This window comes from Klebsiella sp. PCX, from assembly GCF_021869705.1.
GTDB classification, from domain to species: domain Bacteria; phylum Pseudomonadota; class Gammaproteobacteria; order Enterobacterales; family Enterobacteriaceae; genus Klebsiella; species Klebsiella quasipneumoniae.
Genome location: NZ_CP091527.1, coordinates 2856221 through 2911920, shown reverse-complemented (window position 1 = coordinate 2911920; position 55700 = coordinate 2856221). Strand labels below are relative to the sequence as shown.

Below are 55700 nucleotides of genomic sequence, written 5' to 3'. Positions count from 1 at the left end.
CGGCGGCGACAATCGACCGCGAGAATCCCGACAGCTCAATCAGCTTGCCGAATACCGCGCCCAGCAGAAACACCGGGAAATAGAGCTTCACAAAGCCGACCATTTTTTCCATAAACAGGCCGGTAAAGGCCGGGCCGACCGCGCCCGGGTCGGTGAGCAGCACCGCGCCGAGGGCGGCGATCGGCGCAAAGAGGATCACGCTGTATCCACGGTAGGCTGCCAGCATCAGTAATGCCAGCGCGGCCAGGGCTATTATCACACTCATCACGACGTCTCACTCTCATTGTTATTGTAGGGGTACAGAACGAGATACTAGGGTTTCAGGGCGAAGCGCAGCTGGTGTTCCCGGCGCGACTGGATGCGCTGGCGCCGGGCCTCGTCCCAGCGGTAAAAGCCTTGCCCGCTGCGGGCGCCGGTGTCGCCTCGCGCCACTTTCTCTGCCACCAGCGACATCATCTCGGTGCCGCTGGCCAGCTCCGGCAGCAGGTGCTGGCAGATATCCTGCACCGTCGCCAGGCCGGTCATGTCCGCTGCCTCCAGCGGGCCGACCATCGCATAGCGGCGGCCCAGCGAGGCGCGCATCACCTGGTCCACCACCTCCGGGGACGCGATGCCGCTGTGGACGATATGCAGCGCTTCGCGCAGCAGGGCGAACTGCAGCCGGTTGCCGACAAAGCCCGGCGCGGCGCGGTTGAGCACCACCGCTTCCAGCGCGCAGGCGGCGCAAAAGTCGCTCACCTGGCGCGCCAGATGAGGCAGGGTGGCGCTCCCGGGCACCACTTCCACCAGCGGGATCAGGTGCGGCGGATGCCAGAAATGGGCGATCAGTAGCCGTTCCGGGAGGCGCATGCCCTGCGCCAGCTGATCCGGCGGCAGGCCGCTGGTGTTGCTGGCGATAATCGCCTCGTCGGCGATCAGCGTTTCCAGTTCGGCATACAGGGCGTGCTTCAGCCCCAGCCGTTCGGGGATCGCTTCAATCAGCAGCGTGGCGTCCGCCAGCGCTTGCAGCGCCGGGGTAGGGGTTAAACGGCTCAGCACGGCGTCGCGGTCGGCGGGATCCTGCTGACCGCTCGCCTCCAGCTCGCGCAGGATCGCCCCGGCTACTGTGGGTACCTCGGCGAGACGTTGCGGATCGGTGTCATACAGGCGGACGGCGTGACCGTGACGGGCGAAATGGCAGGCAATGCCGACGCCCATCAGTCCGGCGCCGAGTACCGCCAGGCGTGGTGTAAACATAGTGGCTCCTGTTAACGTTGAAGGGTCATGGCGATGCCCTGTCCGCCGCCGACGCACAGGGTGGCCAGCCCTTTGCTGGCGCCCCGGCGCTGCATCTCATGCACCAGACTGACGAGGATCCGGCAGCCGGAGGCGCCGATGGGATGGCCAAGGGCGATGGCGCCGCCGTTAACGTTGACCTTCTCGCTGTCCCATTCGAGCAGCTGGCCGACGGCCAGCGCCTGGACGGCAAAGGCCTCGTTGGCTTCGATCAGATCCACCTCGTCCAGCGTCCAGCCGGCGCGCTGCAGCGCCTGGCGGCAGGCGCTCACCGGGCCGATGCCCATCACCGACGGGTCGACCCCGGCGACCGCCGCGCTGACAATGCGCGCCAGCACCGGCAGCCCAAGCTCGTGCGCTTTATCGACGCTCATCAGCAGGACCGCCGCAGCGCCGTCGTTCAGCGATGAGGCATTCCCGGCGGTGACGCTGCCGTCAGCCGGGCGAAACGCCGGGCGCAGCTGGGCCAGCTGCTGCTCGCTGGTCTCCGGGCGCGGTTGCTCATCGTCGGTCACGACACGCGGCGGCTTTTTGCCCTGCGGGACGCTGACCGGGACGATCTCCTCGCGAAAGCGTCCGGCGGCGATAGCGGCCGCCGCTTTGCGCTGGGAGCTGGCGGCGAAGGCGTCCTGGCGCTCGCGGCTGATGTCGAAGGCGTCGGCGAGGTTCTCGGCGGTGATGCCCATGTGGTAGTCGTTAAAAGCGTCCCACAGGCCGTCCTGGATCATGCTGTCCTGCAGGCTGGCATGGCCGAAACGCAGGCCGTCTCGGGCGCCATTCATCAGATAGGGAGCATTGCTCATGCTCTCCTGGCCGCCGGCGATAACGATCTCGGCGTCGCCGCAGCGGATCGCCTGCACCGCCTGCTGAACCGCTTTCAGCCCGGAGCCGCACACCAGATTGACGGTGACCGCTGGAGTGTCCACCGGCAGGCCGGCCCGCAGCGCGGTCTGGCGCGCCGGGTTCTGCCCGCAGCCGGCGGTGAGCACCTGGCCGAAAATCAGTTCATCGACCGCTGCGGCGGGCAGCTGGCAGCGTTCAAGCAGGCTGCGCACCACTGCCGCGCCGAGGTCGACGGCGGAAAGCGGGGCGAAGGCGCCGCGAAAGCTGCCGACCGGGGTGCGTACGGCAGCAACAATGGCAATATCGGTCATGGTCTCTCCTTAGCTGAAGCGCATTTCGCGCACGTCGTCGGCGACGATCAGCCGTCCCGCCGTTTTACGTATCACCTCGTCGGGGCTGACCCCCGGGGCCACTTCGCGCAGGACAAACGCCCCGTCGACAATGTCCAGCAGGGCCAGGTCGGTGAGCACCCGGCGAATGCAGCCCACGCCGGTGAGCGGCAGGGTGCACTGCGGCAGCAGTTTGGATTCGCCGTTCTTTGAGGCGTGGGTCATCACCACGATGATGTTCTGCGCGCCGGCCACCAGGTCCATGGCGCCGCCCATCCCCTTGACCATTTTTCCGGGGATCATCCACGAGGCGATATTCCCTGCGACGTCGACCTCAAAGGCGCCAAGAACCGTAAGATCGACGTGGCCGCCGCGGATCATGGCGAACGACTGGGCCGAATCGAAGATCGCCGCCCCGGTTTGCGCGGTGACGGTCTGTTTGCCGGCGTTGATCATGTCGGCGTCGAGAGTTTGCTCATCGGGAAACTCGCCCATCCCCAGCAGGCCGTTCTCCGACTGGAGCATCACTTCAATGCCGGCGGGAATGTAATTGGCCACCAGCGTCGGGATACCGATCCCGAGGTTGACGTAGTCGCCGTCGCGCAGCTCCTGGGCGACGCGCATCGCCATTTGTTCGCGGGTTAACATCTCAGTGCCCTCCGGCGCGCAAGGTGCGCTGTTCAATGCGTTTTTCGAATTGCCCGACGATCAGCCGGTCGACATAGATCCCCGGGGTGTGAATGGCGGAGGGCGGCAGTTCGCCCGGCGGCACAATCTCTTCCACCTCCACCACCGTAATGCGCCCGGCGGTGGCCATCAGCGGGTTGAAATTCTGTGCGGTATGGCGATAAACCACATTGCCGTACCAGTCAGCCTTCCAGCCCTTCACGAGGGCGAAATCGCCGCGAATAGCTTGTTCAAGAATGTAATTTTTACCGTCGAACTGGCGCACCTCTTTGCCTTCGGCGACCGGCGTGCCATAGCCGGTGGCGGTGTAAAAGCCGGGGATCCCGGCGCCGCCGGCGCGGATTTTTTCCGCCAGCGTTCCCTGCGGGGTGAGCTCTACCGCCAGCTCGCCGCTCAGCACCAGCTGTTCAAACAGCGCGTTTTCCCCGACGTAAGAGGCCACTACCTTGCTGACCTGGCGCGACTCCAACAGCATGCCGAGACCGAAGCCATCGACGCCGCAGTTGTTGGAAACCACCGTCAGCCCCTTCACCTGGCGACGCTTCACCTCGGCGATCAAATTCTCGGGTATACCGCACAGGCCGAAGCCGCCGGCGAGCAGCGTCATGCCGTCCGTTAACCCTTCCAGCGCCGCTTCGTAGCTGGCGACGCGTTTATCCAGTCCTGCCATCTTGTCTCTCCTGCCTTGCGATACCCTTATCATTGGCGCGGGCGACTGATTTGATAATTTTGAATTTGTGACTCACTCATTTGGAAATTTAATTAATTTCCTGTTAACTAATTTCTTTCAATTAGTTAACAGGATGAAAAATGAGAATGAGTGTCAAACAGTTACGCGCGTTTTTAGCGGTAGCTCACACTCTCAATTTCGCCCACGCCAGCGAAAGGCTGAATCTGTCGCAGCCAGCGCTCAGCCTGACCATCAAAGGGTTGGAGGAGGCGCTGGGGGGCGCGCTGCTGCAGCGCAGCACCCGCAAAGTGACCCTCACCCAGGAGGGGGAACTCTTTCTGCCGATGGCCCGTCAACTGCTGGCCGACTGGGATAACGTTGAGGAGGCGATGCGCCAGAGCTTTACCCTGCAGCGCGGCAAAATCTCGGTCGCCGCGATGCCGTCGTTCGCCGCCAACGTTCTGCCGGAGGCGCTGAAAGCCTTCCGCGACCGCTATGCCGGGGTGAACGTCACGGTGCATGATGTGATCAATGAGCAGGTAATCGAGATGGTGCGTGAGGGGCGGGTAGAGATGGGCATCGCTTTCGAGCCATCGCCCAACCACAACCTGCTGTTTACCCCGCTGGCGGTGGACCGCTTCGTGGCGATCGTTCCCCGGCAATCGCCGCTGGCGAAGAAAAAAAAGCTCACCTGGCAGGAGCTGTTAACTCTCGACTTTATCACCCTCCAGCGTCCCTCGGCGGTGCGCCTGATGCTGGAGGAGGCGCTGGCGCGCAGCGGGCGTCAGCTGGACGTGGCGCTGGAGAGCCACCAGCTGGTGACGGTGGGGAGGATGGTAGCCAGCGGGCTGGGAGGCAGCGCGGTGCCGGCGCTATGCAAAACGCAGATGACCTCGCTGGGGGCGGTGTGCATTCCGCTCAGCGATCCGCCGATTGAAAAGTGCGTTGGGGCGATCCATGCCGGACATCTGCCGCTGTCGAAGGCGGCGCAGGCGCTACTGGATACGTTGAAAGGGTATTTACCCACCTGAGGGGGCGTGGGGAAAAAAAACCGGCCCGCAGGCCGGTTTGATAATCAGATTTTGCAGGCGTCGCCGCAATCGTCATCGGCAACGATCGCCTGGGCTTTTTTGTCCGCTTCTTCCAGACGCTCCGCGTTGCGCTCTTCCGCTTCATCCAGGCCGCTGAAGACCAGGTTGTCGAGATCAATTTCCATAAGTTACCTATCGTTGCTGGTTTTGAATCAGCGTCAAGTATAGGGCATAACCGCCTGCGGAGGTAACCGCTCTTCGCGCCGAACGCACAGAGCGTTAAGTCCGCCGGCAGCAGATAAAACCCACCATAAATAACCGTTGACAGGATGGCGTTAGCTTTAAATATCTCCACCAGAATAATTTCCTGCCTAAATATTAAATGAAAGGACAACGAAGGTGTAATTAAGCATTGACGAATGGCTTTTATGTTAATATGGCCGCGATTATGGATGAATCTATGGATCTTAATCAATGGAACATACTGTTACAGGCGCCATCAAAGAATGGCGTAAACATAATAAAGTGATCGGTCAGGTCAAAATAAGCTATAAAAAATTCTTACGAAAATGCAGAGAGCTCTCGCTCGCAGGAGGTAAATACAGAGAATATCAAGGACTTTGCGCCAAATATCAGTGCGCACGATTGACCGCCGTGACCCAGGGACTGGTGCCTTTCGAGGATAAACCCTTTAAGGCCTATCTTAATAAACGGATGTCAAAACGGCGCAAGCTGGATATTGCCCACGGTTCGCTGAATTTTATCGAGAAAACGTTTCAGCCCGATGTGCTGCCGCAGCTCTATAACGTGGCGGATTTTGGCCGGACGATGTTTGCTATTCCTTTGAAAAATGGCGAAAAGCTTGACGTTAAGCTGCTGGCATCGCCGTTTCAGGAGGAGGGTGAGCTGATGCTGCAGCTGTTTCTCGGCGACCGGCGCGTTTATAGCGTCTGTTTTTCCTGTACCGACGATAGCCGCGCTTATATCGGCGGAATACAGGGCGGGAAAGATATCACCAATGATGAGGTGAAGGTGCTGACCAAAGAGCTGCATGGCGCGCGGCCGAAAAATATCATCATGAGCGTGCTGTATGGTTTCCTGCGTTATTTCGGCATCACTACGGTCTACGCGATCGATTCCGATTACCACGTGAAAAGCGATCTGGTGAAAGCCAGTTATTCATCGCTGTGGCTGGAAATGGGCGGAGAGAAACAGGCTCGCGGCTGGTATAAACTGCCGGCGCAGGAGATCAAAAAAAGTCTTGAAGAGGTAAAAAGTAAACACCGCAGCCAGTTTATTAAGCGCGAAGGTGTCAAAGAGCTGATTCAGCTCGAAATGGCGAACGCTCTGCGGCAAATAACCTTGAATCCGCAGATGAATTAACGCCTTTCCCACGTCAGGCAGGCAGCAGGGGGCTGTTGTCCGCCTGACGATATCCTTTCTTTACTGGCCGCTCTCGCCGATCGGCGGCGACACCGAGTTGGTGAGCAGCGGGGCGCTGCGCCACCACACTATCAGCGCGACCAGCGCGATAACGCTCAGCACGCCGAAGGCGGTAGCAAAAGAGTAGCGCCCGGCGATAGCGCCGGTTAACGCCGGACTCATCGCCGCCCCGGCGCCCTGCATTAGCATCACCACGCTCTGTCCGGCGTTAACGTGCCCGCTGCCGCGCAGCAGCGAGACGATAAAGCTGGGCACCGCCACCCCCAAAATCCCTGCCGCCAGACCATCAAGAATTTGCACCGGGACCATCATCGCCGGGGCGTCGCTGGCGGCCGCCAGCGCCGCGCGGATGGGCATGATCAGCAGCGCCAGCAGAATGCATCGCCAGTAACCATATTTGTCGATGCTGCCGGCGACCCGGATGGCCACCGGGATCATTACCACCTGCGAAATAATCACCGTGGCGGCGGCAAACAGCCCCGGATTGAGGTGTCCCGGCGCGGCGGCGATCCGCATGCTGAGCATCGGCAACAGCGCGGCGTTGGCGAGATGGAACAGCATCAGGGTCACGCCGGCGATCAGCAGCGGCGTATGGCGGAACAGGATGGCAAACCCAGGCACAGCGGGCGTGACGGCCGACTCGAGGCCGCGGGCGGCGTCATCGTCAATATCGCTGCTGCGGATTGCCAGCAGGGCGATCAGGGTAAACAGGGTGGTACAGGCCATCAGGATGAAAATGCCGCCGATGCCCCAGTACCAGGCGATGGCCCCGGCAATCAGCGCAGTGAAGAAATTCCCCGCATGGTTGAAGGCTTCGTTTTTTCCCATCTGAGCGCTAAAGCCGCGCTGTCGGGTCAGCCCAAGGGTGATCCCGGCGATTAACGGTCCGACAAAGGCCGCGCAGATCCCGCTGGCAACCTGTGAAAGGGCCACCACGCTGGTCTTCTGACTGAACCAGAGCAGGAGGGTGGTCAGGGTGATCGCCAGGCAGACCCCGGCCAACAGCACGCGCTTATGCCGCGAGGTGTCGGTGATGAAGCCGGCGGGCAGGGTCGCCAGCAGGCCGGCCACGCCGCCGACGGTCATCAACAGGCCGATGTCCTCCGCCTGCCAGTGACGCTGGGTGAGAAAGATCCCCAGAAACGGGCCGAGGCCGTCGCGAACGTCGGCGATAAAGAAGCTGGTCAAACATAAAGCCCGCAGTGAACGAAGCGACATTTTCTTCCTTTAGCATGAACGATCCGCGGATCAGCGGCGGACCAGGGCGGTCATGGCGTGCGCCACGAATAATAGCCGGGATCGGATCCGGCAGAGAGCCTCATTCTTTATCGCACCGTTCGATGAAACCAAAATGTCACCCAGTCGTCGGGTAACGTGGCAATGCAACATACCTGCTCGTCGCGGCTTCCGCCAGAGGCCTACGAAAGTTCTGTATCAGGGCAACCGCGCCGCTCTCAGCGTTCGTCTGCCTTAACGATCTGCAGCGCGGCGGGATTCGCCACGCTGCCGCTGGCGGTGACGAACCCGGGATGGACGGCCTCGCCGCTGGCGCTGTCCACCAGCGCAATATGCGGCGTGCTGTGCAGCACCTGCTGGTGGCCCCATTCCATCAGGGCGAACAGCACCAGCGCCAGGCTACGGCTTTTTTCGGTGAGAACATATTCATAGCGCTCGCGAGCCCCCGCTTCCCGATAGGGGACTTTGCGAAGCAAGCCCATTTCGGTCATGGTTTTCAACCGGATGGTGAGCGTCTGGCGGGTAATATGGGTATGCGCCTGCATCGTTTCAAAGCGCGTCACGCCGTAAAACGCCTCGCGGAGGATCAGCAGCACCCAGCGGTCGCCCAGTATTTTGGCTCCTTCCGCCAGGCCGCACAGCTCAGGATCGAGGTAGGGCAATGATTTATTTTTTGACATCGTGAGATTGGCCTTCTACTCTGAGTTTGAAATTTTGACTTAGATGCTAAGGAGCATAGCGTGCCATTTGTTAACGTGCAAACCATTAAAGGGATCATGACCGCGGAACAGAAAAGTGAGCTGCTGCGGCGGATGACCGATCTGCTGGTGGAGATTGAGGGGCAGGGCGATCCGCAGTTCCGCCAGTCGGTGTGGATCCGCATTGATGAACATGACCCGGAGCAGTGGAGCCTGGGGGGCGTCCAGCCGACGGAAGCGATGATTGCGGCTAAATTCGCCGCGGCGCGGCGCGACTGATCCCGTGAAAAAAAGCGGGCTGCGAAGCCCGGCCCGGCTATCTGGCGCAGAAGCGGCGTCAGGTCGCCGGGTGATATTGCTATTCACTATGGTGCAAAAGCGTATTTTGCAGCTAAGGTAACGGTCAGGGAACCCAACAAACAGGGCGCGATGCCAGACGACCCGCCTGGCGCCACTCTCAAACTGGTGAAAACAACGGATGTCTAGCGAACAGATGCTGCCGCTGGCGGCGCAGAACAACAATATCATCCGCCTGGCCGTCGCTCAGGCGCTGGCCGGCGCCAACTCGGTGGTGTTCTACGCCACCGGCGCTATCGTCGGCAATACTATCGCCCCCAGCCCGTCGCTGGCCACGCTGCCTATCACGCTGTTTGTGCTGGGGATGGCGGCCTCGATTCTGCCTTTCGGCGCGCTGGCGCGTAAGCGGGGCCGCAAAGCCGCGTTTATGGCCGGTACCGGCGCCGGGGTGGTTACCGGTCTGGCGGCCGCTCTGGCGGTGGTGCTGGGCTCTTTTCTGCTGTTTTGTTTCGCCGCGATGCTTGGCGGCGCCTATGCCGCGGTGGCGCTCAGTTTTCGCTTTGCCGCCACCGACGGCGTCGCTCCGGAACGTCGCGCCCGCGCGCTGTCGCTGGTGATGGGCGGCGGCGTGGCCGCCGGGATCATTGGCCCGATGCTGGTCACCGGCACCATGCACCTCTGGCCGACTCATACCTTCGCCTTCACCTTCCTCGCTCAGGCGCTGGTGGCGGCGCTCGCCGCCATTCTGCTGGCAGGCGTGACGCCAGCAGAGCCCGCGGCGGCCAGCGTTCGCGGAGGGCGGCCGCTGCGCGAGATTGTCCGCCAGCCGGGCTTTGCCACCACGGTGTTCAGCGGCGCGGTGGCTTATATGGTAATGAATTTTCTGATGACCGCCGCGCCGCTCTCCATGCATATGCACGGCCTTTCCCAGCAGGCCGCCAACCTCGGGATCCAGTGGCATGTGATGGCGATGTACGGTCCGGGATTTGTCACCGGCCGGCTGATCCAGCGCTTCGGCGCAGCGCGCATGGCGGCGGCGGGATTGCTGATCACCGGCGCCTCGGTGGCGGTCGGTCTCAGCGGCGTCGGGGTGTATCATTACTGGCTGTCGCTGATTTTGCTCGGCATCGGCTGGAACTTTGGCTTCACCGGCGCCTCGGCGAAAATCATCGATTTCCACCGCCCGGAAGAGAAGACCCAGGTTCAGTCGCTCAACGATTTTCTGGTCTTCGGCGTGATGATCGTGGGTTCGTTTTCGTCCGGCGTTCTGCTCAACGCCTTCGGCTGGAACGCGGTGCTGTGGGGATCCCTGGCGCCGGTGGGGCTGGCGCTGTTCACCCTGCTGCTGCGCCCGTTATCGCCGCCCCGCGCTTAGCGCCTGGCCTGCCGCTGCGCGGGCCCTCGTTTTGTGCTTTTTAGCTATGCATTGCTGAAATTCATCTTAACCTGCGCGCGAATGAACGTCACACACGCTACATGCTGTAGTAATCTCTACATCATGACAATGCATCTCTTGATCCTTAACCTGACGACGTCTCAAGCCACGTTGCGCATGCGTGTCTGGCGAACCCTGAAGCAGAGCGGGGCGGCGGTCCTGCGCGACGGGGTCTATCTGCTGCCCGACATGCGTCAGGGCTATGACATTTTCCTCAGCACCTGCCAGGCGATCCGCGCGGAGGGCGGGGCCGGGTATGTGTTTACGATTGAGTCGGCGGAAGAGGAGGCGCTCAGGCCGCTATTCGATCGTCGCGAACAGTATGATGTGCTGTTGCAGGATCTGCTGGCGCTGCAGGAGACGTTATCCGCCGACGGACTGGCGGCTCAGCTCAAACAGCTGCGTAAAATTCAGCGTGACTACCAGCGGATCGCGGCTATCGATTTTTTCCCGGGGGCCGCCCGGGAGCAGGCCGCTGAGCGACTGGCCACCCTCGAGCAGGCGATTAATCAGCGGCTATCGCCGGACGAGCCGCAGGCGGTTGCGGGTGAACTGAGCCTGCTGGATAGAAAGGCCTTTCGCGGCCGTTTGTGGGCCACCCGCCGACGCCCGTGGGTCGATCGTCTGGCCAGCGCCTGGCTAATTCAGCGCTTTATCGACCCTGAGGCGCGATTCCTGTGGCTTGCCGCGCCTGAGGACTGTCCGGCGACGGCGGTTGGTTTTGATTATGACGGGGCGCCGTTCAGCCACGTTGGCACGCGGGTGACCTTCGAAGTTCTGGTCCGGCGCTTTGCTCTGGAGGCCGCTATCCCCGACGCTCTGGGCCGGCTGATCCACTTCCTGGACGTCGGTGGGGTATCCACCCCGGAGGCGGCGGGGGTAGAAAGCATTCTTGCAGGGCTGCGGGAAACCATTACGGACGATGACCAACTGCTGGCGGCAGCCTGCTCGCTGTTCGACGGCTTACTGAAGTCCTGTGAAATGAGGTCTGGTAATCATGAGCAAAACGGTGGTTCTTCCGCAGACTGACAGCCCTTCCGTCGTCGCTTCCGTATCCTTCTGGCAGGCATTTCGCTTCTGGCTGAAGCTCGGCTTCATCAGCTTCGGCGGACCAGCCGGGCAGATCGCCATGATGCACCAGGAGCTGGTGGATAACCGACGCTGGATCTCGGAAGGGCGATTCCTGCACGCGCTCAACTTTTGTATGGTCCTGCCGGGCCCGGAGGCCCAGCAGCTGGCGACCTATATCGGCTGGCTGATGCATAAAACCTGGGGAGGCATCATCGCCGGGGTGCTGTTTATTTTGCCCTCGCTGGTGTTGCTCATCGCGCTGGCGTGGATCTACCTCGTCTGGGGAGATGTCGCGGTGGTGGCGGGGATTTTTTATGGCATCAAACCCGCCGTGGCGGCGATCGTGCTGCAGGCGGCGCACCGCATCGGCTCGCGGGCGCTGAAAAATGGCGCCTACTGGGCCATTGCCGCCGCAGCCTTTGTCGCTATTTTTGCGCTGAACGTACCTTTTCCGCTGATCGTCCTGACCGCGGCGATCGTCGGGTTTATCGGCGGACGGGTGGCGCCGGCGACCTTCGGCAAAGCCGACGCCCATCGCGCGCAGAGTCAGCCTGGCGGGGCCGCCATTATTGATGACGCGACGCCGATCCCAGCCCACGCCCTGTTCAGCTGGCGGCGCACTGCCCGGGTGCTGATCGCCGGGATACTGCTGTGGCTGGTGCCGATGGCCACCCTGGCGCTAATGCTGGGCTGGGCGCACCCGCTGACCCAGATGAGCTGGTTCTTTACCAAAGCCGCGTTGATGACTTTCGGCGGGGCGTATGCCGTCTTGCCTTACGTTTACCAGGGGGCGGTGACACACTATGGCTGGCTGAGCGCAGGGCAGATGATGGACGGCCTCGCACTGGGGGAATCCACCCCCGGACCGTTGATCATGGTGGTGACCTTTGTCGGGTTTGTCGGCGGCTACACCAAAGCGGTGTTGGGCGTTGATGATGTGCTGCTGGGGGGCATCGCGGCGGCGTGCCTGGTGACATGGTTTACCTTTTTACCCTCGTTTATCTTTATTCTCGCCGGCGGGCCGTTTATTGAAACCACGCATAATAAAGTGGGATTTACCGCGCCGTTGACCGCCATTACCGCCGCGGTGGTGGGCGTTATCCTGAATCTGGCGCTGTTTTTTATCTGGCATAGCGTCTGGGGGCCATCCGGTTTCGACCCATGGTCTGCGGCCATTGCTCTCGCCGCCGCCGGGCTGCTGTTTCGCTATAAGTGGAAGCTGACCTGGGTACTGGCCGCCGCCGCCGCGGTAGGGCTTATCGTCCATATGGCGGGACTGTCCGGCGCAGGGTGAGGTCGGCGTTGGGCTGAAAAGGCGGGAGGCAGGGACGGTATGGGGAAAGGGGCCGATGCCTGGTGAAACAGTCGTCGGCCGGAAGGTGTGGTAATAGCAATGTCTCTATTTCTCAAAGCATCTATAAGACTTCGCGTTACCAAAAGCGAGCTGCGTAATTAAAATGCTTCATCTGATGTTCATCAACATATGAGCTAGTTTCATCGGTGACTACAGGATTTGTGGAGACGGTGTTACCTGAGATATATAACGGGATGCCTGCCTTATTTTTACCTGTGTAAATCCCGGCGTGATCTCCTGGCTTTTTGCCGTTAGACTGGGCGGGATAATCTACTCTTAAAACAATATCGCCAACGGCAATGTCGGAAATATTTATTATTTTTCCGTGCGCTAATGACTCCTGATAGAATTTCGCTACGCTGGCGGTTTTAGGCAGGCCGGGAATACCAGCCTGACAGCTACACCAGTAGATAAAAGCCATACACCATGGCGAGCCGGAGGGGCTACCCACGTAGTCGAGATAGGTATTTACCATCGGGCCAGAGTTGCTGTTAAGTGGTTCCTCTTTAACATTAAGCTGACTTCTTGCTGCGTCTATTAAGTCGTAACCATTAGGCATAGTTTTGTCCTCGTCATTTTGGGTTGGGTAATAGTGAACATATACAAAGCTGCTAGGCGCTTTTCTTCATCCAGTCGTACATGATGAGTACGTGGTCTGCATAGATTTGTGCGCGTTCCCCCTTGCCGTTATAGAGGCGGATAGTCTCGCGTAAATCTCCGTCGGCGGAATGGTGCTTTAACGTTAATTCATTCAACACCCGCGTCAGGCAACTTGGGAAATCTCGCCATTGCTTGTTCAGGAAAAAACTGGGATCTGTCAAGATGTGTTGCAAGTCGTACTGGAATATTCCATAACCTTTATAGACCCAGTCCTTCGGCTCCATCTTTCTGAGGGTTCGGGTACGGTTGGCCTCGTCGATAAACTCTGTGGTTATCTGATCTCCATACTTGTCACGAAAGTCGGCGGTAGTGGATGGAAATGCGATTCGGCTGGTGCCTGGGGCATCACCGCTGGCATCAAAAACACAGCGGGCAAGAATTTCGTTGGCACTCATCTGATTTATCCAGTTGAGCCATATCGGGGCGGTTTCCTTGGCGGCGATGGCGCAAATCAGCAAAGCATCAAAAGGGGTGCCCGCAACGGCTTTCTCTATCCCGGAACCAAAGTTTTGCATTAACCAGTCACGGCACTGGAGGGCCTGTTCACGACTGAGAGGCGGTTTTGAAGCCGTTGAGCGTATCAACGAGGAGACGTCCGGAGGTGACCACTGAGCCGGTGCTATCCCGGCTTTCGGCTCAGGAAACGCCGCAAGTGTCTTCCCGAATAACGCATCATGGGTCAACCTGCCCACGACGCCATCGACAATTAAATCGTGTACGCTACGCTGGAAGGCTTCCACTGAAAGCCGAGTGGCATTGCCAAAAATACCGTCTGAAGTTCCACAAGGGGGTTGCACTCCGAGAGTGGTCAGCGCCTTTTGTACAGCACGTACATCTTCACCCCGCATCAGCGGAAAACAATAAAACAGGTCACGTGGTTCGCTCATGGTATCTACCTCATACACAGGTGGAGGGAAGACCTGGGCCACCGATGGCAGCGGCATTGACGGTCTGATGGAGACGTATTGCTATCTCGCCTGTGGCTGGCGGTTGCCCGTTCAGTCCTCCCAGGGCGCGTATTCGAGCATCACGGGCGGCCTGACAGCGATCGGCCTGCGGCAGGTCGGTACGCTGAGCCAGGCTGAGGAAGGCATTACTGGCGGTAAGCGCGCGGGATTGATTCGGCGGTAACAGGTCCAGTTTTGCCACGGCTTCACGTGTCATTGCCACTGCCTCAGCGGGTTGCTTAAAGGGGGCTGAGCAGGTCAAAGCAAGGGCCTGATTCTCCAACAGATGTGTCTCATCTTCACTGCCCCTGGCGGCGGCAGAAGACGCAAGCGCATAATCGTGCACCGCATTGTCGATATTGGCCCGTGCTGATGGGGTTGGCATGGGGCAGTGAGCCCCCGGCTGAGACTCATTCATCGCGAGTTTGAGATAGGCATGGCCCCGAATAGCGTAGAACTGCCGACAGACTTCACGACTTTGAGAGGGATCGTTGCAGGAAGCCACTGGCGTTTCCGCAATGATCGCTTCGTACTGCCGGGTGCTTTGCAACTGTTTCATGTGGGCCAGTTGCATGGTGGCGCAGGCAGTCAGCAGGCATAGCAAGCTGGCCAGTCTGAGAAAACGTTGCATGCGCTTCATAACTTGAGATCCGCAATCGCCTGGACAAAGTCGACGTTCTCACGGCGGGCAGCATCGACAAGCATGATCAGCAGGTCGAAAGCAGCCCTGCTGTCTGCAGGATTGGCTTCCACCCTTGAAACACCAGAGACCTGATTAATAAGCTGATTGATGTCCGAAGCACTCAAATTGTTCAAGGCTGTGCTGGCTGCCCCCAATGCTTGAGACGCGGGTGATGTCAGGCTTGCGCGCACTTTGCTGGCGATCTCTTCCGTAATGTCACCCTTGCCATAGAGAGCGAGGAGAGATTGCTGCAGTGCGGTAACGATAGATGTGGCTTCCTCGATGTCATGGACGATGTCAGCAGCGACGTATCCGTTGGGCCCATAGGCCTCATTGAGCACAGACACAGGATCGTCAGCTGCCAGCACATTTGCCAGGACGCTGTCGACCTCTGCCGCTGGCCGTGAGGCAAAAAAGGAGGTGGCTGCAGGTGCGTTCTCCAGGGCGGCACGGGTCAGGGGGAGTGTAAGCGTCCCGCTTTCAACCAGCCCTTGGGCCAGCGGGGCTGCCAGTACGCGAGCGCGCCAGCGCTTGAACTGATCGGAACCCAGTTTAGCGCCGACACCCAGCAGCATCACGATCCCGGCGATGGGGCCTAATGCCGGCATGGCCGGTGCCACTAAGGGTGCCGCTTTGCTTAAAAGGACACTCAATGGTGAAGTGGCGCCGGTCAGGATATTGACGACTTGATTGAGTTCGTCAAGTTGATCGGAGGTGACATCTTTCTTACTGAGATTACGCAAGGCATTAATAATGCTCTCTGCGCGGGTAATAGTATTGTTCAGGTCTCCGGGTAGAACATCTCCCAGTCCGGTAGGCAATGAGTTAGTCTGTGGGAGCATTGCCAGTAATGCCTTCGCTAAGGCCAACTGCCGTTGCGTTTTGTCGAGCAAAGAATCGACATCCGCCGTACTTTGTATTTTTTCGGCAAGCTGCATTTTCTCGTTGGCATTATTCTGCGCTTTCTCCGCTTGCCTGGTTTGCTCTTGCGCCGCTTGCTGTGCACTGGCGACGCTGTTGTTCGTATTAGTCGTCGAAGCTGCCGCCCGGGTGCCAAAGTAATACCCAAAAACACCGGTAATAATGCCATTGAGATACCCGGCAATCTCCGGGCTGGTACCCAATTGAGAGCTGAACAGCAACAGAGGCAGGCCCACAACGGCCACGATCAGCGCTAAAACGGCCCGAACGGTGCCTTCAGGCAGCCCCATGGGCAGGTCTTTGAGTTGCGCTACCTTATCGATATTTTCCCCGGCGCAACCCACCAGTCTAAAATAGCGAGAAGAGAGCCACCAAAGAAAAGACACCATTCCTGTGCCGACTAAGAAAACGATGATGGCAATAAAGGCCTTGAGCCCACTGCCTGTCTCTTTCGAGGGCCAGGAAATGGGGGGTAAATCGAGATATGTAAAAAGCTTGGCAACGGCAAATATAGATAGACCCACCATCGCAATTTGCAGTGGAAGTTTACAAATCCGTGCCCAGTTTATTTCTGATTGGTTAGCCATAGTCACCTCATCGATGTGGGGCCGTTATTGGCAGGACGTCATAATGAGGCATCCTGAATTACCATAAAAAATGATTTTGATTTTCAATGCTACAGGCTTTAGTTATCATTTTCCTCCGTGAGTACAAATCAAATTAACTGATGATCGATAGACTAATACTTATTGTCGCGAGACCAATATGAGGAAAAAAGAACCGCAATAGCTACTGGTTTCAGTTTTCTCTAACCGCTAGATATAAACACTATTAATGACGGCAAGTTTTATGTCTTGCAAAAGACAGAATCTATTTGGATGCGTCATGGCTGCGTGGTAATTTAAAAATTGCCCATGCTTCTTTGTTATTTATTAATCATGATGAAAGAGGATGCCTCCCACCAGTAAAATGGCGGAAGAGTAATGCATATAGAATAACGACTGCGCTGCGTGTGATTTTCTTCATCATATTCACCAGTAATTTTTAGTGAGTCCGATAAAATAGTGGTCAGAACAAGCATATCTATCCGCGAAATTAACCCACGAGAATAAATTCATCGTCGCTTTTTTGATGAGTATAACGGAGGAAACAGAGACACCACTCATTCATATGAATGAGTGACGTAAAAAAACTCGCCGTGCGGGCAGGGGAAGAGAGACGGGCCCGCTCCGCGTTAGCCCGCACGCGGAGCGGGGGCGATCAGGTCGCGGGGCTTTCGCGGGTGGCCCGCGCCAGCGGGTTGCTGTCCAGCTCCAGCTGGTCGCGCAGCGCCCAGCCGCGCAGCTTGCCGGGGTTAAGCAATCCTGCCGGGTCGAGAGATTGTTTAACCGCCACCACGTCAGGGCGGATAACCCCCTGTTTGCCGTCCTCAACCTGCAGTACGTGGGGATTGTTAATTTTGACGTCGTTATCGCGAAATATCTGCATGATCGCGTTGAGACGTTCGGGCGTGGTATAGCGCACCAGCTGCAGACCGCTGGCAGTGAGGTTGCCTTCGATATCGCGCAGAAATTCAATATGGGAGATCACCTCCCCGGCGAAATGCTGCTCCATCTGTAAAATTTGCTGCGGATAGCGCAGCGGATCAAACGCCGTCTGTAGATAGGTCAGCGTATTGTCCACCTTGAGCGCATGCAGGGTGGTGTGGTTCCAGCAGTATTCCATTAACGAGGCGTTTTGCGTCCGGGCCTCGTCGCTGGCCTGACGGATGGCGTTGTTCCCGCGATGGCGCGGTAACAGGCTGGCGCAGAGTCCTTCGCTCTCCACGGCGATCAGGCTGATAACCGCATGCTGGCCGGCGCGGTAACGATCGTTCAGGTGGCTAAAATAATCGGCGATCGGCGTGGCCAGCAGCGCCACCTGGCGCTTCACCAGTCCCGGGGAGCGGACGCAGGCGTTGGCATAGTTCAGCGCATCGGCGAAATCGTCAAACACGTCCAGGCGTTCTATCCACTGGTGCGCGGGAGCCAGCGCCAGCTCAACCTCGAGAATGATGCCGTTGGTGCCGTAGGCGTGATGCAGCAGCAGCGCTTCGGGAGCCGGGACGGTCAGTACGCGAGGGACCGGCTCGACGGTCATCACTTTGACGCTGAGCACATTGCCGGGCGCCGCCAGCGGCCCATAGTTGATGGAGCCGATGCCGCCGAACCCGCCGCCGTAGAGGCCGCCCAGGCTCGCCAGGCGATAGGTCGACGGCATACAGCGCAGCTCCCAGCCCGTCGGGCGGGCGGCGGTTTCGATGTCCGCCAGGCGAATGCCGGCCTGGGCCCTCACCGTGCCGTTGCCGAGGGCGACGATCTGGTTGAGCCCGGTCATATCCACCAGCATCCCGCCTTCGAGGGGGACCAGTTGGCCGTAGTTGCCGGTGGCGCTTCCGCGCAGGGTCAGCGGCAGCTGGTGCTGCGCGCAGGAGGCGACCAGTTGCCGCAGCTCCTCTTCATCGCGCGGGCGAACCACCGCGTCCGCCTGTTTTCCCGCCAGCTGCTCGGTGAGTACCGGACTGAACCAGTGAAAATCGCGGGAAAGCCGTTTGAGTTTCGCCGGCTGCAGGGTCCACTCCAGCGCCGGGAGTGCCTGCTGGATCGCCGCTATCGCTTGTTGACGCTGTTCATCAGTCATCATTCTTTTTCCTGTTCGTCAGCAGAACATTAATGAGATTGCACGGCTTCGCTTTCATGCCAGGCGCTGAGCGCCCGACGCGAGACCCAGGACATCACGCCGAACAGCGCAATCCCGGCGAGAGAGATCAGCAGCAGCGCGGCAAACATCAGCGGGATATCCAGCTGATAGCCGGCCTGCAGGATCTGATAGGCCAGCCCGGTACTGGTCCCGCCAGTGCCGGCGACAAACTCCGCTACCACCGCGCCAATCAGCGACAGCCCGCTGGAAATACGCAGCGCGCCGAAGAAATAGGGCAGCGCCGAGGGGATACGCAGTCGCACCAGCGTTTGCCAGCGGCTGGCGTGATTGAGGCGGAAATAGCTCAGCAGGCCGGGAGAGACGCTGCGCAGTCCCTGGGTGGTATTGGAGATGATGGGGAAGACCGCCATCAGGGTGGCGCACACCACCAGCGAGAGGGTGGCGTCCTTCACCCAGATGATAATCAGCGGGGCGATGGCAACGATCGGCGTCACCTGCAAAAACACGATGTAGGGAAACAGGGCGGTTTCCACAAACCGGTTCTGCACCAGGATAAACGCCACGGCGGCGCCGATGACAATCGACAGCAGAAACGAGATCAGGGTGATCTTAAGGGTGAACAGCAGCGCCAGCAGCAGCGGCGTGAGATGCGTCCACAGGCTGTCCAGCATCACCAGCGGCGACGGCACCAGAAAGGCCGGGATGCGGAAATAGCTTACCGCGCCCTGCCACAGGAGCACCACCGCCACCGCGACGAGGGTCGGATAGAGAATTTTGAGAAAACGCGGATGCTGGATCCACGGCGTTGCGGTTGTGGTTTTCATATTATGGCTCCATACCAGACTGGCTGGCCTGCAACAGACTGTCCTGCAGCTGACGGGCATACAGGGAAAAGGCCGGACTGACGCGGAACGCCTCGCTGCGCGGGAACGGCTCCCGGATGGCGATATCTTCCACCACCCGTCCGGGACGGGCCGCCATCATGATCACCCGCTGCGAGAGAAACACCGCTTCGTGGATCGAGTGGGTGACGAAGACCACCGTCAGGTTCTGCTCCTGCCACAGACGCAGCAGATCGCTGTCGAGCTTGTTGCGCGTAATTTCATCCAGCGCGCCGAAGGGCTCATCCATCAGCAGCAGCTTTGGCCGGGTGACCAGACCGCGGGCGATGGAGACGCGCATTTGCATGCCGCCGGAGAGTTCGCGCGGCAGGACGTCGGCGAACTTGCCCAGCCCCACCAGCTCAAGGACTTCACTTACCCGGGTATTACCTTCCGCGCGCGGCACGCCGGCCAGATCCAGCGGCAGCCTGACGTTATTGCGCACGCTGCTCCACGGCATCAGGGTGGCTTCCTGGAAGACGAACGAGAGCGGATGCTGGGCCTTTTCCCGGCTGTCGCGCCGCCACAGCATCAGCTTGCCGTCGCTGGGCTCCACCAGGCCGGCGACCATCTTCAGCAGCGTACTTTTACCGCAGCCGGACGGACCGAGCAGGGTAATGAACTCCCCCTGATTGATGGTCAGGTTGACGGGCAGCAGCGCCCGGGTGCCGTTGCTGTAGATCTTCTCCGCCGACAGCACCTCAATGGCCGGCGTGGCGGAGGCGGGCGTAAAGCGGGTGTCGCTCATCACGGTCAGTATCGGGGCGGTATTCATGGCATCACTCCGGCGTCTTTGACCATCTCCAGGGTGTAAGTCTGCTCAAACGGCACCTTGCTGGAGTCGATCAGTTTGTTTTTCACCAGCATGTCCCAGGTTTTTTTCAGCCGCGGCTCGGTGATGATGCCGATGCCGCCGGTCTTAGCATCGCCGCCGGTCACCAGCTGGTAGTGTTTCATCTGGGCAATGCCAAAGGCGATCTGCTCGGCGCCCATTTGCGGATTCGCTTTGCCGATCAGGTTGTTTCCGGGGGTGGGATCCTGCAGGTAGCTTTTCCAGCCCTCCATGGAGGCTTTGACGAAGGCCGCCACCGCCGCCGGACGTTTGCGGATGGTGTCCGCCATACAGATGATCGAGTTGCCGTAGGGCGGGTAGCCCCAGTCGCTGAGCGGATAGACATAGAACGGCTGCCCGCCTTTGGCGACGGAGAACGGCTCGGAGGTCACGTATCCCTGCTGCACCAGATTTTTATCGGCGAGGAACGGCTGGACGTTAAAGGTATAGGGGCGCACTTTGCTGCCAGCCAGACCCAGCTCGCTCTTCGCCCACGGCCAGAAGGAGGTATAGGCCTCGGTGGCGAGCAGGAAGGTTTTGTCTTTAAGTTCAGCCGGGTTGCTTACTTTGTTATGGGTGATAAACACCGTCGGCGAGTGCTGGAACACGGTGGCGACGGTTACCGCATGCACCCCGGCCTGCCAGGTCTCCAGCGCCTGGCCGTTGTCGCCAAGGGTGCAGTCCGCCTGACCGGCCGCCATCAGCTGCATAACGTTGATCTGCGGGCCGCCCATTTTAATTTCGACATCGAGACCGGCGTGTTGGTACAGCCCGGTGGCCTGGGCCTGGTAAAACCCGCCGTGCTCCGCCTGGGCATACCAGTTGGTGAGAAACGTAAACTTCTCCGCCGCGAAGGAGGAGGCTGAGGTGGCGAGGGCGGCCACGGTCAGCAGGGTTAAAACTGGCGTCGATCTGGTATTCATCAGGGCTCCTTGGAATCAGCAGCGAAAGAGGGGGGGAGGGACTGGACAAAGCCGTGCCAGTGCTGTTTGCCCCAGGTCGGTTCTCGACGTTCGACCCAGGCCATGCGGTGGATCTCGATGATTGCCTGCGCCCAGCTGGCGGCGAGGGAGTCGAGCAGCCCTTCGCCTTGCTCCCGCGTCGCCGGGGTCGGGTCGCCAATCACCCCGCTCGGGCCAAAGTCATACGCTGCCCATGCCGCCGCCGGACGGCCTTTCGACAGGGTCGGGCAGGGGAATTCCGGCGGGAAGTTGGCGACCGCCCGCTCCATATGAACGCACTCCGGCGCCAGCGCCAGCATCAGCGCCGTTTCGCTATGGCCGGCGTGCATCGCCATCCGCTGTTCATGCGGGCTGAGAAACTGTTTTTCGCAGTTGGGCACGTTGAACACATCGTGCGGGATGGCGATGAAATCCCCGTGGCGCAGGCGCATTTCCCGGCAGGCGATCTGCAGGATCTGCGGCTGGCCGCCGTGGCCGTTGATCATCAGCAGCTTGCGAAAACCGGCCCGATAGAGAGATTCGGCGATCTCCAGCAGGGTATGCAGCAGCGTATCGCCGCTGAGGGTCAGGGTGCCGGGAAAATGCAGATGCTCCTCTGACTTACCGTAGACGATCGGCGGGATGGCGTAGGCCGGGATCGCCGCCGGCAGCCGGGCGAGGGCATGGCCCGCCACGCCGGAAGATATCACGCTGTCCACCGAGCAGGGCAGATGCGGGCCATGCTGTTCGATCGCCCCGGTGGGGAGGACGATAACCGTATTGCTTTTATCCGGCAGGGCGGCCACGTCCGTCCAGCTCAGGAAAGGGAGAAAGCGCGCTGCAGGAATGTAACCGTTAATCATCGCGGTGCCTCGAGTGAATTGGCTGGGGTAACCAGACGGTTGCTTCGACTTCAATCAATACCGTGGCGTCGGGCAGCATTTCGCTGACCTGCACCACGGTGGAAACGGGCGGTTGGTCGGGATAAAACAGCTTCCTGACCCGGCTGTAATAGGGAAAATGGTCAAGGTTGCGAAAGTACTGCACCAGCTTGATAACGTCGCTCATCTGCCCTCCCGCGGACTCCACGGTGCGGCGGATGCTTTCCAGGACGTACCAGCTCTGGGCGAGGATCGGGCCCTGTTTCGCATCGGTCGAAAATTCGCCGGTCGCCCCCAGCAGCTCCCGCACCGGCTCAGGCACATCCTGAAAGCCGTTGACGATGGTGCCGGTCAGGGGATTGACCGGAATAATGCCGGAGAGAAAGATAAAATCGCCGGCTCTGCGCCAGGCGGCATACCGCGCCAGCGGCGCCCCCGCGCCTGCTTCAAGACTCATGTGCCATCTCCTCCTGCCACACGCGCCGGTGGGTTAACCTGCCGTGGTTAACCACCAGACGGGCGGCGCTGTTTAAAGGCCAGGTAAAGCGGTCGCTACCCGGGAAAATCACCACGCTGGCCGCCGCCCCGACGGCAAAGGGCGCCGTGTCTGCCGGCGAACTGGTTAGCGCCGCGCGATCGCAGATCAGCCGCGACTGCCGGTCGAACGGGTCGCTGAGCTGGGCGCTGAACAGGCCGCAGGCCAGGGTGTCCAGCGGGTCGTAGCTTCCCGCCGGACAAAAAGCGTCCTGCACGTTGTCGCACCCAAGCAGGGTGGCCACGCCGGCGGCCTGCGCCTCGTGCAGCAGGGTGATCCCCCGCTGGCGCGGCGTGCGGCCGAACGTCGCATCCTGCAGCAGCAGGTTGGTCATCGGCAGGGCGATAAGGGTGACGCCGTGCGCCGCCAGCTGACGCAGGATTTGCGCCGCCTGCGCCTCGCTGCCGGCGGCCAGCGCGCAGCCGTGGCTGCAGCAGATATGCCCGGGGAAAGGGTGGCGGGAGAGATGATCCGCCAGCCAGGTCAGCCCCTGAGACACCTCGCTGAGCTCCTCATCGATATGCAAATCCAGATCCAGTTTCCAGCGGGCTGCGCTATGCAGCAGGTTTGCCATGGCGGCGGCGTCCCAGTTGGAGGAGTGGATGAAGCCGCCCAGCAGGCAGCGCTCCCCGCTGTTGGCGACCGCACGGGCAATGGCCTCGGCATCCGCCGGATCCTGAAACAGGGGCAGCGGGACCAGCGCCACCCGCTCCAGGGTGATGCCGCCGGTATCGAGGCGGGCGATCTCCTGCCAGGCGTCCGGCGCGTCGGCGGTAAACCAGTCGATATGGCTGCGCAAATGGGTCACGCCATTCGCTGCCGCCCGGGCCAGCGCGGCGGACGCCCGACGTTGAATATCCGCCCCGGTCCAATGTCGGCGATCCTCATGCATGGCGTGGATCGCCGGCAGCAGCCCGGCCTGCGCCGGACGGCAGCGTTCAATGGTGAATGTCTTGTCCAGATGGGCATGGGGTTCCACCAGGCCGGGGAGCGTCAACGCCCCCGCCAGATCCCACAGGCCGGGAGCCGGCTGGTCGGTTGGGGTCAATGCGGCGATCCGGCCATCGCGAAAGGCCAGGTCCGCCAGCAGCGGTTCACCGTTGGCCTGCGTCGGCCAGCCTTCGGGCAGCGCCCAGGCCGGGAGTCGGGCGCGGCTGATACCGGTGAGCGGCGCGCAAGAGGAGGAGAATGTCATCGTCAGTCTCCTCACAGATCCAAAACCAGACCCGGTGATTTCGCCCGCGAACAGCAGAGCGTGATCTGGTCGTTGCCAGCTTTTTCTTGCGCCGTCAGCACGCTGTCCCGGTGCTCGGGGATCCCGTCGAGGACCCCGGTAATGCACGATCCGCACATTCCCTGTTCGCAGGAGAGCATGACCTCCACCCCGGCGTGCTGTAATACCTGAGCAATGGTTTGATCCGCGGCGACCTGCAGACGCTGCCCGCTGGAGGCCAGCTCAATATAAAAAGCGTTTTTCGCCGCAGTATTATTTTCCGCCGCGGGAGTGAAGCGCTCGAATACAAATTGCGACGGCGACCAGCGATATTCATCCATGACCGACCGCAGTCGCTGAATAAAGCCCTCCGGGCCGCAGGCCACCACCGCGGTATCAGGATCGGGCGCGGTTAAGCATTCGGGGATCTGCTGGCGAAACGACTCGCCTTCCTCGCTGCAGTGAATCGCCACCGTGCCGCTCGCAGCCAGCTGAGCCAGGCGCGGGGCGAAGGCGGTCTGGCGCGAGCTGGCGACATAATAATGCAGTTCCAGCTCCAGCTCTCCCTTTCTGGCGGCAATCGCGTCAGCCATCGCCAGCAACGGCGTGATGCCGATACCGCCGGCAAACAGCAGGTAGCGCCCGGCTTGCGGTAGGGGGAAATGGTTGCGCGGCTGCGAAATGGCGAGCCGATCGCCGGCTTTGAGCTGCTGGTGCAAATAGCGTGAGCCGCCGGTGGAAGCGTCCGCCAGCCTGACGCAAACTTCATAGCGATTACCGCGGTCAGGCATGCCGCACAGGGAATATTGCCGCGGGCCAACGCCGGGAATAATAATATCGATATGCGCCCCGGCGGAGTAGGCCGGTAATATTTCCCCGGCCGCTGCCTGCAATATTAAAGACAGATTTCCCTCGCCGTTAGGCCGTATTTCCCCGACCGAGACCGAAATAAAATCGTGGCTGTGCATTATCGTTTACTCTCCCTCATTCCGCTGTCTGCAGGGCGGCCAGGGTCGGCGAAGAGATAACTCCCCTTCGCGGTGAACTGTCCGGCGTGCAAGAAAATGGGTGAAACGATCGTTTCTCCGCTATGAATGCTACGGTATTGTGATAAAACTGTTGCGTCCAGAGCTTTGATTCGCACAACCCGTTGCAAAAAAGAGAGCACCCAAACGATGTTTGCCTTCTCCCGATTTCTGCTCTATTTCACTGAAGTGGCCCGTCAGGGGTCGTTTCGTAAAGCGTCAGAGGCGCTGCATGTCTCTGCGTCCTCTATCGACCGTCAGATTTTGCGCGTAGAACAGGAGCTGGCGATGCCGCTCTTCGAGCGCCATCCCGCCGGGCTGCGGCTGACCGCCGCCGGCGAGCTGCTGCTGCATGCGGCCAATAACTGGAAAAAGGACTTTACCCGGGTCTGTGAGCAGCTGGATGACCTGCGCGGACTGCGGCGCGGGCATGTGCGCATCGCCACCATCGATGCCATTAACCGGCATTTCTTTTCGACGATGCTCAAAGAGGTGCATAAACATTATCCCAACATCTCTTTTACATTGACCACCATCAACAATATCCACATCCAGCAGGCGCTGATCTCCGGCGAGGCGGATTTCGGCATCATGCTCAATCCGCAGACCTCCCGTGAACTGCAGGTGAGGGCGTTTGCCGAAATGAATATGGGGATCGTGGTGCCGACCGGCCATCCGCTGGCCAGCCGCAGCGCTGTGCGCTTTAGCCAGTGCATCGACTACCCGTTTATCCTGCCCTCCGCCCCATTGATGATCAGCGAACCGGTAGAGGCGCTGGTGAACATCAGCGGCAACGAGGTAAAGGAGGTGGCGGTGTCGAATAACATCCACATGATCCGCACCCTGATTAAAGAGCAGATGGGTATCGGCATCCTGTGCCGGCTGGATATTCTCGATGAGATCGAGTCCGGCCAGCTGGCGTTTGTGCCGCTTACCGATCCGCAGCTTAAGCCTTTCACGCTGGCGCTGTGCGTTTCGCCCGCCCGCCAGCTTTCACTTGCCGCCTCGATGATGTTGAACCAGCTGGAGATGCTCTTCAGCCAGCTGTGAGAGACCGGCAGGCACTAAAATCATTCATTAGTGCACCATAATGGTGCGTTTTTTGTGTGCATGAATCAAAGGTTGCATGCCCCAGGGTGGCGGCGCAGGCGATTTTGCGCGGCCGCGCGCGGGCGATAAAATCTGGCATTGTTTTTGTATAGCTAAGTGTGAGTAGAAGCGGTCAGTACGGGTTATCCATACGGGACATTGCTCAGTCACCATGTCGCGGTTCAATGTTGACCGGGATGGGAGGCTGAGCCAAATTCGCTCGCTCCCCCTCCCGGCGTAAAGAGGAGAGGGATAATGAAAACAGGCGCACGCCTTCCCCGGGGTTTACGCTGGCTGGGCCTGATGGCCCTCGGCGGTGTCTCGCTGGCCGTTCAGGCCGAGGAGAAAATCGTTCTGCTGACCTCCTGGTACGCTCAGGCGGAGCAGGGGGGATATTATCAGGCTCAGGCCACTGGGCTGTACAAAAAATATGGTCTCGACGTCGAGATCCGCTCCGGTGGCCCCCAGGTCAACGGCATGCAGTTGCTGTTGTCGAAGCGGGCCGATGTGATCATCGGTTACGATCTGCAGCTACTGGAAGGCATTCAGCGCGGCTTCCAGGCGAAAGCCATTGCCGCGCCCTTTCAGTACGATCCCCAGGGGCTGCTGACCCATGCCGATGTCACCTCCCTGCAGGGGCTGAAAGATAAAACCATTCTGGTCTCCAGCTCCGGTCAGGCGACATGGTGGCCGTGGCTGAAGGCGCAATACCAGCTGAGCGACGCTCAGGTTCGCCCCTACACCTTCAATATTCAACCCTTTGTCGTCGACGACGCTGTCGCCCAGCAGGCTTATGTCAGCTCCGAGGTGTTCCAGGTGCAGAAGGCTGGGGTGAAGGCGAACTTCTTCCTCTTTTCTGAGCATGGTTACCCTCCCTATGGCGGCATTCTTATCGCCCGCCCGGACACCATCGCCGAGCGTAAAGCGGCGATGGCGAAGTTTGTCCGCGCTTCAATGGAGGGCTGGGTGAGCTATCTCAAGGATCCGGCGCCGGGCAATGCGCTGATTAAGCAGGACAACCCCAAAATGACCGACGATCTGCTCGCCTGGGGCGTGACCCAGATCCGTGAGCATCATCTGATCGACGGCGGGGATGCCGCCAGCCAGGGCTGGGGGACGATGACCGACGCGCGCTGGCAGAAGACCCGCGATTTTATGGTCAGCGCCGGTCTGCTGGCGGCGGCCACCGACTGGAAACAGGCCTACACCACCGAATTTGTTCAGGCCATGCAGGTTAAACCCTGAGGAGCGACGCCATGTCATTAATGATTAAAAATGCCCATGCCATCCTCAGCGGTCTGCCCGGAGAGGCGGCGCGGCTGGCCGGGCCAGATATTCGCATCCGCGACGGCAAGATTGCGGCCATCGGCAGCCTGACGCCGCTGCCGGAAGAGCGGCAGATCGATGCCCGCGACTGTGTGATCTATCCGGCATGGGTGAACACGCACCACCATCTTTTTCAGTCGCTGCTGAAGGGCGAGCCGCAGGGGCTGAACCAGAGCCTGACGGCCTGGCTGAGCGCCACGCCGTACCGCTTTCGCGCGGCTTTCGATGAGCATACTTTTCGTCTGGCGGTGCGCATTGGCCTGGTGGAGCTTCTGCGCTCGGGCTGCGCCAGCGTGGCGGATCACAACTACCTGTACTGGCCGGATATGCCTTTCGATACCTCGGAGATTGTCTTCAGCGAAGGGGAAGCGCTGGGGATGCGCATCGTTCTGTGCCGGGGTGGGGCGACCCAGGGGCGGGCGGTGGAACAGGATCTGCCGGTGGCGCTGCGTCCGGAAACCTTCGACGGCTATATGGCGGATATCGAACGGCTGGTCAGCCGCTATCACGACCCCCGGCCCGATTCTCTGCGCCGGGTGGTGATGGCGCCCACTACCGTCCTGCACTCCGCGCCGGGCGCCCAGCTGCGGGAGATGGCGAAGCTGGCCCGCCAGCTGGGGATCCGGCTGCACAGCCATTTATCGGAAACCGTCGATTATCTTGACGCCGCGCGGCAGAAATTCGCCATGACGCCGGTGCAGTTCTGCGCGGAGCATGACTGGCTGGGAAATGACGTGTGGTTTGCCCATCTGGTGAAGCTGCTGCCGGAGGAGATTGCCCTGCTGGGCCGCACCGGAACCGGCATCGCCCATTGCCCGCAAAGCAACGGTCGGTTGGGCAGCGGCATCGCCGATCTGCTGGCGCTGGAGCAGGCCGGGGTCCCGGTCTCGCTGGGGGTGGATGGCGCTGCCTCCAATGAGGCGGCGGATATGCAAAGCGAAGCCCACGCCGCATGGCTGCTGCAGCGCGCGCGCAAGGGGATGCTGGCGCAGCCGCGCTACGCCGGAGGCACCTTCGAGGGCGGGGCCGATGCGGCCACGGTGGAGGATGTGGTGCGCTGGGGCAGCGCCGGCGGGGCGCAGATCCTCGGCTTAGCGCAGAGCGGCACTCTGCAGGTCGGGATGCAGGCGGACCTCGCCATTTACCGGCTGGACGATCCGCGCTACTTCGGCCTGCACGATATGGCCATTGGGCCGGTGGCCTGCGGCGGGCGCGCCGCGCTGAAGGCGCTGCTGCTCAATGGCCGACCCATCGTGGAAGATGACGCCATTCCCGGTCTCGACCTTGACGCGATGCGCCACGACGCGCTGGCGGCCGTCCGTACCCTCCAACAGCGCGCCGCTGTTTAACTGATAACAGGATAATGACGATGAACGCAACCACCCAGAATCAACGCTATGCCTTACAGGAACTGGAAAAAGAGGCGCTGATGGGCGCCGAGGGCGAAGAGACCTTCGCCCGCGAAGTGCGCTGTATCGACCTGTCGAACTTTGCAGAAAGAAAACATGATATTGCCGAACAACTGTGGGAGGCGGCGGTGGAGATCGGCTTCTTCCAGGTCAGCCACCATGGTATTCCGCTGGCGGAGATCCGCCAGGCGTTCAGCACGACCGAGGCGTTTTTCAACCTGCCCGACGAGGTGAAGCGCCAGTATCCGCTGGCCGGCAACGCCGGCTGGGAGAGCAAGGCGCAGGTTCGGCCATCGACCCGCACGCCGGATCAAAAAGAGTCCTATCAGATAACCCGTCCGCTGATGGATGGGCGCTGGCCCAGCGATCGGGAGCTGCCAGGCTTCCGGCAGACGATGCTCGGGTTTGAATCGCAGTGCTGGCAGCTGGGGATGAAGATTCTCTCCTGCTTTGCGTTAAAGCTCGGTTTTCCGGAATCGTTTTTCACCACCGCGCACGATCCGCAGCGTGACACCTATCAGAGCACCTTGCGCATGCTGCACTACTATGCAACCGAGCAGTCGCAGCAGGGAATGTGGCGGGCCGGCGCGCATACCGATTTTGACTGTCTGACGCTGCTGTTCCAGCGCCCCGGCCAGGGCGGCCTGCAGGTTTGTCCCGGTAAAGACCGCGAAAGCCAGCAGTGGACCAGCATTGAGCCGCGCGAAGAGGTCATCACCTGCAATATCGGCGATATGCTAATGCGCTGGAGCGACGACCAGCTGCCGTCTAACTTCCACCGGGTGAGAAACCCGCTGCCCCACGAATATCAGGGGCCGCGCTACAGCCTGGCGTTTTTCTGCCAGGCCAATAAAGATGTCGAGATCCTCGGGCCGCAGAGAAAGTACCCGCCCATCAGCGCCGAGGCCTATCTGCAGCAGCGGATCCAGGCCAATTTTGCCAAAGGGTAGGAGGCACGGGCGCGGGTCACTGCTGCTCAGGGGCGGCATGACCACGCGCCACGACCACTTTTTCCCGGCCGAGCACGGTAGCGAGATGGTCGGGCAGGGGCTGGTCAGTAATTAAACGACTGATGCCCGACCAGCCCGCATAATGGTAGGGGTAGGTGAGGCCAAACTTCGAGTGGTCGGCGACGACAATGCTCTTCGCGGCGCGCTGGATCATCGCCCGGTAAACCGTTCCGCTGTCGATTAACGCCTCGCTCGGCCCGTCGGCGGCGATACCGCTGGCGCCCAGTAACGTATAGTCCGCCGTGAACTGGCTGAGGAACTGTAGCGTCTGCGCACCGGTCATTGCCCCTTCGGTTGCGCAGTACTCCCCGGGAGCGACGATTACCCGGATGGTTGGATTCATCGACAGCACCGTTGCGACGCCGAAGGCGTGGGTGATGACCGTAATATCCCGCAGCTCGCTGGCCATCCGGCGGGCAACATGTACCGTGGTCGCGCCGGAGCCGATCATAAATATTTTGCCCTCGCGCATACAATGTACGGCGTCCCGGGCGATGCGCTCGCGCTCTTCGGTAAACAGCTGGTGGCGCTCCGTGACCGTCGGCTCACTGTTCATGGCCCGCACTGCGCCGCCGTAAGTTCGGTTCAGCACGCCCCGGCGGGTGAGTTCGTCGAGATCGCGACGGATGGTTTCGGTAGAGACGCCGTGGGTGCGCGCCATATCCCCAATCCGCAGGGTGGGGGTCTCGGCCAGTTCGCGCAAGATCTGTTGCTGACGGTCTTCTTTTCTCTTCGACATGAACGCTGTTTACTCTCCCTGAAGTCGCTGATGCCGTTAATATACCTGCACGCCGAGGGCAAACAAACTGGATGTTTGCCCTGTCGGTTAGACTATCCGTTCAGGCGGCCCATGACTTTCGCCAGCCGTTCGAGGAAGAAATCTGCATCATCGCGGCTAAAGCACAGCGGCGGACGGATCTTCAGGCTGTTGCCAAAGCGACCGGCCGCACCAATCAGCACGCCCTCAAGCTTCAGGTGATAGATAACGCGACTCGTCAGCTGCGGATCCGGATCTCCGCTGTCTGGCCGGGCAAACTCGATGGCGTTGAACAGCCCGGCGCCGCGAATGTCGGCGATGGCCGGGAAATCCTGGGCCAGCTGACGTAGTCCGGCACGCAGATAGTCCCCGTTGCGCTGGGCGTTGGTCATCAGTGCCTCCTGCTCAATCACTTCCAGTACCGCGAGGCCCACGGCGGCAGCCACCGGGTTACCGCCAAAGGTGTTGAAGTACTCGGTCTTTTCGCTGAACGCCTGCAGAATAGCCGGGCGCGTGATGACCGCGGCCATGGGAAAACCGTTCCCCATTGGCTTGCCGAGCGTGACGATATCCGGTTGCACACCGTGACGCTGGAAGCCCCAGAAATGAGAGCCTGTCCGACCAAAGCCCGGCTGGACTTCATCGGCGATAAACAGTCCGCCCCGGGCCTGTACGCGGGCTACCGTCTGGGCCAGAAATCCCGGCGGATCGGCGAAAACGCCGTCGCTGGAAAAAATGGTATCCACCAGTAGCGCCGCACAGCCGTAGCCCCGCGCCTCCAGCGCGTCCATGGCGCGCTCAACGTCGGCGGCGAAGAGTTCAGGCAGCGTCTGGCCCGCTGACAGCCTGCGCAGGTCAGGGGCGGGAATGGTATGCACCCACGGGGGCAGAAGGGCCTCTTTGTGCCCGGAGGGAGAGACCTCCATCACCGCCGTTGTATTGCCGTGATAGGCACTCTCGGTGACGATGATCCCCTGCCGACCACTGATAAAGCGGGCCATCCGCAGAGCAATGTCGTTGCTCTCGCTGCCGGTGCAGGTAAATATCACATTCGACAGCCCGGTGGGGAAAGTCGCCAGCAGGCTATCCGCGTACTGCTCCAGTACCGGGAACAGATACCGGGTGTTGGTGTTCAGTAACCCGGCCTGGCGCACCATCGCCTGGGTGATATGCGGATGACAATGCCCTACGCCCGGCACGTTGTTATACATATCCAGATAGCGGTTGCCGGCCGAGTCCTCCATCCAGGCTCCGGAGGCCGACGCCATGACGATCGGTTGTGGATAAAACAGCACCGAACCGGTCCCCTGGGTGGCGTGGCGACGGGCTATCTGTCGGCTCAGGTTTTCGTCGGCCACGCCGGTCAGCGCGTCAAAGCGGTTCAGTTGAAGAATAGGGGTTTTATTGTTCATCAGCAGGTTCCTTGCAGTTAACGGTAACGCTAAGCGGTGACGCCTGATGGAGAAACGCCTGTGCCAGACGTACGGTGATGGCGCCCCATTGTGGGCTGTAGCGACGGGCGGTGGCTGTTTCGCTATGGCTGGCCAGCCAGGCCGTCAGCTGTAAGCGGCGCAGCATCACCAGCACCGGAAGCATCACTTCGTCCTGCTGGCTGAAGGGGCGGACGCTACGGTAGCCGGCAAGCCACGCAGCGCGGTAGTCCGCAAGGGCCGGGTCGTCTTCAATAAAACTGACGGCGGTGGCAAAATCCCAGCCAAACCAGCAGATGCCGCAGTCGTCAAAATCAATCACCGTCAGCGAATTCTCATTCACCAGCAGGTTGGCCAGCCGCATGTCGCAGTGCACCAGCCCATAGCGGTCGGCGTCCTGTCCGTACGCTTCCAGTCTGGCGACCACTGTGGCCTCCACCGCCTCCAGCAGCGTAATATCGTCGGCGCTCAGCTGCGTCATCTTCCGCCAGTCCCCCCACCAGGCATGGCGTCCGATAATTGTCTCGCTGTTCCACACCTTGCGATGAAAACCCTCGGGTTTTACCCAGCCTTCGCTGTGACTGTGCAGTTCTCCCGCAACCCTTCCCAGGGCATGGTACCAGCCGGTGAGATGGCTACCGGTATCAGGTTCGCTGCCCGCAACAAAGGTGAATCCCACGACGTGGGTGACCGTTTCGCCGTCGATGAGGCTGGCGATACAGCTCCCATCATCCAGTACAAGCGGTACGGCGATGTTGATACCTCCCCGGGCATGCAGGGCGTTGAGCCACATCAGCTCAGAATGGATCTCCACCGCTGAACTGTAGTTTGGGCGATGTACTCGCAGCACGATCTTTCTCTGCATCGCCTTATCGCTGACCAGAAACGTGGCATTTTCTGAAACCGTCAGCAGGCCAATCTCTGCGCCTTCGCTGAGCCCCCAGCGGGGCAGGAGCGGCCGCAGCTTCAGGGTAAGTGTTGTTAAATACTCGTCGTTAAACATGCTGTCCTCAATGTGAAATGACACTCTTAACACATTTTTATGTTGTAGTTGTGGCTTTTGCAATATGTGTGACGTTTTTTTTGTTTTTTGTTGCGTTTCAAGCATCCATCTTGTTACTTAATTATATTAATAACAGTATGTTAAAGTGATTTTGTTGGCTTGATTTAGCCTGTTGCACCAAAATAGAACGTATAAAGTGTGCTTTTCTCATTCAGGCGTGATAAAAGCGTGATGTTATTTATTAATTTATTGATATATAAAAATTAATAAGCCAGCTCTTTGCACCAGTTCTGTGCCCAATCATAGCGCAATATTTTTATGCTGAAATCACACATTAAAATGTTGAACATTCAACATTTACGTGATTATTCTTTTCCTGCCAGCGACGGAGATCGCTGCACGGCCAGACAAACGGATGGGATCGCAGAACTTTCACAGACGGGGAAAAATGATGTCAGATTTTATGAACAAACATGTGCTGGTGACCGGCGGGAGTAGTGGGATCGGTCTTGGCATTGCACTCGGCTTTGCCCGCGCCGGAGCAAAGGTAACCATCACCGCCCGCACGCCATCGCGTATCGATAGCGCGATCGGCCTGGCGGCGGAGCAGGGGCTAAGGCTACGCGGCCTGACCTGCAACGTCAGCCATGCCGAAGAGGTAAAAGCCTGCGTGGCTGAAGCGGCGCAGCAGTGGGGTGGTCTGGATATAGTCTGCTGCAATGCGGGGATTTTTCCTTCGGCGCCGCTGGCAGACATGAGTGAACAGCAATGGGATGAGGTGCAGGCGATCAACAGTAAAGGGACTTTTTTAACCGTCCAGGCGGCGCTGCCGTGGCTGAAACGAGCAGAGTATGGGCGCATTATTCTCACCTCCTCCATTACCGGCCCCGTAACGGGCTATCCGGGCTGGGCGCACTATGCCGCCAGCAAAGCGGCCCAGCTTGGTTTTATGCGCAGCGCGGCGCTGGAACTGGCCGGCGACAACATTACCGTCAATGCCGTCCTGCCGGGGAATATCGTCACGGAAGGGCTGAGGGATATGGGAGAGGATTATATCGCCGGTATGGCCAGCGCCGTGCCGCTCAAACGCCTCGGTACGGTGGAAGATATTGCCGCGGCGGCGCTGTTCTTCGCCTCCCGGCAGGCTGGCTATATCACCGGCCAGTCGTTAATTGTTGACGGTGGGCAGATCCTGCCTGAATCCGCCGCGTGCCTGAACTGAACGGAGCGTTCATCATGAGCAATGAAATTCTTGCCAATCCCGCGCCAGCGGTGGAAAAACATGTTGTGCAGCGGCTGCGGCCAAATGCGGTAGGCCTTGGCGGGGTGCTGTTTATGACTATCGCCACGGCGGCGCCGATCACTGCGATGCTGGGCAATGTGCCGATCGCGGTGGGCAGTGGTAATGGCCAGTTCGCGCCCGCGGGGTTTATGGTCGCCACGCTAATCCTTGCCCTGTTCGCCATCGGCTATGCGCAGATGGCCAGGTATATTACCGCCACCGGCGCATTTTATGGCTTCATTTCGCACGGGCTGGGGCGGATCGTTGGCATGGCGTCAGGAGTGACGGTGACCATGACCTACATTGTCTTTGAAGCCGCGCTGGTTGGGATTTTCGCCTTTTTCTGCGAGGATTTAATCAATACGGTCTTCAGCGTACATGTCCCCTGGCTTATCTTTGCCTTCGCCATGCTAATGACTACCGGAGTGCTGAGCTATTTCGATATTTCGCTCACTTCCCGGGTGCTCGGCCTGTGCCTGGTACTGGAAATTTTGATCCTCACCGCCGTCGCGGTGGCGGTGCTGATCCACGGCGGAGGGCCACAGGGTTTTGTCCCTGAGTCGATCAACCCGCTGAACGCCTTTACCCCGGCAAAAGGGGTGGTCGGCGCCAGTGCCGGAATTGGATTATTCTTCGCCTTCTGGTCATGGGTGGGCTTTGAGTCATCGGCAATGTACGGTGAAGAATCGAAGAACCCGAAAAAGATCATTCCCCTGGCCACCCTGCTGGGGGTGATTGGTATCGGCGTGTTCTACGTGTTCATTTCGTGGATGGCGATTGCCGGAACGGGACCGGAGCGGGCTATTGCCCTTGCCCAGGATCCTAACCGCGCAGGAGAGATTTTCTACGGTCCGGCACGCCAGTATCTGGGGGAGTGGGCGGTCGGGGTGTTTAAGCTACTGGTGATCACCGGCTCTTTTGCCTGCGGGATGGCGTTTCATAACTGCGCGGCGCGCTATCTCTATGCGCTCGGGCGGGAAAATCTGTTTCCGTTTGCCGGGCGCACGCTGGGTCGTTCACACTCGCGCCACGGCTCTCCCCATGTTGCCTCTACAGTGCAGACCGTTATCGCCACGCTGATTGTGTTGCTGTTCTTTATCACCGGCAAAGATCCTTACGCGGATATTTACACCCTGCTGGCGCTGTTGGGTACGATGGGCATTATGATTGTCCAGGCGCTTTGCGCCTTTGCGGTGATCGTTTACTTCCACGGCAATAAAGAAAATATTGGCAAAGGACACTGGTTTAAAACGGGCGTTGCGCCGTTGCTTGGGGGGATGGGGATGATCTACATCGTCTACCTGCTATTCAACAATATGGCGTTTGCCGCGGGCGCTGCCGCCAGCTCCTCGTTTTATCATGCCATTCCGTGGATCGTGTTGGCCTGCTTCTGCTTTGGCGCCGCCATCGCGGTCTGGTTTTACCTCTTTGATGCGCAAAAGTACCGGGTCATTGGGCGCATTGTACTGACGGATGATTGACGATGCGCACCTGCCGCCGGCTTTCGCTGGCCGCGCGGCAGGACATCCGGCGCTGAGCTTTTCAGGGGATAGGGCTTGCCGATACGGGTGACAAGGGTATCTCTGCCGCAGCCATAAAATCGATAAAACAGCGTATTCGCGGTGACAGGTAGCGGCTGGCGGGCCACAGGACCGAGAAATGCCCATCCTTGACGCAACAGCCGGGCAACACCTCCTGCAGTTGTCCCTCGTTGATGGCCTCGCGCACGACAAAATCAGGCACATAAGCGATGCCCATCCCCGCCGCGCTTAAGCGAATGGCGGCCTCAATGTTATTGACTGTCATAATGGAAGCGGCCCTGAAATCTCCCGTCAGCCGCATATCGCGCAGTTCCCAGGGCTGGATTAGCCCCGTCGCGGGGAAGCGAAAAAAAATGCACTTGTGCGCCGCTAATTCCGCTGGCGAGCCGGGAACGCCGTATTCCGCCAGATAGGCCGGACTGGCGCAGAGCACAAAACGAAAGCCCCCCAGCTTTCTGGCGATCAAGCGGGAGTCCGCTAGTTCGCCGCTGCGGATAGCGACATCAAATCCTTCATCGATCAGATTGACCAGCCGGTCACTAAAATCGAGATCCAGTTCAACCTGCGGATAAAGACGGCTAAAGGCGGTGAGGGCAGGGAGCAGCAGGCGGTAGCCGATGACAGGCAGTGAAATCCTCAGTTTACCGGTGGGCTGTGAAAGACTGCTGGTCAGCTCAGACTCGGCCTCCTGGATCTGCTCCAGGATACTCTGGCAGCGGGTCAGAAACGCGGCCCCCTCCGCCGTCAGGCTGACGTTTCTGGTGCTGCGGTTGAACAGCCGGACCCCCAGCTTATGCTCAAGCCGGGCGACATTCTTACCCACCGCCGAGGCAGATATCCCCAGCAGCCTGGCGGCCTGAACAAAGCTTAGCGTTTCGGCGGTGCGGACAAAGGACGTCAGCGAAGTGAGGCTGTCCATCGATTATAAACTTTTTGTCTCTTAAGAAGATATTTTCAGTCTATTTATCGGCAAGAACATCCGCAATAGGATGGCGATAGTTTATTCATTCCTTGCCGACTGATGAGGGCCGCCCGATGTTACTCACCGCCAGAACACCTTCCCGATACGCCAGCGCCCTGGCGGCGCTTTCTGTCTTTATGGCGGCCTTGCTGCTGCCGTTATGTTTTACCGGCGGCGTCATGACCACCCCGGCGATACAGCAGTCGCTGGGCGGCTCTCCCGCTGCGCTGTCGTGGCTGACCAACGGCTTTATGCTGACTTTCGGCAGCTTTTTGCTGGCCGCAGGGGTGATGGCGGATGCCATCGACAGAAAACGTATTTTTATCGCCGGCGCCGCGCTGTTTTGCCTGAGCAGCCTGCTGTTTTGTCTGACGCACAATCTCTTCCTGTCAGGCGTGTTGAGGGCTCTGCAGGGCCTGGCCGCGGCGATGATTTTAGCCAGCGGCAGTGCGGCGCTGGCCCAGCTGTATGACGGCACTCAGCGGACGCGGGCATTCAGCATCCTGGGCACGGTGTTCGGCGCCGGCCTGGCGTTCGGCCCGCTGCTGATCGGCTTCATGACCGACGCGGTGGGTTGGCGCGGGGTATACGCCCTGTTTGCACTGCTCTCGGCGATGGTTCTGCTTATCGGTCTGGCGTATCTGCCGGCGGCAGAACAAAGCCAGCCGCGGACACCCGACAACCTCGGCTTAACCCTGTTTACGCTGGCCCTGATGCTGTTTACTGCATCGCTTATGGTCATTCCGGCCCGCGGCTTTTTATCGCTGACCACGCTGGCCTTGTTCATCGCGTCGGCGGGACTGTTCGTGGCGTTTGCCGTGCGCTGCCAGAGGGTGAGCAACCCGGTGCTGGAACTCTCCCTGCTGCGCCATCCGCGTTTTGTCGGCGTACTGTTGCTGCCTGTCGCCACCTGCTGTTGCTACGTGGTCCTGCTGATTGTTGTTCCACTGCATTTTATGGGCGGAGAGGGGATGAGTGAGTCGCAGAGCGCGCTGTATCTGATGGCGCTGACCGCGCCGATGCTGATTTTCCCATCCGTTGCGGCCCTGCTCACCCGCTGGTTTTCACCGGGGCGGGTGTCCACGGGAGGGCTGATGATGGCCTCCGTCGGGTTGCTGTTGCTGGGGAATGCTTTTCACAGTAACCATCTTCCGCAACTGGTGCTGGCGCTGATCCTCTGTGGGGCGGGGGCGGCGCTTCCCTGGGGGCTGATGGACGGCCTGGCGATATCCGCTGTGCCGGTGGCGAAAGCCGGTATGGCGGCAGGCCTGTTCAACACCGTTCGCGTTGCCGGCGAGGGGATCGCCCTGGCGATAGTCTCCGCGGTATTAACGGCAAGCAATACCCTGACCCTGCAGAGTCGCGTTCACGGGTATGCCCCCGAGGTGATTCACCGCGCCGCAGGCTGGCTGGGAGCCGGCAATATGCCGCAGGCGGCTGCGCTTTTGCCTGACTTTTCCCTCCGGGCGCTGCGCGAGAGCTATGACTCTGCTTATACGCTACTGTTTAGCGGGCTGGCGGTCGTCACCCTGGTGTGCGCCCTGATGGTCTGGCGGACACTATGCCGGAAGGCGGGCGCTATCTAAACCCGCAACAGCGGATCCTGAGCCCCCTTGATAACGCATTGGCGTCACGCTCCCGGCAACCGCCTTTCCCGGTCCGCTCAGCGAACCGGGACTGTCATTGTTTCGCTGGCGGAACTATGCTGATCAGGGCGGCCACATGCGCCGCTCCGGCCGCGGAAACAGTGACTCACAGGTGGCGGTATGGCGAGTGATCCGGAACTGATTTATATCGAGATCCTGGAAACGGTGCTGATGGCCACCCTGGATCCTGATTTGTGGAAATCGGCATTGCAGAAACTGGCGTTCCTCACCGGCCATCAGTACGCGGCATTTCTGTTCTACGATAAAGGCAATGCGCACCTGTTGACCGATTCACTCCTGCTCGAGGAAAAAGTCTTTACCGCCTATCGCGACGTGTTTCTGGCCATCGATCCCGCCGAAAAAATATTGACCGCGTTACCGGTCGGGCAAATGTACCGGGACCGCGAGTATTTAGGCGATAAATTTATTGCCGGCAGCGTCTATTACAATGAGTTTCATCACCCCAACGATCTGAATAATCTTACCAGCGTCAAGCTGTGCACCCTCAATGGCTATACCACCTATCTGTCACTGATGACGGCGAATACGGCGGCTTATCCGCAGCCGGCGCAGTTTGAGCTGTTCAGGCGTTTGATCCCGGCGCTAAAAACCGCCTGCCAGCTTCACGCCCGATTTGAACAGCTACGAGACACCATAAAATACCAGAGCGCGGTGATGGACAACGGGATCTACCCGGTATGGCTGGTGGATCATGGCGGTAAAATTCTCTACGCCAGCGCGCATGCCGAACGCTACCTGCGCGCCAACGCCCGCCTCTCCTGGTATAACGGGGGCGATACGCTGTGCCTTGATACCGACAGCAAAAAACTGAAACGGGCTATCGAGCAGGCCACCCGGACGGCAGAGCCGCCGAGGGCAGGCGTGTGCTATACCGCCGGGCGTCAGCCGAAACCGATCCTCGTGATCCCGGCGGCCCGCCAGACCGGGATGGCCTGCGTGATTATTCCCGAGCCGTTTCTCACCGGCAGCGCCTTGATGGAACTGTTTAACGTCAAGCCTGCCGAAAATGCGGTGGCGGAGCTGCTGGTGCGGGGCATGACGCCGGATGAGTGCGCCTTACATCTGGGCGTATCTATCGCCACCATCAGAACCCACCTTAGCGCCCTGTACCGGAAAACCCACACCCGTAATCAGGCAGAACTGCTGCTGATCATCCGCGCGATTCACGGCTGATGGTCTCGCATCCTCAGGAATGATGGTCGCGCAGGAAAACGGTCAGCACATCTTTCGGCGGCACGCCGCCGCATTCGCCAATCATCCAGCCCACCGCGCCGCGGTGATAGGCGCCGTGAAAGAGCATGTGGTTCAACATCTCCATCGCGGTCATATTGCCGTCGCCGCCGTCGACAAATTTGAAGGCGATACGTTCGTGGAAATCGGCGGGGGTCATGGCGCTGACGTAGTGAATGTATTCGTCCGTACAGGCGGTCATTGCCGTTTCCAGCGCATCAATGGTTGGCGTCTCGGGGGTATTCAGCGCGGTGTAACCGTGCGTCATGCCGCGCAGATTCGCCCGGAAAATCATGTCAACGACATGGATATGGTTCATCAGCCTGAGGGTCAGGTGACGCTTTTCGCCATGTATTGTTCCGTCTATCGCGCGGATCGCCTGCAAGGTGGCAAGGTCAATCCAGCGCTTGTACTTCAACAGCGTCACTACAGTATCTTTGTCCATAGTCGGTCCCGGGTTGGTTGAGCCATTATCTTAGCGATGATGCCAGCGAGTTGTCACTCTCCAGCGCCAGGCACAAAAAAAGCCTCGCCGGAGCGAGGCTTTTTAATAAGCAGGTGAGTTAGTCAAACACACCGTTAATCACGGCGGTGACAATGGCAGTGCTCAGCGCTACCAGCACCAGGTCATCGCCGACCGCCCGCCATTCATAGCCCGGATAATAGGGCAGATCGTTAATCATAGAAGCTGGCAGGGTCTTTTTCGCGATACCCGGAGGGAGCGGTTTGCCGCGGGCGACATTTTTGGCGATACCCGGAGGCAGCGCCTGATAGCCGACCAGACCGTAGTTCACGGCCAGGGAGCGCGCCCGTGAGAAGCTAATATCGCTGTCAACGTGGTCGGGCTTGCCGTAGTTTTTGCGGTTGCCATGATCGTCAGTGGACTGACCTTTATTTTGTCCTTTATTACCATGGTCGCCGCTGTTACCGCTGTTACCATGATTGCCGCTATTGCCATGGTTACCACTGTTCCCGTGATTACCACCGCCGCCGCCGTTGCCATTGCCGTTACCCGGGTTGGCATAGGCCGGTGCCGCCATGACGGCGAGAGAAATAACCGCCGCCAGTGCTGTTTTAATAGTGCGACGCTTAAGCATGATCTTGATTCCTTAATGTGGAGTACACGCATAAAAAATAAGATAAAGCTATGCCTCAGGCAATCTCATGTTGTCTTATTTTTTGCCGGGGTTTCACGGGAAGGTGATGAAAGGATAGCGGGGCGCGGACAAGCAATTCCTTTGCTGCGTTTTGACAGACGGGCGACCGCGCCCCGCTAAATTTGTCGCCGGCAGGATCGCTCCCGGGCGTGTCGCAAAAAAATGCCCGAAGCCATCGGGCAAAAATGAACAAAAATATTACGCTTCATTCATAACGCGTCTCACAAGACGGAGCGGATAGTAAATCCTGGCGCCGCTGTGCACAATCGGCCGGTTGTTTAGAAATAAATAACCCCGCCGATCGCGCTCAGGACGCGACCCAATGGCAGGCGACCCGATGGCCAGGGGCCACTTCGCGCAGCGCCGGCGCTTCTCTGCGGCACCGCTCGCCGACCTGCGGGCAGCGGGATGAAAAGCGGCAGCCGGCGGGAGGATTGGTCGGATCCGGGATCTCGCCTTGCACCAGCGCCTGCGGTTCGCTGTGCGGGTCGAGGGTCGGCACCGCGGCTAGCAGAGCGCGGGTGTAGGGATGGAGGGGGCGGCTGAACAGCGCATCGCGGCTGGCGCTTTCCACCAGTTGCCCGAGATACATCACCGCCACATCGTCACATAAATGCTCCACCACCCCGAGGTCGTGGGAGATAAACAGAAACGTGACGCCGCGGTCGTCGCGCAGGTCGGAAAACAAATTGATGATCTGCGCCTGAATCGACACATCGAGGGCCGAGATGGGCTCATCGGCGACGATAAAATCCGGGTTGAGGATCAGCGCCCGGGCAATACCGATCCGCTGGCGCTGGCCGCCGGAAAACTGATGCGGAAAGCGGGCGTAGTGTTCCGGCGCCAGGCCGCAGATCTTCATCACGTCGATCACCCGGTCATAGAGCTCATCGCGGGTGCAGAGCTTGTGCTGCAGCATGGCTTCGCCTATCGCCTCGCCAATACGCAGCCGCGGGTTCAGCGAGCTGTAGGGATCCTGAAATACCAGCTGCATCCTCGGCCGTATGGCGCGCAGGGCAGGCGCGGTCAGGTCGGCCAGCTCCTGACCGTGAAATTTCACGCTGCCGGCGCTCTTCTCGTACAGGCCAAGCAGGGTTCGGCCGACGGTGGTTTTGCCGCTGCCGGACTCGCCCACCAGGCCAAAAATAGTGCCCGGACGGATGTTAAAGCTGACGCCGTCCACCGCGCGAAGCTCGCCGGTCTGCTGGCCAAAGAGGCCGTCGCGCAGCGGAAAATACTTCTTCAATCCATCCACTTCAATAACATAGCGATCGCTCATGCTGTCGCCTCCGCAAATTCGCTATAAAAGCAGGCGGCCCGCTGGCGCTCGCCGAGCAGCGGCGGAATCGCCTCCCGGCAGCGCGGCGTCGCCCGTTCGCAGCGCCCGGCAAAAGCGCAGCCCGCCGGCAGGGCAGCCAGATCCGGTACCTGACCGGGAATCGAGTACAGTCGCCGACGCCGCTCGCCCGGCACCGGGCGGGAGGCGATGAGCCCACGCGTATAAGGGTGCTGCGGATGGCGTAGCACCTCCGCCGTGGCGCCCTGTTCCACGATCCTCCCGGCATACATCACCACCACCTGTTCGGCCATCTGCGCGATCACCCCCAGGTCGTGGGTAATCAGCATCATCGCCATCTGGCTGGCCCGCGCCCGGTCCCGCAGCAGGCGCAGGATTTGCGCCTGCACGGTGACGTCCAGCGCGGTGGTCGGTTCGTCGGCAATCAGCAGTTTGGGCTGACAGCTCAGCGCCATGGCGATCATCAACCGCTGCAGCATGCCGCCGGATAGCTGGTGGGGGTAGCTGGCCATCAGGCTGTCGCCGCGCGCCAGGCCGACCTCGCTTAGCAGCCGGATAGCCAGCTGCCAGGCGGCTTTCGGCGTGGCGCCGAGGTGGCGGATCGCTGGTTCGCACAGCTGTTCGCCGATGGTCAACACCGGGTTCAGGGCCGACATCGGTTCCTGAAAGATCATGGCCAGCTGGTGGCCGCGCAGGTCGGCCATCTGTCTGGGGTTCAGCCGCAGCAGATCGCGGTCCGCGAAACGAATTTCGCCGCCGTCGATGCGTGCGGCCTGCGACGGCAGGAGGCCCATCAGCGCCATGGCGGTGACGCTTTTGCCGCAGCCGGACTCGCCCACCACGCCAACGGTTTGCCCGGCCTGAATCGTGAAAGAGACGTCCTGCACCGCGCGCACGCGATGACGTTCGCCAGCGAAAGAGACGGAGAGATGATTAAAAGAGACTAACGGTAGGGTCATTTCAGCCTCGGTTTCATATTGGGATCCATGGCGTCGCGCAGGCCATCGCCCAGCACGTTAATGGCGATCACGGTGAGAAAGATGGCGATCCCAGGCGGCATCCACAGCCAGGGACGGCGCTGGAAATCGATCAGGCTATTGGCGGCATCCATCATATTGCCCCACGACGGCGTTGGCGGCACCACGCCGAGGCCGAGATAGCTCAGCGCGGATTCGCTGAGAATGGCGTTGGCGACAGCCATGGTCGCCATCACCACCAGAATCGGAATGGTATTCGGCAGCAGATGGCCGAACAGCCGACGACGCGCCGACAGGCCCAGTACTTGGGTGGCCAGCATAAAATCGCGTTCGCGCAGGGAGAGACATTGCCCGCGCACCAGCCGCGCCAGTCGGGGCCACTCCAGCAGGCTGAGCATTACCACCACCATATAGATGCGCGAGTCCGGGGAAAAATCGAGCTCGGAAAGCATCGCCCCGGCGACAATCAACAGCGGCAATCCAGGGATGGTCATCACCAGGTCGGCCACGCGCATAATCACTCTGTCGGTTAACCCACCGACATAACCCGAGAGGGCGCCGAGCAGATAGCCGAGGAATACCGACATCACCATGGTCAGCAGGCCGATAATCAGCGAGATGCGCCCGGCCAGCAGCAGGCGGGTGTAGACATCGCGACCAAGGAAATCGGTCCCCAGCCAGTGTTCCGCCCCGGGCGGTTGGTTGATGCTCAGGGCGTCGGTGGCATCATCTTTCCACGGCGACCAGACGGGCCCCAGCACGCACCACACCGCCATTACGGCCAGCAGGATCAGGCAGAACATGGCTAGCCGGTTACGGCGCAGCTGTCGCCATCCCTGGCGCCAGGGAGAGGGGGTAATGTGCGCCAGCACCGGGATAGCCGCCTGCCGCTGACGGCGACGGGAAGCAAAGTAAGACAGGATCATCATGACCTCACCCGAATACGCGGATCGGCCCAGGCGTACAGCACGTCGGCGAGCAAATTACCGACTATCGTCAGCACCGCCAGAAACAGAGTAAACCCCATCAGCACCGGATAGTCGCGTGCGGCCAGCGAGTCGATATGGATGTGGCCTGCCCCCGGCCAGTTGAATACCTTTTCGGTAATGATCGCCCCGGAGAACAGCCCCGGCAGCTCAAAGCCCAGCAGGGTGATGATCGGCAGCAGGGCGTTGCGCAGCGCATGTTTAAGGATCACCGTGCGCTCATGCAACCCCTTGGCGCGGGCGGTACGGATAAAATCCATTTTCACCACGTCGAGCATACTGGCGCGCACATAGCGCGTCAGGCTGCCCGCCTGCAGCATCACCAGCGCCAGCACCGGCAGCGCCAGGTGGGCAGCCACTTGCAGCACATACTGCCAGCCGCTTTCGTCGCTGCCGGTATTGGTCATCCCGCCTACCGGCAGCCAGTGGAGATCGACGGCAAACCATTTAATCAGCAACAGGCAGAGGAAAAAGGTGGGGAATGACATGGCGGCAAACACCGCGACGCTCACCAGATGATCAAACCAGGAGCCAGGTCGCAGGGCCGACACCACGCCGACCGCCAGGCCAATGCCCCAGTAAAAGACCAGCGCGACGCTGGCCAGCAGAAAAGAGTTCCAGATGTACTGGTTGAGCAGCTGGCTGACCGGGATCTGATACTGCAGCGAAAAGCCTAAATCGCCGCGCAGAAGCTGTCCCAGCCAGTGGAGATAGCGGGTGAACAGCGGCTGGTCGAGGCCATAGATCGCCTTCAGCTCCGCAGCGCGGGCGGCGGTCAGGGTAATATTGCCATCGATAAAGTCGCCGGGGGTTTTGGCAAACAGCATAAAAATAATGAACGAGGCCAGCAGTAGCATCGGCAGCGTTTGCAGCAGGCGCCTCAGGATGAAATTTTTCATGACGATCTCGCATCAGCCGCCGGTTAACCCGGCGGCCAGGGGATTTACTTAACGATTTTCACATCCGGCAGGCTGCCGGTCAGGCCGTTGTAGATATCCGGTTTAAAGCCGGTGACGCGGGCGCTGCTGGCGGAAAGGATGTTGCGATAGCCGAGCAGGATCACCGGCGGATCGTCGGCCAGCACTTTATACAGCTGGTGATAGATCGGCTTGCGCTTTTCGATGTCGAGCACCGCGTTGCCGGCGTTAATCAGCTTATCGACCTCCGCGTTGTGGTAGCCGGACTCTTTAGCTTCGCTGCTGTAGAAATCCCATACCCCGTCGTGCGGGTCGTTGAGAGTGCTGGTGCTGAACGAGGCGAGATCGTAATTTCCGGCTTTGCGCTGCGCCATCAGAGCGTTGAAATCCACCACCTGCGGCTTAAGCAGCACGCCGATCTGCCGCCAGTTCTCTTTGGCGATGGGGATCAACGCATCGTTGAGCACCTTCTTGCTCACCAGCAGGGTTAGCTCCAGGCGTTGGCCCTCTTTGACGCGGATACCGTCGGCGCCAGCTTTCCAGCCGGCCTCATCCAGCAGCTTTTTCGCCTGCGCCGGATCGTAATGGTAAGGATTGACGCCTTCTGCGTTAAAGGCCCAGGAGATCGGGGCGATCGGCTCGATGGCGACTTTGCCGTACCCCTGGTAGACCACGTCGATCAGCTTCTGCCGGTCCAGGCCGTAAATCAGCGCCTGGCGCACCCGCTTATCCTGCAGCGCCGGACGATGAACGTTGAATTCCACCTGGCTGTAGTCGCTGGAGCCGTAAAGATTAATGTTGGCGAAGCCGAGCATCTTCAGCTGTTCGATATCGTCAGGACGCGAGGTAAAGGCGTCGTAGTCGGTCTCCCCGGTCTGGAACAACTGGAAGTTGGTCGACGGATTGGTCACGCGATAGATAAAGCGCGGCGTTGGCGGCGTCCCACGGTAAAAATGGCTATTGGCATGGAAGCGAATTTCCTGACCGGGAATATAGGTATCGTACACGTAAGGGCCGTTGCCCAGCGGCTTGCCGTGCAGTGAGCGCAGATAGTCGAGATGTCCCCGTTGATATCCTTTGCCGTACCAGGCTTTCGACAGCACTGGCCCGCCAATTTTGGCCAGCGTGGTGGCGCCTGGCTGGGTGGTGGTCACCTGAAGAGTGAGCGGGTCGATGACCTTCAGGCCGCTGACGCTGTCAGCCTTGCCGGCTTTGTATTCTGCGCCGCCAGCGATATTGGCCAGGGTGATGTCGGTATCGCCATCATATTTGGGGTCGAGCAGGACCGTCAGGGTAAAGGCGACATCTTCCGCCGTCAGCGGTGAACCATCGCTGAAGGTCAGACCAGGGCGCAATTTAATGGTATAGACTTTACTGTCCGGGCTGACCGTCCAGCTCTCCGCCAGCCCCGGGACCAGCTTGCCCTGGCTGTCCCAGTCGATCAGGCGTGAAAAAATGACGTTCGTGACGTTCTCATCCCAGCCGTTGACGAAAAAGTAGGGGTTAAAGATCCCCTGCGGCTCGGAGATCCCGGCCACCACCGTGTCTTTACGCAGCTTGGCGCTGGCCGGGATCTGACTGGCGTCAGTGGCCGGGGTGATGCCTTCTTTCAGGAGACCCTCAGCAAAGACAGCAGAAGAAAATGCTACCACGCCGCCGAGCAGGGCCACTTTTAGCGCCAGGGCGAAGCGGGTTTTTTGGGTTTTTAATCCTTGTTGTAATCTGGACAAAAGTACTACCTCATCAAGTGATTGCGTGGTGATTTACAATTCATGACGAAAGATAAGAGGCGCACTTCGCCCTGTCTAACACTGAAACGCTATGATTTATAACCAATTATCCTTAGCAAAGGATCGGAAATATAATTCCATTCTATGGCTATGGCGCAGTGGTTTCCGCTGTCTGAAGAGGGTGGGTCAAAATGCTGTCCGCGACCCAGCCATCCTGCACCAGCGCGCTGGCGGCCAGCGGCCCGCTCAGCCGGACCTGCAGCTGGCCGATGACCCGGCCCTGGATACGCTCGCAGTTGCTGTACAGCAGGCGGGCGTCGCCCCCCAGCAGGCTGGCGATATGCTGCAGATTGGGTTCGCGACCGCTGCTGCCGTCAAACCGTAAGGTCACGATCTGCTCGCCGTCGCGCAGCGATGGCCTGGCCTCCGGGCGATCGGGGTGCTGCAGGCCGAGCATAGCGCGCGTCACCGGATGTTGCGGGTTGCCAAACACGCGCCAGACCTCCCCCTGTTCGACAATGCGTCCGCCTTCGAGCACGCTGACCCGATCGCAGAGGGTGCGAATAACCTCCATTTCGTGAGTGATCAGCACGATAGTTAGCCCCAGGCGCTGGTTAATCTCCTTCAGCAGGGTTAACACCGACAAGGTGTTTTCCGGATCCAGCGCCGAAGTTGCCTCATCGCACAGCAGAATTTCCGGTTGAGTGACCAGCGCCCGGGCGATGCCGGTTCGCTGTTTCTGGCCGCCGGAAAGGCGGGCAGGGTAGCTGTCGCGCAGGGCGCTGAGGCCCACCAGCTCAAGCATTTCCGTAACCCGCCGCTGACGTTCGCCGGCCGGGATGCCAGCCATCTTCAGCGGCAGCGCAATATTCTGCGCCACGGTTTTGGTGGCCATCAGATTAAAGTGCTGAAAAATCATCGCCACCCGCCGACGCAGGTCGCGCAGCTGGCGCGTGGAGTAGCGAACGGTCGACTCGCCGTGGATGAACATCTCGCCGCTATCGGCACTTTCCAGGCGATTAAACAGGCGCAGCAGGGTGGATTTTCCGGCGCCGCTGCGGCCGATGATGCCGAAAATTTCGCCCTGACGGATGGTCAGGTCAATGTCCTGTAGCGCCTGCACGCCGTTAGGATAGGCTTTGCTGATACCAGCAAACTCAATATGGATCGGTGGGGCGGGGATATGCGTCACGATGATGCGCTCCGTTTGCCCGGGCAGCGGCTGTCGCCGCTGCCCGCGGTGATTAAAATCCGGGTAAAATTTTGCCCTGATAACGCGTCAGAATGAACTGACGAACGGCGTCCGAATGCAGCGCTTGCGCCAGTTTCTGAATGCCCGGGTCCTGAATATTGTCCGGACGCGCCACCAGATATTCGACGTACAGATCGCTGCCTTTTTCCACCAGCAACGCTTTATCGGTGTCGATACCGGCCTCCAGCGCATAGTTGGCAAAGATAAAGGCGAGGTCGACCTGCTTCACCGCCCGCGCCAGCATGGCGCCCTCCAGTTCGCGGATTTTAAAGTGATGCGGGTTGCTGGTGATGTCCTTCGTTGCCGATTGCGGATTGTGCGGATCCTTGAGGGTAATCAGCCCGGCGTTGCTTAACATCACCAGCGCGCGTCCGGTGTTCACCGGATCGTTAGGAATGGCGATCGTCGCCCCGTCAGGCACCGCGGTGAGACTCGTGTATTTGCTGGAGTAGGCGCCGAAAGGTTCGATATGCACCCCGACCACCGGAATAAGGTTGGTATGCCGGGTCTGGTTGTAGTTATCGAGAAACGGACGGTACTGGTAGTAGTTAGCGTCGAGGTGTTTCTCCGCCAGCTGCTGATTGGGCTGTATAAAATCGTTAAATACTTTGATCTGTAAATCGACGCCTTCCTTTGCCAACACGGGCTTCACAAACTCCAGGATTTCCGCATGCGGTACCGGCGTGGCGCCGACGATCAGCGTCTCGTTAGCCATTGCTGTGGTGGAGAAGAGGGCCAGAAGTCCGGCGGCGATAATGGATTTTTTCATGATAGTGATTCCTGAAACCTGGAAGGGTAAGTTATTTGCGGCTGACGTAGCGCACCAGGCGGTCGCCGCTCATTTGCAGAAGCTGTACCAGCGCAATCAGCATCAGGACGGTGACCACCATCACGTCAGTCTGAAAGCGCTGATAACCAAAACGAATGGCCAGATCGCCCAGCCCACCGCCGCCAATCACCCCCGCCATCGAGGTGTAGTCGACCAGCAAAATGGCCGTCACGGTCACAGCGGCGATCAGCCCGGCCCGCGACTCCGGCAACAGCGTGTGCCAGATAAGCTGCCAGGTGCTGCCGCCCATCGACCAGCTGGCCTCCACCAGGCCGTGCTCCACCTCGCGCAGTGCGGTTTCCACCAGCCGGGCGAAGAACGGGGCGCAGCCGGCGACCAGCGGCGGAATGGTTCCTTCCACCCCCAGCGAGGTGCCGGTCAGCAACGTGGTCAACGGGATCATAACAATGAGTAAAATGATGAACGGCAGGGAGCGCAGCACGTTGACGCACAATGACAACAGGCGGTAAAGACGCGGGGCGTACAGCAAACGCGGCTCGCCGGTGAGATAGAGTACGATCCCCAGCGGAAGGCCCAGCAGCACGGTCCAGCCCAGCGACCAGGCCAGCATGGTGAGGGTATCGAGGGCGGCCTGGGCCACATCGCTCCAGTCGATTTGTGCGAAAAATGCCAGCAGACTCGTCATATCAGTTCCAGTCATGTCGTTGCGGACGAATACCGTTCAGCACCCAGTTTCCGAGCAGCTGATACTTCCAGCGTACCGGGTCGTGCAGGGTGTGCACCCGGGCATTGCGCCAGTGGCGGTCGAGGTTGAGCGACTCACCGGTAGCCCGCGTGCCCCCCAGCTCAAACAGGCGGCTGGCGGCCTCCAGCGCCACTTCAGTGGTCCAGATTTTGGCGCGGGCGACGGCCAGCGACGCCTCGGCGACATGTTCCTCACTGAGGTCATTTTTATAGCGGTCGAGCACCCGTCCGGCCCGCTCCAGCAGCGCGTCGGCAGCGGCAAGACGGCTATCCAGCTGACCGATATGGTAGATAGTCAGCGGGTCGTCACTGGCTCGCGCCACACCGGCGTCGATCCATGGTCGGGCGCTGTTGCGCACGAACGCCACGGTATCGTCCAGCGCCGCGCGGGCGATACCGGCGTCTATCGCCGCGGTGGTCAACTGGGCAAAGGGGCCGGCAAGGGTCGGGCTGGCGTAGGACTTCCACGTTGGGAAAAGGTGGAAGGGATTGACCGGAAGATTATCGGCCAGTACGGTGCCGCTGGCGGTAGTTCGCTGACCGAGGCACGCCCAGTCATCGACCACCGTCAGCCCCGGGCTGTTCTGTGGCACAAAGGCGAGCTGGGCGCGATCGTCAGCATCCAGCGCCAGAATGCCAATCCAGTGGGCATACAGTGATCCGGTGCAATAGCCTTTACGGCCAGTGATCCGCAGCCCCTCGGCGCCTTGCACGATACGGGTACGAATATCGAGGACCGTTTTCCCCCCGGTTTCCGACAGGGCATTGGCGAAGCGATAGCCTTGCAGTACCTGGGCGAAAAAGAACGCCTGCTGGTCGTCGCTGCCCTGCAGACGAATATCTTCCAGCAGGCAATAGTGGTTCTGGGGAATCTGACCTAACGATGGATCGGCCGCGGAAAGAATGGCAATGACCTGCGCCAGGGTCGCGGCCGAGACCTCGGCGCCGCCAAAGCGGCGCGGCACCGTAATACCCCACAGCCCGCTGTTGGAGTAGGTATTGACGATCTCCACCGGGACGATACCCGTGCGGTCGCGCTCGGCGGCGCCGGGTTTGAGCACGGCGGCGATCTCATCGGCGATGGCGAGGGCTTCCGCATCGCTGGCAATAATATGCGCCTGCGGCGAGGACTGGGTGTAAGGCAGAGCGGGTGAACTGGCTGACATCATCTTCTCTCTTATTCAGTGAATAGCTTATGCGTAAATTGGATAAATAAATTATTCATAATGCCCATGGGTTATATGTATGAGTAAGCAAAACACGTGCCAGCGAGAGAGGAAGGCAGGTTGGCGATATTTAGCGGGGTGGCTATGTCTGCTGACGGAGCGGACTGCTGCAAATGCAGCGCGCTTTTGCGCTGCCTGTTGCAAAGGCGACAGTTAGGGAAAAGCGACCTCCGGACAGAGGGAAGACTGCCCGGCGGTGAGTGTGGCGAGTTCTCAGCGATCCTTCGCCGTAGGGGGGAGCAGTGAGGGGGCGGTCGCGGTTAGCGGCTGCCAGAGCCGCTCGGGGTCACGAAACCCCGCTTCGACGAGGGCATAAAAGCGGCTGGCATGGAGACCATCGACGAAGGCATGGTTAAATCGCCCGGCTACCGGGATCACGCCGTTCTGCAGTTTCCCCCAGGTGAGCGCCGGAACCGCGGCGCCCACCGCGTATTCCGCATGGGTCATCGAAGTAAAGTGGAGCCACGGCAGACAGCTGGCGCAGATAAAATGTTCGCCATCGACGATGAGCGGCGCCGGCGGTGTCTCTCTTGCCGCGACGATCTTCGGCGTTGCCGCGGCGCTGAAGGCGGTGAACTCGGCAGCGTTGTCGCACCATACCTGGCGGAAGCCCTCCTCGACGGTCATCACCGGCGTCATGACCGCCAGGCTGTCATATTCAATCACCTCGCCATCGCGCACGCGCTGCCGGAGCTGCGGCACCCCGTTGGCCGCGCGCAGCAGGGCATAGAGCGCGAGCTGAAAAAATGAGACCCGCCGGTCCTTCGCACATTCGTACAGGCGCTGCGCCTCTATCGGAACGCAGAGATTAAAGCTGGGGTTGGCAAATTGTCGGTAAAAGGTGAAATGGTCCCGGCGGGGCCAGGCCGCGGTGTCGATGATCCGGTAACGTGCCATGGATGCCTCCTTATAGCTGGCGGTCTACTGACTATGCGACGATTTCAATCAGGTTGCCATCGGGATCGGCGATCACCGCCTCATAATAGCCGTCGCCGGTGGTGCGCGGGGGTGAAACCAGTATTCCCGCCGCTCCAGCGCGTTGGGCAAGGGCATCGACCTGTTCTGCGCCGCCCACCGAGAGGGCCAGATGCGCCCAGCCGGTATGGTTATTATCCGCGCTGGCCTGCTGCAGGCCAGGCTTGGTCATCAGCTCGATCACTACTTCGTCGTCGATGGTGACAAAATAGGAGGCAAATCCGGGGTTGGTCTGGCTGAGGTATTTTTCATTAATACTGGCGGCAAAGAACTCGACCCAGAAGCGGGCCTGAGCCTCAAGCTGTTGGGTCCACAGAGCGAAATGGGCAATTTTCATGGTAAACCTCCGGGCAGGAACATTGACAATCACAGCAGGGCAGACGATCATGCTTACTGTTGCTCGTTTATGATTATTTAAGGAGTTGATTTGCTCGATTATGCTGCTTTTCCCCAACAGCGACAAGCGCTGATTTGCCAGATCCTGCAGGAAAACGGCAGGGTGGTGTGTGCGGATCTGGCGGCGCGTCTTCAGGTGTCTGAACATACTATCCGCCGCGATCTGCATGAGCTTAGCCGCGAAGGCGTCTGTAAAAAAGTCTACGGCGGGGCGGTGTTGAGCCTGCCGGAAGCGGGAGACTACAGTGAACGGAAAGATAAAAACCGAGCAACAAAACTCAGGATCGCGCAGCAGTGCGCCCGGCTGGTGAAACCCGGCGGCACTATTTTCATTGATACCGGCACCGCCAATCTGGCGATGGCCGAGGCGCTGCCCGCCGAGCTTGCGCTGACGGTGGTGACGAACTCTCCGGAGATCGCCGCGGTGCTGGTGAAAAAGCCGCTCTACGACGTGGTGATGCTCGGCGGTCAGGTGCAGCGGGCGAGCGGGGGCTGCGTTGGGGCCGCGGCGGTGGCTCAGGTGCAGGGGATGTTATTCGACCAGGGGTTTATCGGCGGCTGCGCCATGGCGCCAGAGTCAGGCCTGACCGGTTTTGACTATGCCGACTGTGAGTTTAAGAAAGCGGTGATTAAGCAGTGCAGCGAAATTATCATCGGCCTGACCTCGGATAAAATTCCGGCGGTGGCGCGGTTCGTGGTGGCCGCGAGCAGCGATATCGATGTGCTGGTGGTGGAGGATAATATTAGTCGCGAATATCGCGTTGCCTTTCAGCAACACGATATCCGTATCCATACCGTGTAGCCGCTAGCGGGTGAGAGAGGTCGCGATAAGCCGCAGGCCCAGCGCCCCCAGCACCGTCGCGGTGGCGATATCGATTCGCCGCTTCAACCGCAGGTAGACCCGACGCGGGCGATCGGCGGAGAGCACCAGCGCCACCAGTGAATACCAGCTAACGTCAATCAGAAAACTCATCAGCGGCACGATGTAATAGAACGCGGTGGGGATCTGCGTCGGCAGCAGGGCGGTAAAAATCGAGGCAAACACCAGCGCGGTTTTGGGATTGCTCAGCTGGGTATACAGCCCGTCGCGGAAGGTCTTCAGCAACGAATGGTTGCCGGCCATGCCGCTGGCGGAAAAATCCATCGGCTGCGCCGAACCGCGGAAAATCTTATAGCCCAGCCACAACAGGTAGAGCCCGCCCGCTACTTTCAAGCCAATAAACAGCTCCGGCACCGCGGTGAGCACCTTCTGCAGGCCCAGCATCGCCATAATAGAAAAAATGGCGGCGCCCGCGCCGGTGCCGAGGGCGGTCACCAGACCGTGCAGGCGCGAGCGGGCGACCGCATTGCGCGCGACAAAAATAAAGCTCGGGCCGGGACTGATCACGCCCATGATCAGCACCGCGGCAATGGCCATCAGGCTGGATAAGAACATAGCAACTCCTGGTGTGTTCGCCGCCGTCAGGCGGTCGGCAACGTGGGGACGGTACGAGCAAACAGAGTAGCAAACTGGCTCAGGAAAGCACGTGAAAACCCTGTGGAATAGGCGAGGCTGAATGGGCATCCGCGGCGCGCGTTTTCTGCGCAACTGTTTGAATAACGATTCCCATTCTTGTCAGCAATGGTAAACTGAATAACTGTGATCTTTGTCATACCGTAATAACTACAGAGAAGAGACACTGCTATGCAACATATCATTGAGGGCTTCCTCAACTTCCAGAAAGAGATCTTCCCCCAGCGTAAAGAGCTCTTCCGCAGCCTGGCTTCCAGCCAGAATCCCAAAGCGCTTTTCATCTCCTGCTCTGACAGCCGTCTGGTGCCGGAACTGGTTACCCAGCAGGAGCCGGGACAGCTCTTTGTTATTCGTAATGCCGGGAATATCGTGCCGTCTTTCGGGCCGGAGCCGGGCGGTGTATCCGCGACCATTGAGTATGCCGTGGTTGCGCTGGGCGTGACTGATATCGTGATCTGCGGCCACTCAAACTGCGGGGCGATGAAAGCGATCGCCACCTGCCAGTGCCTGGAGCCGATGCCGGCGGTGTCTCACTGGCTGCGCTACGCTGATGCTGCGAAAGCGGTGGTGGAAAAGAAAACCTGGGCCAGCGAAACCGATAAGGTCAACGGCATGGTGCAGGAAAACGTCATCGCTCAGCTGAACAACATCAAAACCCACCCGTCGGTGGCCGTCGGCCTGCGCGACCATACCCTGCGCCTGCACGGCTGGTTCTACGACATTGAAAGCGGCGAGATTCAGGCGCTGGATAAAAACACGAAATCCTTTGTTTCGCTGTCGGACAATCCGGACGTCTTTTTCGAATAAAGCCGTTCCCAGGGCACGGAGGCCCTGTTCATCTCATCTCCTCACCCCTACCACTCCACGCAAATTTTGCCGAAATGGGCGCCGCTTTGCAGATAGCGGAAGGCGTCTGGTAAGGCCGCAAAATCAAACACTTTATCGATGACCGGCCGCGACGCCTGCAAGTTCAGCGCGTTGACGTAGTCCTGTTGTTGCCGGCGATGACCCACCACCAGCCCCTGCAGCCGGGCCTGTTTACTCATCAGCAGATGGGTGGGCACATGACCTTCGAAGCCAGTCAGGACGCCGATGAGGGCGATGTGTCCGCCAACACGGACGGCTTCGAACGACTGGCTCAGGGTGCCCGGTCCGCCGAGCTCGAGGATAATATCGGCCCCGCGATGACCGGTGATGTCCTGCACCGTAGCACCCCATGCCGGGGTGGTGCGGTAATTGATGAGATGGTCAGCCCCCAGGGCGCGCGCGCGGGCGAGCTTTTCATCTGATGAGGAGGTGACGATGACCTGCGCGCCCATGCTTTTCGCCAGCTGCAGGGCGGTTATCGACACGCCGCCGGTGCCGAGCGTCAGCACCGTATCGCCCGCTTTTAGCCGCCCCTCCACCACCAGCGCGCGCCAGGCGGTGAGGCCGGAGGTGGTGATAGTCGCCGCTTCCCTGAAGCTCCATCCGTCAGGCGCATGGGTAAAATGGCTGGCCGGTCTGACCACATACTGGCAGGCAAACCCCTCGGCGCCGTCGCCCGGGGTCTGGCTGAAGTCCTTCACCTGCGGGCCAGGACGGCCATCCAGCCACTGCGGGAAAAAGCCAGCCACCACCCGGTCGCCTGGCTGAAACTCGCTGACTCCGGCGCCAACCGCTTCGACCACCCCCGCGCCGTCCGCCATCAGGATCCGCCGATCGGCGGTGGGAATCACCCCCGTCGCTACCAGCAAATCGTGATAATTCAGGGAGGTGGCGTGGAGCGCTACGCGGATCTCGCCTGCCGCCGGCGCGCCGGGGTCGGCAAGATCGACAAGCTGCAGATTGTCCAGTGAACCGGGTTTGTTGACGATCCAGGCTTTCATCATCGGGTTCTCTTTTCCGGGGGATACGGTAAGTATTGGCCCGGAATTGGCTGAACGCCACAGCGCGCCGCTCAGGAAATCACTGCCCGGAGAAAGAGGCGAAAAAAAAGCGCCGTTTTTGACGGCGCTTTTTTCATTGCGAAAGAACGAAGAGATTATTTGCTCAGCTCAGCCGTCATATGGACGCGATTATTAAACTGGGCGCTGGTGATTTTATAGGACGCACCCTGCTCAGCGGCCTGGGCGGCGATTTTGGCTTCAGCACGGTCCAGGGTGGAGGCGGTGGCGCTGACGCTCTGGGCGAAGCTAACGGAAGAGAACAGTGACAGTGCAGCAACAGCAACGAAAGTTTTGATGGATTTCATGGTCGTATTCCTTAATCTGGTGTCTGATATAGGGCTTGTCGCCCTGATGTGATAAAGAATACGCGCAGTACCTGGAGTTTAAAATCAAAACAATTTGCGAAACTCATTCAAATTATATGAATGACTTTCGGCCGGTCGCGATGCGGCACGTCGTTGCCGGGCTGGCCGTACTCCTGGTCTATAGCAGCTGAGATCGGCGCAGAGGTGGCTAAACG

The 55700-nt window shown here is 59.9% G+C and carries 57 protein-coding genes and 1 pseudogene (2 of these 58 running past the window's edge); 17 read left to right on the top strand and 41 right to left on the bottom strand.

Going from position 1 to position 55700, the window contains the following annotated elements:
* The 5 genes in view from GQR96_RS13880 to GQR96_RS13860 are tightly spaced (at most 44 nt apart) and all read right to left on the bottom strand, a layout consistent with a single transcriptional unit that may run on beyond the window.
* Nucleotides 1-268 carry the beginning of a GntP family permease gene (locus GQR96_RS13880; RefSeq protein ID WP_196531944.1) on the bottom strand. The gene continues 1127 nt to the left of window position 1, outside the view, so 268 of the gene's 1395 nt are visible here — the first part of the coding sequence; its start codon is at nt 266-268; its stop codon lies beyond the left edge, outside the window.
* Between the two features lie 44 nt (nt 269-312).
* Nucleotides 313-1236, bottom strand: coding sequence for a 3-hydroxyacyl-CoA dehydrogenase family protein (locus GQR96_RS13875; protein ID WP_017899573.1), 924 nt, complete (start codon nt 1234-1236; stop codon nt 313-315).
* Between the two features lie 11 nt (nt 1237-1247).
* The gene (locus GQR96_RS13870; protein ID WP_017899572.1) at nt 1248-2429 is read right to left on the bottom strand and encodes an acetyl-CoA C-acetyltransferase; all 1182 of its coding nucleotides are present in this window, start codon (nt 2427-2429) and stop codon (nt 1248-1250) included.
* 9 nt (nt 2430-2438) lie between these two features.
* Nucleotides 2439-3095, bottom strand: a complete 657-nt coding sequence (locus tag GQR96_RS13865; protein WP_017899571.1) for a CoA transferase subunit B — start codon at nt 3093-3095, stop codon at nt 2439-2441.
* Between the two features lies 1 nt (nt 3096).
* Nucleotides 3097-3804 carry a CoA transferase subunit A gene (locus GQR96_RS13860; protein WP_004202983.1) on the bottom strand — a complete coding sequence of 236 codons (708 nt, stop codon included), beginning with the start codon at nt 3802-3804 and terminating at the stop codon, nt 3097-3099.
* Between the two features lie 140 nt (nt 3805-3944).
* Here GQR96_RS13860 and GQR96_RS13855 point away from each other — a divergent pair, with 140 nt between their 5' ends.
* A complete protein-coding gene (locus GQR96_RS13855) occupies nt 3945-4835 on the top strand; it encodes a LysR family transcriptional regulator (protein ID WP_017899570.1) in 891 nt (296 codons plus the stop codon).
* 44 nt (nt 4836-4879) lie between these two features.
* Here the strand turns inward: GQR96_RS13855 and GQR96_RS13850 are convergent, their stop codons facing one another.
* Nucleotides 4880-5020 (bottom strand): hypothetical protein, encoded by a 141-nt coding sequence (locus GQR96_RS13850; protein ID WP_002908189.1) that lies wholly within the window; start codon nt 5018-5020, stop codon nt 4880-4882.
* A 289-nt stretch (nt 5021-5309) separates the two neighbouring features.
* On the opposite strand from GQR96_RS13850, the gene GQR96_RS13845 reads away from it, so the two are divergent.
* Complete coding sequence (locus tag GQR96_RS13845; protein ID WP_065904449.1) at nt 5310-6218, top strand: DUF535 family protein; 909 nt, start codon at nt 5310-5312, stop codon at nt 6216-6218.
* 60 nt (nt 6219-6278) lie between these two features.
* On the opposite strand, the gene GQR96_RS13840 is transcribed toward GQR96_RS13845, so the two are convergent.
* Nucleotides 6279-7496, bottom strand: coding sequence for an MFS transporter (locus GQR96_RS13840; protein ID WP_004202979.1), 1218 nt, complete (start codon nt 7494-7496; stop codon nt 6279-6281).
* Between the two features lie 236 nt (nt 7497-7732).
* Entirely contained in the window at nt 7733-8194 is a 462-nt protein-coding gene (locus GQR96_RS13835; RefSeq protein ID WP_048324517.1) for a winged helix-turn-helix transcriptional regulator, read from the bottom strand.
* A gap of 60 nt (nt 8195-8254) precedes the next feature.
* Here GQR96_RS13835 and GQR96_RS13830 point away from each other — a divergent pair, with 60 nt between their 5' ends.
* From GQR96_RS13830 to chrA, 4 genes are all read left to right on the top strand, one after another.
* Entirely contained in the window at nt 8255-8491 is a 237-nt protein-coding gene (locus GQR96_RS13830) for a tautomerase family protein (protein ID WP_049003323.1), read from the top strand.
* A gap of 199 nt (nt 8492-8690) precedes the next feature.
* Nucleotides 8691-9884 carry an MFS transporter gene (locus GQR96_RS13825; protein ID WP_004202975.1) on the top strand — a complete coding sequence of 398 codons (1194 nt, stop codon included), beginning with the start codon at nt 8691-8693 and terminating at the stop codon, nt 9882-9884.
* Between the two features lie 129 nt (nt 9885-10013).
* Complete coding sequence (locus tag GQR96_RS13820; RefSeq protein ID WP_077268242.1) at nt 10014-10973, top strand: chromate resistance protein ChrB domain-containing protein; 960 nt, start codon at nt 10014-10016, stop codon at nt 10971-10973.
* A complete protein-coding gene (chrA, locus tag GQR96_RS13815) occupies nt 10942-12309 on the top strand; it encodes a chromate efflux transporter (protein WP_017899566.1) in 1368 nt (455 codons plus the stop codon). The genes GQR96_RS13820 and chrA overlap by 32 nt, the downstream gene beginning before the upstream one ends.
* A gap of 136 nt (nt 12310-12445) precedes the next feature.
* On the opposite strand, the gene GQR96_RS13810 is transcribed toward chrA, so the two are convergent.
* From GQR96_RS13810 to GQR96_RS13755, 12 genes are all read right to left on the bottom strand, one after another.
* Entirely contained in the window at nt 12446-12928 is a 483-nt protein-coding gene (locus GQR96_RS13810) for a C40 family peptidase (RefSeq protein WP_065904445.1), read from the bottom strand.
* A gap of 52 nt (nt 12929-12980) precedes the next feature.
* Nucleotides 12981-13916 carry a peptidoglycan-binding domain-containing protein gene (locus GQR96_RS13805; protein WP_060655959.1) on the bottom strand — a complete coding sequence of 312 codons (936 nt, stop codon included), beginning with the start codon at nt 13914-13916 and terminating at the stop codon, nt 12981-12983.
* A 10-nt stretch (nt 13917-13926) separates the two neighbouring features.
* Nucleotides 13927-14616 (bottom strand): hypothetical protein, encoded by a 690-nt coding sequence (locus GQR96_RS13800; protein WP_065904443.1) that lies wholly within the window; start codon nt 14614-14616, stop codon nt 13927-13929.
* Nucleotides 14613-16166, bottom strand: coding sequence for a hypothetical protein (locus GQR96_RS13795; protein WP_065904441.1), 1554 nt, complete (start codon nt 16164-16166; stop codon nt 14613-14615). Before GQR96_RS13795 ends, GQR96_RS13800 begins: the two co-directional genes overlap by 4 nt.
* 673 nt (nt 16167-16839) lie before the next feature.
* Nucleotides 16840-18261 (bottom strand): FAD-binding oxidoreductase, encoded by a 1422-nt coding sequence (locus tag GQR96_RS13790; RefSeq protein WP_065904439.1) that lies wholly within the window; start codon nt 18259-18261, stop codon nt 16840-16842.
* A 26-nt stretch (nt 18262-18287) separates the two neighbouring features.
* The gene (locus GQR96_RS13785; protein ID WP_049093736.1) at nt 18288-19103 is read right to left on the bottom strand and encodes an ABC transporter permease; all 816 of its coding nucleotides are present in this window, start codon (nt 19101-19103) and stop codon (nt 18288-18290) included.
* A 1-nt stretch (nt 19104) separates the two neighbouring features.
* Entirely contained in the window at nt 19105-19935 is an 831-nt protein-coding gene (locus tag GQR96_RS13780) for an ABC transporter ATP-binding protein (RefSeq protein WP_069734135.1), read from the bottom strand.
* On the bottom strand, nt 19932-20915 hold the full coding sequence (locus GQR96_RS13775) for an ABC transporter substrate-binding protein (protein WP_069734136.1): 984 nt from the start codon (nt 20913-20915) through the stop codon (nt 19932-19934). The genes GQR96_RS13780 and GQR96_RS13775 overlap by 4 nt, the downstream gene beginning before the upstream one ends.
* On the bottom strand, nt 20915-21796 hold the full coding sequence (locus tag GQR96_RS13770) for a creatininase family protein (protein ID WP_023318467.1): 882 nt from the start codon (nt 21794-21796) through the stop codon (nt 20915-20917). The genes GQR96_RS13775 and GQR96_RS13770 overlap by 1 nt, the downstream gene beginning before the upstream one ends.
* Entirely contained in the window at nt 21789-22271 is a 483-nt protein-coding gene (locus tag GQR96_RS13765; RefSeq protein ID WP_004202959.1) for a RidA family protein, read from the bottom strand. The genes GQR96_RS13770 and GQR96_RS13765 overlap by 8 nt, the downstream gene beginning before the upstream one ends.
* Nucleotides 22261-23544: an amidohydrolase family protein gene (locus GQR96_RS13760; RefSeq protein ID WP_065904435.1), complete on the bottom strand. Its 1284-nt coding sequence runs from the start codon at nt 23542-23544 to the stop codon at nt 22261-22263. The genes GQR96_RS13765 and GQR96_RS13760 overlap by 11 nt, the downstream gene beginning before the upstream one ends.
* A gap of 11 nt (nt 23545-23555) precedes the next feature.
* Nucleotides 23556-24530: a PDR/VanB family oxidoreductase gene (locus GQR96_RS13755; RefSeq protein ID WP_065904433.1), complete on the bottom strand. Its 975-nt coding sequence runs from the start codon at nt 24528-24530 to the stop codon at nt 23556-23558.
* Nucleotides 24531-24737: 207 nt separating this feature from the next.
* On the opposite strand from GQR96_RS13755, the gene GQR96_RS13750 reads away from it, so the two are divergent.
* From GQR96_RS13750 to GQR96_RS13735, 4 genes are all read left to right on the top strand, one after another.
* Nucleotides 24738-25637: a LysR family transcriptional regulator gene (locus GQR96_RS13750; RefSeq protein WP_065904431.1), complete on the top strand. Its 900-nt coding sequence runs from the start codon at nt 24738-24740 to the stop codon at nt 25635-25637.
* A 294-nt stretch (nt 25638-25931) separates the two neighbouring features.
* A complete protein-coding gene (locus tag GQR96_RS13745) occupies nt 25932-26921 on the top strand; it encodes an ABC transporter substrate-binding protein (RefSeq protein ID WP_043519923.1) in 990 nt (329 codons plus the stop codon).
* 11 nt (nt 26922-26932) lie between these two features.
* Nucleotides 26933-28351, top strand: coding sequence for an amidohydrolase family protein (locus tag GQR96_RS13740; protein ID WP_032435162.1), 1419 nt, complete (start codon nt 26933-26935; stop codon nt 28349-28351).
* Between the two features lie 20 nt (nt 28352-28371).
* Complete coding sequence (locus tag GQR96_RS13735) at nt 28372-29361, top strand: isopenicillin N synthase family dioxygenase (RefSeq protein ID WP_074384483.1); 990 nt, start codon at nt 28372-28374, stop codon at nt 29359-29361.
* A gap of 16 nt (nt 29362-29377) precedes the next feature.
* On the opposite strand, the gene GQR96_RS13730 is transcribed toward GQR96_RS13735, so the two are convergent.
* The 3 genes from GQR96_RS13730 to GQR96_RS13720 form a co-directional block, all read right to left on the bottom strand.
* Nucleotides 29378-30160, bottom strand: coding sequence for a DeoR/GlpR family DNA-binding transcription regulator (locus tag GQR96_RS13730; RefSeq protein ID WP_004202947.1), 783 nt, complete (start codon nt 30158-30160; stop codon nt 29378-29380).
* A gap of 92 nt (nt 30161-30252) precedes the next feature.
* Nucleotides 30253-31590 carry an aspartate aminotransferase family protein gene (locus GQR96_RS13725; RefSeq protein WP_077269186.1) on the bottom strand — a complete coding sequence of 446 codons (1338 nt, stop codon included), beginning with the start codon at nt 31588-31590 and terminating at the stop codon, nt 30253-30255.
* Nucleotides 31580-32635: a phosphotransferase enzyme family protein gene (locus GQR96_RS13720; RefSeq protein ID WP_224222640.1), complete on the bottom strand. Its 1056-nt coding sequence runs from the start codon at nt 32633-32635 to the stop codon at nt 31580-31582. The genes GQR96_RS13725 and GQR96_RS13720 overlap by 11 nt, the downstream gene beginning before the upstream one ends.
* Nucleotides 32636-33062: 427 nt before the next feature.
* Here GQR96_RS13720 and GQR96_RS13715 point away from each other — a divergent pair, with 427 nt between their 5' ends.
* The gene (locus GQR96_RS13715; RefSeq protein WP_004202943.1) at nt 33063-33833 is read left to right on the top strand and encodes an SDR family oxidoreductase; all 771 of its coding nucleotides are present in this window, start codon (nt 33063-33065) and stop codon (nt 33831-33833) included.
* Nucleotides 33834-33847: 14 nt separating this feature from the next.
* Complete coding sequence (locus GQR96_RS13710; RefSeq protein ID WP_004202942.1) at nt 33848-35374, top strand: APC family permease; 1527 nt, start codon at nt 33848-33850, stop codon at nt 35372-35374.
* A gap of 61 nt (nt 35375-35435) precedes the next feature.
* On the opposite strand, the gene GQR96_RS13705 is transcribed toward GQR96_RS13710, so the two are convergent.
* Nucleotides 35436-36353, bottom strand: coding sequence for a LysR family transcriptional regulator (locus GQR96_RS13705; RefSeq protein WP_069734137.1), 918 nt, complete (start codon nt 36351-36353; stop codon nt 35436-35438).
* Nucleotides 36354-36469: 116 nt separating this feature from the next.
* On the opposite strand from GQR96_RS13705, the gene GQR96_RS13700 reads away from it, so the two are divergent.
* The 3 genes and pseudogenes from GQR96_RS13700 to GQR96_RS24805 all read left to right on the top strand — a co-directional run bounded on the left by GQR96_RS13700 (nt 36470) and on the right by GQR96_RS24805 (nt 39235).
* Entirely contained in the window at nt 36470-37981 is a 1512-nt protein-coding gene (locus tag GQR96_RS13700) for an MFS transporter (RefSeq protein WP_069734138.1), read from the top strand.
* A gap of 180 nt (nt 37982-38161) precedes the next feature.
* A pseudogene (locus GQR96_RS13695) lies at nt 38162-38275 on the top strand (LuxR family transcriptional regulator); the annotation flags it as partial.
* Nucleotides 38276-38431: 156 nt separating this feature from the next.
* Entirely contained in the window at nt 38432-39235 is an 804-nt protein-coding gene (locus GQR96_RS24805) for a helix-turn-helix transcriptional regulator (protein ID WP_305964676.1), read from the top strand.
* Between the two features lie 13 nt (nt 39236-39248).
* Here the strand turns inward: GQR96_RS24805 and GQR96_RS13685 are convergent, their stop codons facing one another.
* From GQR96_RS13685 to GQR96_RS13625, 13 genes are all read right to left on the bottom strand, one after another.
* Nucleotides 39249-39737: a DinB family protein gene (locus GQR96_RS13685; protein WP_017899546.1), complete on the bottom strand. Its 489-nt coding sequence runs from the start codon at nt 39735-39737 to the stop codon at nt 39249-39251.
* 118 nt (nt 39738-39855) lie between these two features.
* A complete protein-coding gene (locus GQR96_RS13680; protein WP_032456187.1) occupies nt 39856-40389 on the bottom strand; it encodes an anti-virulence regulator CigR family protein in 534 nt (177 codons plus the stop codon).
* Nucleotides 40390-40756: 367 nt separating this feature from the next.
* Entirely contained in the window at nt 40757-41728 is a 972-nt protein-coding gene (locus GQR96_RS13675; RefSeq protein ID WP_069734140.1) for an ABC transporter ATP-binding protein, read from the bottom strand.
* On the bottom strand, nt 41725-42705 hold the full coding sequence (locus GQR96_RS13670; RefSeq protein WP_069734141.1) for an ABC transporter ATP-binding protein: 981 nt from the start codon (nt 42703-42705) through the stop codon (nt 41725-41727). The genes GQR96_RS13675 and GQR96_RS13670 overlap by 4 nt, the downstream gene beginning before the upstream one ends.
* The gene (gene opp4C, locus GQR96_RS13665; protein ID WP_072500751.1) at nt 42702-43652 is read right to left on the bottom strand and encodes an oligopeptide ABC transporter permease; all 951 of its coding nucleotides are present in this window, start codon (nt 43650-43652) and stop codon (nt 42702-42704) included. The genes GQR96_RS13670 and opp4C overlap by 4 nt, the downstream gene beginning before the upstream one ends.
* Entirely contained in the window at nt 43649-44608 is a 960-nt protein-coding gene (locus GQR96_RS13660) for an ABC transporter permease (protein ID WP_004202926.1), read from the bottom strand. The genes opp4C and GQR96_RS13660 overlap by 4 nt, the downstream gene beginning before the upstream one ends.
* Before the next feature lie 44 nt (nt 44609-44652).
* Nucleotides 44653-46356: an ABC transporter substrate-binding protein gene (locus tag GQR96_RS13655; protein WP_004202925.1), complete on the bottom strand. Its 1704-nt coding sequence runs from the start codon at nt 46354-46356 to the stop codon at nt 44653-44655.
* A gap of 148 nt (nt 46357-46504) precedes the next feature.
* Entirely contained in the window at nt 46505-47548 is a 1044-nt protein-coding gene (locus tag GQR96_RS13650; protein WP_017899540.1) for a methionine ABC transporter ATP-binding protein, read from the bottom strand.
* A 52-nt stretch (nt 47549-47600) separates the two neighbouring features.
* Nucleotides 47601-48377, bottom strand: coding sequence for a MetQ/NlpA family ABC transporter substrate-binding protein (locus tag GQR96_RS13645; protein ID WP_004202923.1), 777 nt, complete (start codon nt 48375-48377; stop codon nt 47601-47603).
* Between the two features lie 31 nt (nt 48378-48408).
* Nucleotides 48409-49083, bottom strand: coding sequence for a methionine ABC transporter permease (locus tag GQR96_RS13640; protein ID WP_004202921.1), 675 nt, complete (start codon nt 49081-49083; stop codon nt 48409-48411).
* 1 nt (nt 49084) lies between these two features.
* A complete protein-coding gene (locus GQR96_RS13635) occupies nt 49085-50311 on the bottom strand; it encodes an SfnB family sulfur acquisition oxidoreductase (RefSeq protein WP_023318450.1) in 1227 nt (408 codons plus the stop codon).
* Between the two features lie 270 nt (nt 50312-50581).
* The gene (locus GQR96_RS13630) at nt 50582-51265 is read right to left on the bottom strand and encodes a CatA-like O-acetyltransferase, family 1 (RefSeq protein ID WP_069734142.1); all 684 of its coding nucleotides are present in this window, start codon (nt 51263-51265) and stop codon (nt 50582-50584) included.
* Between the two features lie 31 nt (nt 51266-51296).
* Nucleotides 51297-51680 carry a VOC family protein gene (locus GQR96_RS13625; protein WP_004202917.1) on the bottom strand — a complete coding sequence of 128 codons (384 nt, stop codon included), beginning with the start codon at nt 51678-51680 and terminating at the stop codon, nt 51297-51299.
* Between the two features lie 90 nt (nt 51681-51770).
* On the opposite strand from GQR96_RS13625, the gene GQR96_RS13620 reads away from it, so the two are divergent.
* The gene (locus GQR96_RS13620) at nt 51771-52541 is read left to right on the top strand and encodes a DeoR/GlpR family DNA-binding transcription regulator (protein ID WP_069734143.1); all 771 of its coding nucleotides are present in this window, start codon (nt 51771-51773) and stop codon (nt 52539-52541) included.
* Between the two features lie 3 nt (nt 52542-52544).
* Here GQR96_RS13620 and GQR96_RS13615 read toward each other — a convergent pair whose 3' ends face one another.
* Nucleotides 52545-53174 (bottom strand): LysE family translocator, encoded by a 630-nt coding sequence (locus GQR96_RS13615; protein ID WP_023318448.1) that lies wholly within the window; start codon nt 53172-53174, stop codon nt 52545-52547.
* A gap of 249 nt (nt 53175-53423) precedes the next feature.
* Between GQR96_RS13615 and GQR96_RS13610 the strand changes: the two genes are divergently transcribed.
* Nucleotides 53424-54059, top strand: coding sequence for a carbonic anhydrase (locus tag GQR96_RS13610; RefSeq protein ID WP_004202911.1), 636 nt, complete (start codon nt 53424-53426; stop codon nt 54057-54059).
* 47 nt (nt 54060-54106) lie between these two features.
* On the opposite strand, the gene GQR96_RS13605 is transcribed toward GQR96_RS13610, so the two are convergent.
* The 3 genes from GQR96_RS13605 to GQR96_RS13595 form a co-directional block, all read right to left on the bottom strand.
* Nucleotides 54107-55123, bottom strand: coding sequence for a zinc-dependent alcohol dehydrogenase family protein (locus GQR96_RS13605; protein WP_023318447.1), 1017 nt, complete (start codon nt 55121-55123; stop codon nt 54107-54109).
* A 152-nt stretch (nt 55124-55275) separates the two neighbouring features.
* Nucleotides 55276-55485 (bottom strand): YdgH/BhsA/McbA-like domain containing protein, encoded by a 210-nt coding sequence (locus tag GQR96_RS13600; RefSeq protein ID WP_004202908.1) that lies wholly within the window; start codon nt 55483-55485, stop codon nt 55276-55278.
* 84 nt (nt 55486-55569) lie between these two features.
* On the bottom strand, nt 55570-55700 hold the 3' end of the coding sequence (locus GQR96_RS13595) for a hypothetical protein (protein ID WP_069734144.1). 586 nt of this gene lie beyond the right edge of the window; only the last 131 of its 717 coding nucleotides appear in the window; its start codon lies beyond the right edge, outside the window; the stop codon is at nt 55570-55572.

What these genes read in the sequence shown, in the direction of transcription:
- GQR96_RS13875 (WP_017899573.1), bottom strand. Translation starts at nt 1,236, where the DNA reads ATGTTTACACCACGCCTGGCGGTACTCGGCGCCGGACTGATGGGCGTC.
- GQR96_RS13870 (WP_017899572.1), bottom strand. Translation starts at nt 2,429, where the DNA reads ATGACCGATATTGCCATTGTTGCTGCCGTACGCACCCCGGTCGGCAGC.
- GQR96_RS13865 (WP_017899571.1), bottom strand. Translation starts at nt 3,095, where the DNA reads ATGTTAACCCGCGAACAAATGGCGATGCGCGTCGCCCAGGAGCTGCGC.
- GQR96_RS13860 (WP_004202983.1), bottom strand. Translation starts at nt 3,804, where the DNA reads ATGGCAGGACTGGATAAACGCGTCGCCAGCTACGAAGCGGCGCTGGAA.
- GQR96_RS13855 (WP_017899570.1), top strand. Translation starts at nt 3,945, where the DNA reads ATGAGAATGAGTGTCAAACAGTTACGCGCGTTTTTAGCGGTAGCTCAC.
- GQR96_RS13850 (WP_002908189.1), bottom strand. Translation starts at nt 5,020, where the DNA reads ATGGAAATTGATCTCGACAACCTGGTCTTCAGCGGCCTGGATGAAGCG.
- GQR96_RS13845 (WP_065904449.1), top strand. Translation starts at nt 5,310, where the DNA reads ATGGAACATACTGTTACAGGCGCCATCAAAGAATGGCGTAAACATAAT.
- GQR96_RS13840 (WP_004202979.1), bottom strand. Translation starts at nt 7,496, where the DNA reads ATGTCGCTTCGTTCACTGCGGGCTTTATGTTTGACCAGCTTCTTTATC.
- GQR96_RS13835 (WP_048324517.1), bottom strand. Translation starts at nt 8,194, where the DNA reads ATGTCAAAAAATAAATCATTGCCCTACCTCGATCCTGAGCTGTGCGGC.
- GQR96_RS13825 (WP_004202975.1), top strand. Translation starts at nt 8,691, where the DNA reads ATGTCTAGCGAACAGATGCTGCCGCTGGCGGCGCAGAACAACAATATC.
- GQR96_RS13820 (WP_077268242.1), top strand. Translation starts at nt 10,014, where the DNA reads ATGCATCTCTTGATCCTTAACCTGACGACGTCTCAAGCCACGTTGCGC.
- chrA (WP_017899566.1), top strand. Translation starts at nt 10,942, where the DNA reads ATGAGCAAAACGGTGGTTCTTCCGCAGACTGACAGCCCTTCCGTCGTC.
- GQR96_RS13810 (WP_065904445.1), bottom strand. Translation starts at nt 12,928, where the DNA reads ATGCCTAATGGTTACGACTTAATAGACGCAGCAAGAAGTCAGCTTAAT.
- GQR96_RS13805 (WP_060655959.1), bottom strand. Translation starts at nt 13,916, where the DNA reads ATGAGCGAACCACGTGACCTGTTTTATTGTTTTCCGCTGATGCGGGGT.
- GQR96_RS13800 (WP_065904443.1), bottom strand. Translation starts at nt 14,616, where the DNA reads ATGAAGCGCATGCAACGTTTTCTCAGACTGGCCAGCTTGCTATGCCTG.
- GQR96_RS13795 (WP_065904441.1), bottom strand. Translation starts at nt 16,166, where the DNA reads ATGGCTAACCAATCAGAAATAAACTGGGCACGGATTTGTAAACTTCCA.
- GQR96_RS13790 (WP_065904439.1), bottom strand. Translation starts at nt 18,261, where the DNA reads ATGATGACTGATGAACAGCGTCAACAAGCGATAGCGGCGATCCAGCAG.
- GQR96_RS13785 (WP_049093736.1), bottom strand. Translation starts at nt 19,103, where the DNA reads ATGAAAACCACAACCGCAACGCCGTGGATCCAGCATCCGCGTTTTCTC.
- GQR96_RS13780 (WP_069734135.1), bottom strand. Translation starts at nt 19,935, where the DNA reads ATGAATACCGCCCCGATACTGACCGTGATGAGCGACACCCGCTTTACG.
- GQR96_RS13775 (WP_069734136.1), bottom strand. Translation starts at nt 20,915, where the DNA reads ATGAATACCAGATCGACGCCAGTTTTAACCCTGCTGACCGTGGCCGCC.
- GQR96_RS13770 (WP_023318467.1), bottom strand. Translation starts at nt 21,796, where the DNA reads ATGATTAACGGTTACATTCCTGCAGCGCGCTTTCTCCCTTTCCTGAGC.
- GQR96_RS13765 (WP_004202959.1), bottom strand. Translation starts at nt 22,271, where the DNA reads ATGAGTCTTGAAGCAGGCGCGGGGGCGCCGCTGGCGCGGTATGCCGCC.
- GQR96_RS13760 (WP_065904435.1), bottom strand. Translation starts at nt 23,544, where the DNA reads ATGACATTCTCCTCCTCTTGCGCGCCGCTCACCGGTATCAGCCGCGCC.
- GQR96_RS13755 (WP_065904433.1), bottom strand. Translation starts at nt 24,530, where the DNA reads ATGCACAGCCACGATTTTATTTCGGTCTCGGTCGGGGAAATACGGCCT.
- GQR96_RS13750 (WP_065904431.1), top strand. Translation starts at nt 24,738, where the DNA reads ATGTTTGCCTTCTCCCGATTTCTGCTCTATTTCACTGAAGTGGCCCGT.
- GQR96_RS13745 (WP_043519923.1), top strand. Translation starts at nt 25,932, where the DNA reads ATGAAAACAGGCGCACGCCTTCCCCGGGGTTTACGCTGGCTGGGCCTG.
- GQR96_RS13740 (WP_032435162.1), top strand. Translation starts at nt 26,933, where the DNA reads ATGTCATTAATGATTAAAAATGCCCATGCCATCCTCAGCGGTCTGCCC.
- GQR96_RS13735 (WP_074384483.1), top strand. Translation starts at nt 28,372, where the DNA reads ATGAACGCAACCACCCAGAATCAACGCTATGCCTTACAGGAACTGGAA.
- GQR96_RS13730 (WP_004202947.1), bottom strand. Translation starts at nt 30,160, where the DNA reads ATGTCGAAGAGAAAAGAAGACCGTCAGCAACAGATCTTGCGCGAACTG.
- GQR96_RS13725 (WP_077269186.1), bottom strand. Translation starts at nt 31,590, where the DNA reads ATGAACAATAAAACCCCTATTCTTCAACTGAACCGCTTTGACGCGCTG.
- GQR96_RS13715 (WP_004202943.1), top strand. Translation starts at nt 33,063, where the DNA reads ATGTCAGATTTTATGAACAAACATGTGCTGGTGACCGGCGGGAGTAGT.
- GQR96_RS13710 (WP_004202942.1), top strand. Translation starts at nt 33,848, where the DNA reads ATGAGCAATGAAATTCTTGCCAATCCCGCGCCAGCGGTGGAAAAACAT.
- GQR96_RS13705 (WP_069734137.1), bottom strand. Translation starts at nt 36,353, where the DNA reads ATGGACAGCCTCACTTCGCTGACGTCCTTTGTCCGCACCGCCGAAACG.
- GQR96_RS13700 (WP_069734138.1), top strand. Translation starts at nt 36,470, where the DNA reads ATGTTACTCACCGCCAGAACACCTTCCCGATACGCCAGCGCCCTGGCG.
- GQR96_RS24805 (WP_305964676.1), top strand. Translation starts at nt 38,432, where the DNA reads ATGTACCGGGACCGCGAGTATTTAGGCGATAAATTTATTGCCGGCAGC.
- GQR96_RS13685 (WP_017899546.1), bottom strand. Translation starts at nt 39,737, where the DNA reads ATGGACAAAGATACTGTAGTGACGCTGTTGAAGTACAAGCGCTGGATT.
- GQR96_RS13680 (WP_032456187.1), bottom strand. Translation starts at nt 40,389, where the DNA reads ATGCTTAAGCGTCGCACTATTAAAACAGCACTGGCGGCGGTTATTTCT.
- GQR96_RS13675 (WP_069734140.1), bottom strand. Translation starts at nt 41,728, where the DNA reads ATGAGCGATCGCTATGTTATTGAAGTGGATGGATTGAAGAAGTATTTT.
- GQR96_RS13670 (WP_069734141.1), bottom strand. Translation starts at nt 42,705, where the DNA reads ATGACCCTACCGTTAGTCTCTTTTAATCATCTCTCCGTCTCTTTCGCT.
- opp4C (WP_072500751.1), bottom strand. Translation starts at nt 43,652, where the DNA reads ATGATGATCCTGTCTTACTTTGCTTCCCGTCGCCGTCAGCGGCAGGCG.
- GQR96_RS13660 (WP_004202926.1), bottom strand. Translation starts at nt 44,608, where the DNA reads ATGAAAAATTTCATCCTGAGGCGCCTGCTGCAAACGCTGCCGATGCTA.
- GQR96_RS13645 (WP_004202923.1), bottom strand. Translation starts at nt 48,377, where the DNA reads ATGAAAAAATCCATTATCGCCGCCGGACTTCTGGCCCTCTTCTCCACC.
- GQR96_RS13640 (WP_004202921.1), bottom strand. Translation starts at nt 49,083, where the DNA reads ATGACGAGTCTGCTGGCATTTTTCGCACAAATCGACTGGAGCGATGTG.
- GQR96_RS13635 (WP_023318450.1), bottom strand. Translation starts at nt 50,311, where the DNA reads ATGATGTCAGCCAGTTCACCCGCTCTGCCTTACACCCAGTCCTCGCCG.
- GQR96_RS13630 (WP_069734142.1), bottom strand. Translation starts at nt 51,265, where the DNA reads ATGGCACGTTACCGGATCATCGACACCGCGGCCTGGCCCCGCCGGGAC.
- GQR96_RS13625 (WP_004202917.1), bottom strand. Translation starts at nt 51,680, where the DNA reads ATGAAAATTGCCCATTTCGCTCTGTGGACCCAACAGCTTGAGGCTCAG.
- GQR96_RS13615 (WP_023318448.1), bottom strand. Translation starts at nt 53,174, where the DNA reads ATGTTCTTATCCAGCCTGATGGCCATTGCCGCGGTGCTGATCATGGGC.
- GQR96_RS13610 (WP_004202911.1), top strand. Translation starts at nt 53,424, where the DNA reads ATGCAACATATCATTGAGGGCTTCCTCAACTTCCAGAAAGAGATCTTC.
- GQR96_RS13605 (WP_023318447.1), bottom strand. Translation starts at nt 55,123, where the DNA reads ATGATGAAAGCCTGGATCGTCAACAAACCCGGTTCACTGGACAATCTG.
- GQR96_RS13600 (WP_004202908.1), bottom strand. Translation starts at nt 55,485, where the DNA reads ATGAAATCCATCAAAACTTTCGTTGCTGTTGCTGCACTGTCACTGTTC.